At 41.8% G+C, this 57,671-nt stretch carries 64 protein-coding genes and 7 pseudogenes (1 of these 71 running past the window's edge); 13 read left to right on the top strand and 58 right to left on the bottom strand.

All coding sequences use genetic code 11. The features are described from left to right. The 4 genes in view from JCM10519_RS16275 to JCM10519_RS16260 are tightly spaced (at most 51 nt apart) and all read right to left on the bottom strand, a layout consistent with a single transcriptional unit that may run on beyond the window. On the bottom strand, positions 1–1,006 hold the 5' portion of the coding sequence (locus JCM10519_RS16275; protein ID WP_054740477.1) for a nitrogenase component 1. It extends 344 nt beyond the left edge of the window; 1,006 of the gene's 1,350 nt are visible here — the first part of the coding sequence; it begins with the start codon at positions 1,004–1,006; the stop codon falls past the left edge of the window. After that, positions 996–1,757 carry an AAA family ATPase gene (locus tag JCM10519_RS16270; RefSeq protein WP_054740475.1) on the bottom strand — a complete coding sequence of 254 codons (762 nt, stop codon included), beginning with the start codon at positions 1,755–1,757 and terminating at the stop codon, positions 996–998. The genes JCM10519_RS16275 and JCM10519_RS16270 overlap by 11 nt, the downstream gene beginning before the upstream one ends. 51 nt (positions 1,758–1,808) lie before the next feature. Next, positions 1,809–2,006 carry a hypothetical protein gene (locus JCM10519_RS16265; RefSeq protein ID WP_054740473.1) on the bottom strand — a complete coding sequence of 66 codons (198 nt, stop codon included), beginning with the start codon at positions 2,004–2,006 and terminating at the stop codon, positions 1,809–1,811. Continuing rightward, positions 2,003–2,494 carry a cyclic nucleotide-binding domain-containing protein gene (locus JCM10519_RS16260; protein ID WP_054740470.1) on the bottom strand — a complete coding sequence of 164 codons (492 nt, stop codon included), beginning with the start codon at positions 2,492–2,494 and terminating at the stop codon, positions 2,003–2,005. The genes JCM10519_RS16265 and JCM10519_RS16260 overlap by 4 nt, the downstream gene beginning before the upstream one ends. 74 nt (positions 2,495–2,568) lie before the next feature. On the opposite strand from JCM10519_RS16260, the gene JCM10519_RS16255 reads away from it, so the two are divergent. From JCM10519_RS16255 to JCM10519_RS16240, 4 genes are all read left to right on the top strand, one after another. Then, positions 2,569–3,279: a GTP-binding protein gene (locus JCM10519_RS16255; protein WP_054740468.1), complete on the top strand. Its 711-nt coding sequence runs from the start codon at positions 2,569–2,571 to the stop codon at positions 3,277–3,279. Further along, positions 3,269–4,024: an ATP-binding cassette domain-containing protein gene (locus JCM10519_RS16250; RefSeq protein WP_054740466.1), complete on the top strand. Its 756-nt coding sequence runs from the start codon at positions 3,269–3,271 to the stop codon at positions 4,022–4,024. Before JCM10519_RS16255 ends, JCM10519_RS16250 begins: the two co-directional genes overlap by 11 nt. 108 nt (positions 4,025–4,132) lie before the next feature. Next, positions 4,133–4,375 (top strand): hypothetical protein, encoded by a 243-nt coding sequence (locus JCM10519_RS16245; RefSeq protein ID WP_054740464.1) that lies wholly within the window; start codon positions 4,133–4,135, stop codon positions 4,373–4,375. Between the two features lie 25 nt (positions 4,376–4,400). After that, on the top strand, positions 4,401–4,895 hold the full coding sequence (locus JCM10519_RS16240) for an ABC transporter substrate-binding protein (protein WP_054740462.1): 495 nt from the start codon (positions 4,401–4,403) through the stop codon (positions 4,893–4,895). A 256-nt stretch (positions 4,896–5,151) separates the two neighbouring features. Here JCM10519_RS16240 and cooS read toward each other — a convergent pair. Beyond that, positions 5,152–7,062, bottom strand: a pseudogene (gene cooS, locus JCM10519_RS16235) (anaerobic carbon-monoxide dehydrogenase catalytic subunit). Between the two features lie 240 nt (positions 7,063–7,302). Between cooS and JCM10519_RS16230 the strand changes: the two are divergent. Both JCM10519_RS16230 and JCM10519_RS16225 read left to right on the top strand, forming a co-directional pair. Further along, positions 7,303–7,626, top strand: coding sequence for a type II toxin-antitoxin system Phd/YefM family antitoxin (locus tag JCM10519_RS16230; protein WP_054740460.1), 324 nt, complete (start codon positions 7,303–7,305; stop codon positions 7,624–7,626). Then, on the top strand, positions 7,623–7,952 hold the full coding sequence (locus JCM10519_RS16225) for a hypothetical protein (RefSeq protein ID WP_054740457.1): 330 nt from the start codon (positions 7,623–7,625) through the stop codon (positions 7,950–7,952). Before JCM10519_RS16230 ends, JCM10519_RS16225 begins: the two co-directional genes overlap by 4 nt. Before the next feature lie 66 nt (positions 7,953–8,018). On the opposite strand, the gene JCM10519_RS16220 is transcribed toward JCM10519_RS16225, so the two are convergent. The 4 genes and pseudogenes from JCM10519_RS16220 to JCM10519_RS16205 all read right to left on the bottom strand — a co-directional run bounded on the left by JCM10519_RS16220 (position 8,019) and on the right by JCM10519_RS16205 (position 13,140). Next, a complete protein-coding gene (locus JCM10519_RS16220) occupies positions 8,019–8,642 on the bottom strand; it encodes an undecaprenyl diphosphate synthase family protein (protein ID WP_054740575.1) in 624 nt (207 codons plus the stop codon). A 253-nt stretch (positions 8,643–8,895) separates the two neighbouring features. Then, a pseudogene (locus JCM10519_RS16215) lies at positions 8,896–10,592 on the bottom strand (FAD-dependent oxidoreductase). A 156-nt stretch (positions 10,593–10,748) separates the two neighbouring features. Beyond that, on the bottom strand, positions 10,749–11,951 hold the full coding sequence (locus tag JCM10519_RS16210) for a cation:dicarboxylase symporter family transporter (protein WP_347844469.1): 1,203 nt from the start codon (positions 11,949–11,951) through the stop codon (positions 10,749–10,751). A 58-nt stretch (positions 11,952–12,009) separates the two neighbouring features. Beyond that, positions 12,010–13,140: a MalY/PatB family protein gene (locus JCM10519_RS16205; protein WP_347844468.1), complete on the bottom strand. Its 1,131-nt coding sequence runs from the start codon at positions 13,138–13,140 to the stop codon at positions 12,010–12,012. A 336-nt stretch (positions 13,141–13,476) separates the two neighbouring features. Between JCM10519_RS16205 and JCM10519_RS16200 the strand changes: the two genes are divergently transcribed. After that, positions 13,477–13,959: a MarR family transcriptional regulator gene (locus JCM10519_RS16200; RefSeq protein WP_054740455.1), complete on the top strand. Its 483-nt coding sequence runs from the start codon at positions 13,477–13,479 to the stop codon at positions 13,957–13,959. A 221-nt stretch (positions 13,960–14,180) separates the two neighbouring features. On the opposite strand, the pseudogene ppdK reads toward JCM10519_RS16200, so the two are convergent. The 4 genes and pseudogenes from ppdK to JCM10519_RS30830 form a co-directional block, all read right to left on the bottom strand. Continuing rightward, positions 14,181–16,805 (bottom strand): annotated as a pseudogene (ppdK, locus tag JCM10519_RS16195) (pyruvate, phosphate dikinase). A gap of 267 nt (positions 16,806–17,072) precedes the next feature. Continuing rightward, positions 17,073–17,465 carry a hypothetical protein gene (locus tag JCM10519_RS30840; RefSeq protein ID WP_347844467.1) on the bottom strand — a complete coding sequence of 131 codons (393 nt, stop codon included), beginning with the start codon at positions 17,463–17,465 and terminating at the stop codon, positions 17,073–17,075. 45 nt (positions 17,466–17,510) lie between these two features. Next, the gene (locus JCM10519_RS30835; protein WP_347844466.1) at positions 17,511–18,182 is read right to left on the bottom strand and encodes an MATE family efflux transporter; all 672 of its coding nucleotides are present in this window, start codon (positions 18,180–18,182) and stop codon (positions 17,511–17,513) included. 8 nt (positions 18,183–18,190) lie between these two features. Next, a complete protein-coding gene (locus tag JCM10519_RS30830) occupies positions 18,191–18,403 on the bottom strand; it encodes a hypothetical protein (protein WP_347844465.1) in 213 nt (70 codons plus the stop codon). A gap of 236 nt (positions 18,404–18,639) precedes the next feature. On the opposite strand from JCM10519_RS30830, the gene JCM10519_RS16185 reads away from it, so the two are divergent. The 6 genes and pseudogenes from JCM10519_RS16185 (at position 18,640) to JCM10519_RS16165 (ending at position 24,259) form a co-directional block, all read left to right on the top strand. Then, positions 18,640–19,806, top strand: coding sequence for a BMP family ABC transporter substrate-binding protein (locus JCM10519_RS16185; protein ID WP_054740452.1), 1,167 nt, complete (start codon positions 18,640–18,642; stop codon positions 19,804–19,806). A gap of 216 nt (positions 19,807–20,022) precedes the next feature. Then, positions 20,023–21,558, top strand: a pseudogene (locus JCM10519_RS16180) (ABC transporter ATP-binding protein). Continuing rightward, the gene (locus JCM10519_RS16175; protein ID WP_347844464.1) at positions 21,555–22,376 is read left to right on the top strand and encodes an ABC transporter permease; all 822 of its coding nucleotides are present in this window, start codon (positions 21,555–21,557) and stop codon (positions 22,374–22,376) included. Before JCM10519_RS16180 ends, JCM10519_RS16175 begins: the two are co-directional and overlap by 4 nt. Continuing rightward, positions 22,276–22,665: a hypothetical protein gene (locus tag JCM10519_RS30825; protein ID WP_347844463.1), complete on the top strand. Its 390-nt coding sequence runs from the start codon at positions 22,276–22,278 to the stop codon at positions 22,663–22,665. The genes JCM10519_RS16175 and JCM10519_RS30825 overlap by 101 nt, the downstream gene beginning before the upstream one ends. Then, positions 22,662–23,615 (top strand): sugar ABC transporter permease, encoded by a 954-nt coding sequence (locus JCM10519_RS16170; RefSeq protein WP_054740450.1) that lies wholly within the window; start codon positions 22,662–22,664, stop codon positions 23,613–23,615. The genes JCM10519_RS30825 and JCM10519_RS16170 overlap by 4 nt, the downstream gene beginning before the upstream one ends. Before the next feature lie 182 nt (positions 23,616–23,797). Beyond that, positions 23,798–24,259 (top strand): cupin domain-containing protein, encoded by a 462-nt coding sequence (locus JCM10519_RS16165; protein ID WP_054740448.1) that lies wholly within the window; start codon positions 23,798–23,800, stop codon positions 24,257–24,259. A gap of 106 nt (positions 24,260–24,365) precedes the next feature. Here the strand turns inward: JCM10519_RS16165 and JCM10519_RS16160 are convergent. From JCM10519_RS16160 to JCM10519_RS15985, 45 genes and pseudogenes are all read right to left on the bottom strand, one after another. Beyond that, positions 24,366–25,752: pseudogene (locus JCM10519_RS16160) on the bottom strand (glycine--tRNA ligase). A gap of 14 nt (positions 25,753–25,766) precedes the next feature. Continuing rightward, complete coding sequence (locus JCM10519_RS16155) at positions 25,767–26,396, bottom strand: hypothetical protein (RefSeq protein WP_054740446.1); 630 nt, start codon at positions 26,394–26,396, stop codon at positions 25,767–25,769. A 209-nt stretch (positions 26,397–26,605) separates the two neighbouring features. Further along, positions 26,606–26,785 carry a hypothetical protein gene (locus JCM10519_RS16150; RefSeq protein ID WP_054740444.1) on the bottom strand — a complete coding sequence of 60 codons (180 nt, stop codon included), beginning with the start codon at positions 26,783–26,785 and terminating at the stop codon, positions 26,606–26,608. A 502-nt stretch (positions 26,786–27,287) separates the two neighbouring features. Beyond that, positions 27,288–28,166: an ATP-binding cassette domain-containing protein gene (locus JCM10519_RS16145; protein WP_347844529.1), complete on the bottom strand. Its 879-nt coding sequence runs from the start codon at positions 28,164–28,166 to the stop codon at positions 27,288–27,290. Between the two features lie 16 nt (positions 28,167–28,182). Further along, on the bottom strand, positions 28,183–28,728 hold the full coding sequence (locus tag JCM10519_RS16140; protein ID WP_347844462.1) for an ABC transporter transmembrane domain-containing protein: 546 nt from the start codon (positions 28,726–28,728) through the stop codon (positions 28,183–28,185). A 251-nt stretch (positions 28,729–28,979) separates the two neighbouring features. Beyond that, complete coding sequence (locus JCM10519_RS16135) at positions 28,980–29,438, bottom strand: ATP-binding cassette domain-containing protein (RefSeq protein WP_054740438.1); 459 nt, start codon at positions 29,436–29,438, stop codon at positions 28,980–28,982. Then, positions 29,422–29,718: an ATP-binding cassette domain-containing protein gene (locus JCM10519_RS16130; protein ID WP_054740436.1), complete on the bottom strand. Its 297-nt coding sequence runs from the start codon at positions 29,716–29,718 to the stop codon at positions 29,422–29,424. Before JCM10519_RS16130 ends, JCM10519_RS16135 begins: the two co-directional genes overlap by 17 nt. A 14-nt stretch (positions 29,719–29,732) precedes the next feature. Beyond that, positions 29,733–32,066: an FtsX-like permease family protein gene (locus tag JCM10519_RS16125; RefSeq protein WP_054740434.1), complete on the bottom strand. Its 2,334-nt coding sequence runs from the start codon at positions 32,064–32,066 to the stop codon at positions 29,733–29,735. A gap of 46 nt (positions 32,067–32,112) precedes the next feature. Continuing rightward, on the bottom strand, positions 32,113–32,649 hold the full coding sequence (locus tag JCM10519_RS16120; protein WP_054740432.1) for an SPASM domain-containing protein: 537 nt from the start codon (positions 32,647–32,649) through the stop codon (positions 32,113–32,115). A gap of 26 nt (positions 32,650–32,675) precedes the next feature. Then, the gene (locus JCM10519_RS16115; RefSeq protein ID WP_054740430.1) at positions 32,676–33,488 is read right to left on the bottom strand and encodes a radical SAM protein; all 813 of its coding nucleotides are present in this window, start codon (positions 33,486–33,488) and stop codon (positions 32,676–32,678) included. 42 nt (positions 33,489–33,530) lie between these two features. Beyond that, the gene (locus tag JCM10519_RS16110) at positions 33,531–33,980 is read right to left on the bottom strand and encodes an SPASM domain-containing protein (RefSeq protein ID WP_054740428.1); all 450 of its coding nucleotides are present in this window, start codon (positions 33,978–33,980) and stop codon (positions 33,531–33,533) included. A gap of 119 nt (positions 33,981–34,099) precedes the next feature. Further along, complete coding sequence (locus JCM10519_RS16105; protein WP_054740426.1) at positions 34,100–34,882, bottom strand: radical SAM protein; 783 nt, start codon at positions 34,880–34,882, stop codon at positions 34,100–34,102. An 818-nt stretch (positions 34,883–35,700) separates the two neighbouring features. Then, positions 35,701–36,306, bottom strand: a complete 606-nt coding sequence (locus JCM10519_RS16100) for a LytTR family DNA-binding domain-containing protein (protein WP_347844528.1) — start codon at positions 36,304–36,306, stop codon at positions 35,701–35,703. A gap of 416 nt (positions 36,307–36,722) precedes the next feature. Further along, positions 36,723–37,355, bottom strand: a complete 633-nt coding sequence (recO, locus tag JCM10519_RS16095; protein ID WP_347844461.1) for a DNA repair protein RecO — start codon at positions 37,353–37,355, stop codon at positions 36,723–36,725. A 33-nt stretch (positions 37,356–37,388) separates the two neighbouring features. Continuing rightward, positions 37,389–38,293 (bottom strand): annotated as a pseudogene (gene era, locus JCM10519_RS16090) (GTPase Era). 68 nt (positions 38,294–38,361) lie between these two features. Continuing rightward, a complete protein-coding gene (locus JCM10519_RS30820) occupies positions 38,362–39,408 on the bottom strand; it encodes a hypothetical protein (protein WP_347844460.1) in 1,047 nt (348 codons plus the stop codon). Continuing rightward, the gene (locus JCM10519_RS30815; protein ID WP_347844459.1) at positions 39,383–39,976 is read right to left on the bottom strand and encodes a hypothetical protein; all 594 of its coding nucleotides are present in this window, start codon (positions 39,974–39,976) and stop codon (positions 39,383–39,385) included. Before JCM10519_RS30815 ends, JCM10519_RS30820 begins: the two co-directional genes overlap by 26 nt. Further along, positions 39,969–41,288, bottom strand: a complete 1,320-nt coding sequence (locus JCM10519_RS30810; RefSeq protein ID WP_347844458.1) for an insulinase family protein — start codon at positions 41,286–41,288, stop codon at positions 39,969–39,971. Before JCM10519_RS30810 ends, JCM10519_RS30815 begins: the two co-directional genes overlap by 8 nt. 191 nt (positions 41,289–41,479) lie before the next feature. Then, positions 41,480–42,307 (bottom strand): ElyC/SanA/YdcF family protein, encoded by an 828-nt coding sequence (locus tag JCM10519_RS16080; RefSeq protein WP_054740423.1) that lies wholly within the window; start codon positions 42,305–42,307, stop codon positions 41,480–41,482. 654 nt (positions 42,308–42,961) lie between these two features. Further along, entirely contained in the window at positions 42,962–43,465 is a 504-nt protein-coding gene (locus JCM10519_RS16070) for a DUF2628 domain-containing protein (RefSeq protein WP_347844457.1), read from the bottom strand. A gap of 209 nt (positions 43,466–43,674) precedes the next feature. Then, positions 43,675–43,842 carry a hypothetical protein gene (locus tag JCM10519_RS30805; RefSeq protein ID WP_347844456.1) on the bottom strand — a complete coding sequence of 56 codons (168 nt, stop codon included), beginning with the start codon at positions 43,840–43,842 and terminating at the stop codon, positions 43,675–43,677. A 23-nt stretch (positions 43,843–43,865) separates the two neighbouring features. Then, a complete protein-coding gene (locus JCM10519_RS30800) occupies positions 43,866–44,096 on the bottom strand; it encodes a hypothetical protein (RefSeq protein ID WP_347844455.1) in 231 nt (76 codons plus the stop codon). Positions 44,097–44,628: 532 nt separating this feature from the next. Further along, positions 44,629–44,943 (bottom strand): hypothetical protein, encoded by a 315-nt coding sequence (locus JCM10519_RS16065; protein WP_054740416.1) that lies wholly within the window; start codon positions 44,941–44,943, stop codon positions 44,629–44,631. Positions 44,944–45,069: 126 nt separating this feature from the next. Further along, positions 45,070–45,531 (bottom strand): hypothetical protein, encoded by a 462-nt coding sequence (locus JCM10519_RS16060; protein WP_054740414.1) that lies wholly within the window; start codon positions 45,529–45,531, stop codon positions 45,070–45,072. Further along, a complete protein-coding gene (locus tag JCM10519_RS16055) occupies positions 45,491–46,048 on the bottom strand; it encodes a hypothetical protein (protein ID WP_054740413.1) in 558 nt (185 codons plus the stop codon). Before JCM10519_RS16055 ends, JCM10519_RS16060 begins: the two co-directional genes overlap by 41 nt. Beyond that, the gene (locus JCM10519_RS16050) at positions 46,017–46,763 is read right to left on the bottom strand and encodes a hypothetical protein (protein ID WP_347844454.1); all 747 of its coding nucleotides are present in this window, start codon (positions 46,761–46,763) and stop codon (positions 46,017–46,019) included. Before JCM10519_RS16050 ends, JCM10519_RS16055 begins: the two co-directional genes overlap by 32 nt. A 325-nt stretch (positions 46,764–47,088) precedes the next feature. Continuing rightward, on the bottom strand, positions 47,089–47,619 hold the full coding sequence (locus tag JCM10519_RS16045) for a hypothetical protein (protein ID WP_054740408.1): 531 nt from the start codon (positions 47,617–47,619) through the stop codon (positions 47,089–47,091). Between the two features lie 18 nt (positions 47,620–47,637). Further along, positions 47,638–48,147: a hypothetical protein gene (locus JCM10519_RS30795; protein ID WP_347844453.1), complete on the bottom strand. Its 510-nt coding sequence runs from the start codon at positions 48,145–48,147 to the stop codon at positions 47,638–47,640. A 422-nt stretch (positions 48,148–48,569) separates the two neighbouring features. After that, positions 48,570–48,968, bottom strand: a complete 399-nt coding sequence (locus tag JCM10519_RS16035; protein WP_347844452.1) for a hypothetical protein — start codon at positions 48,966–48,968, stop codon at positions 48,570–48,572. 28 nt (positions 48,969–48,996) lie between these two features. Continuing rightward, positions 48,997–49,479 carry a hypothetical protein gene (locus tag JCM10519_RS16030; RefSeq protein WP_347844451.1) on the bottom strand — a complete coding sequence of 161 codons (483 nt, stop codon included), beginning with the start codon at positions 49,477–49,479 and terminating at the stop codon, positions 48,997–48,999. Positions 49,480–49,640: 161 nt separating this feature from the next. Further along, entirely contained in the window at positions 49,641–50,021 is a 381-nt protein-coding gene (locus JCM10519_RS16025; RefSeq protein ID WP_054740400.1) for a hypothetical protein, read from the bottom strand. After that, complete coding sequence (locus JCM10519_RS16020) at positions 50,005–50,193, bottom strand: hypothetical protein (protein ID WP_054740398.1); 189 nt, start codon at positions 50,191–50,193, stop codon at positions 50,005–50,007. Before JCM10519_RS16020 ends, JCM10519_RS16025 begins: the two co-directional genes overlap by 17 nt. Before the next feature lie 291 nt (positions 50,194–50,484). Continuing rightward, entirely contained in the window at positions 50,485–50,829 is a 345-nt protein-coding gene (locus JCM10519_RS16010) for a hypothetical protein (protein WP_347844450.1), read from the bottom strand. 154 nt (positions 50,830–50,983) lie between these two features. Next, the gene (locus JCM10519_RS30790) at positions 50,984–51,169 is read right to left on the bottom strand and encodes a hypothetical protein (RefSeq protein ID WP_347844449.1); all 186 of its coding nucleotides are present in this window, start codon (positions 51,167–51,169) and stop codon (positions 50,984–50,986) included. 298 nt (positions 51,170–51,467) lie between these two features. Beyond that, a complete protein-coding gene (locus JCM10519_RS16005; RefSeq protein ID WP_347844448.1) occupies positions 51,468–52,169 on the bottom strand; it encodes a GntR family transcriptional regulator in 702 nt (233 codons plus the stop codon). A 70-nt stretch (positions 52,170–52,239) separates the two neighbouring features. After that, positions 52,240–52,881, bottom strand: a complete 642-nt coding sequence (locus JCM10519_RS16000; protein ID WP_054740392.1) for a hypothetical protein — start codon at positions 52,879–52,881, stop codon at positions 52,240–52,242. A gap of 12 nt (positions 52,882–52,893) precedes the next feature. Then, positions 52,894–53,436 (bottom strand): hypothetical protein, encoded by a 543-nt coding sequence (locus JCM10519_RS30785; protein ID WP_347844447.1) that lies wholly within the window; start codon positions 53,434–53,436, stop codon positions 52,894–52,896. Further along, positions 53,405–53,647, bottom strand: a complete 243-nt coding sequence (locus JCM10519_RS30780) for a hypothetical protein (RefSeq protein WP_347844446.1) — start codon at positions 53,645–53,647, stop codon at positions 53,405–53,407. Before JCM10519_RS30780 ends, JCM10519_RS30785 begins: the two co-directional genes overlap by 32 nt. Positions 53,648–53,679: 32 nt before the next feature. Beyond that, on the bottom strand, positions 53,680–54,054 hold the full coding sequence (locus tag JCM10519_RS30775; protein WP_347844445.1) for a hydantoinase/oxoprolinase family protein: 375 nt from the start codon (positions 54,052–54,054) through the stop codon (positions 53,680–53,682). Then, complete coding sequence (locus JCM10519_RS30770) at positions 54,029–54,229, bottom strand: hydantoinase/oxoprolinase family protein (protein WP_347844527.1); 201 nt, start codon at positions 54,227–54,229, stop codon at positions 54,029–54,031. The genes JCM10519_RS30775 and JCM10519_RS30770 overlap by 26 nt, the downstream gene beginning before the upstream one ends. Next, a complete protein-coding gene (locus JCM10519_RS30765; protein WP_347844444.1) occupies positions 54,195–54,881 on the bottom strand; it encodes a hydantoinase/oxoprolinase N-terminal domain-containing protein in 687 nt (228 codons plus the stop codon). The genes JCM10519_RS30770 and JCM10519_RS30765 overlap by 35 nt, the downstream gene beginning before the upstream one ends. Further along, positions 54,850–55,026: a hydantoinase/oxoprolinase N-terminal domain-containing protein gene (locus JCM10519_RS30760; protein WP_347844443.1), complete on the bottom strand. Its 177-nt coding sequence runs from the start codon at positions 55,024–55,026 to the stop codon at positions 54,850–54,852. The genes JCM10519_RS30765 and JCM10519_RS30760 overlap by 32 nt, the downstream gene beginning before the upstream one ends. Before the next feature lie 13 nt (positions 55,027–55,039). Then, on the bottom strand, positions 55,040–55,516 hold the full coding sequence (locus JCM10519_RS30755) for a hypothetical protein (RefSeq protein ID WP_347844442.1): 477 nt from the start codon (positions 55,514–55,516) through the stop codon (positions 55,040–55,042). A 53-nt stretch (positions 55,517–55,569) separates the two neighbouring features. After that, on the bottom strand, positions 55,570–56,340 hold the full coding sequence (locus JCM10519_RS30750; protein ID WP_347844441.1) for an SLC13 family permease: 771 nt from the start codon (positions 56,338–56,340) through the stop codon (positions 55,570–55,572). A gap of 364 nt (positions 56,341–56,704) precedes the next feature. Further along, a pseudogene (locus JCM10519_RS15985) lies at positions 56,705–57,671 on the bottom strand (U32 family peptidase C-terminal domain-containing protein); the annotation flags it as partial.

Raw genomic sequence — 57,671 nt, 5'->3', positions numbered from 1 at the left:
TATGTTCATAGATCCAGTCCGCATGTTCCTTTTCTCCTGCCCCGATTGTCCGGGCAAAAATTCCGGCCACATGGAAGCCCGCCTCGCATAATGCCCTTGCTGCCGCAAAAGGAAAAATCACAGCCGTGTAATCGATAAATACCGGTCTGTCCCCGACTGCCTCTCTGGCCTCCCTGACAGCCTGCCTTGCTCTCTCCCGGTACGGCTCCAGATCAAACCGGACGTCCTCTTTGTCTGCCAGCTTTTCCATCAGCTGTTCATAGGTATTCAGAATATCTTCCTCCCGATAGTTAGTGTAAGCTAACTCAAAATCAATATTCAGCCAGTCTTTCATGTCCATGGCCGGTTTCACTGCCGGCGGGGCTATTACCAAATTCCATTGGGCAGCCGCCATCTGCTGATATGCTTCAAATGTTTCAAACTGTGCAATGTGGTTGACCTGTTCCATTCCCAGCGCCTGCAAAAAACCATACAATTCGGATTCCGGCCGGATCTGCACCGGATTCCCAATGAGATTGACCTGCCTCTTCTTTACTTCCGACGGTTCCAGAAGACCGTACATCTTCCGGCGGATATTGACCGGCGGAGGATTATCCGTATCAAGGGTGATGGGGTTCATATGGCAGAAAGTAAACCGAACATCTTCATGCTGTTCCCGTAAAACAGCCAGTATGGACTCATGGTCTGTTCCCAGCAGGTCATCCAGGCAGCTGACAAAGATCATCAGAACCTTAGGCCTTTTCTCCAGAGTTTCCAGGAGCTCTGCCACCCCTTCCGGAATTAAATCCTCATAGCCTCCCGATACAATATCACTTTCATCAATGTATAAATAGGAGAGACGGTCTTTTAAGCCATGCGCGATGGCCCCCAGCGCCCCATGCCTCCCGCAGGCAAAGGGGCAGACAAACAGCTGATAACTTTCCGGAACCAGCATGGCCAGGCGGACCACCCCCCACCCGCCGTGGGCAGGCGATGTATAATGAAGAGTACTGCAATCAGTTTTCATGGCCGCACACCTCCAGAATAGATTTGGCCAGTGTACGGTATTCTCCTGCCATAGCACTTTCCGGAAATGCCTCCACAACTGTTTTCTTCTGGTGTTCTGCCTCCTGTACGATTCCATCCCGTGGCAGGATCCGAACGATCTTCCCGCCGCTTTCCTCTGCAAATTCTGATACAAGTTCCTGCTCTTTTTCAATATTTCGTGAGTTTAAAATGATACCTGAATACCTGGCATATCCCCGCCTGGAAAACTGTCCCACAGCACTGACAATATTAGCTGCCGCATAAAGGGACATCTTCTCACCCGAAGTAACAACAAATACATGTTCCGCATAGCCGCCCCGAATGGGCATGGCAAAGCCTCCGCATACCACATCACCAAGAACATCATAAAGTATGATATCCGGCTTGTATACCTCATAAGCATTTAATTCTTCCAGCCGCTCAAAAGCGGTAATAATGCCGCGCCCCGCGCAGCCAATTCCAGGAGTCGGCCCTCCGGCTTCCACGCATAACACCCCGTTGTAACCAGGAAATACAATATCTGAAAGCTCCACATGATCAGACTTTTCCTTAATCGCATCCAAGACCGTTTTTACCGGTTTTCCCAATGTCAGATTCTGTGTGGAATCCGCTTTCGGATCACAGCCGATCTGCATTACCCGATATCCCATATCAGACAATGCTGCTGCCAGGTTTGAGGTAGTTGTGCTTTTGCCAATTCCTCCCTTCCCGTATACTGCAATCTTTAACATATATGACTCTCCTTAGCTCGCTTTTAGTTAGCTTCAACTAACCTCTGCATACTAACATGTAGCTGCCTGGGAGTCAAGCTGATACCGGGAAAATTGTCTCAAATGAGATACATCCCGGATCACAATTTTCTGATCCGTATACTCAATCGCCTGAGAAAACCGGAAGTTGTCCAGCTCACGATACAGACTGGCACGGCTGATTCCCAGGCTGGAGCACAGTCCGGTCTTGCCTGTACGCAGGAAAATCACCCATTGCTGTTGGCGTGACTCACTAAATAATCTGCCAGGCGGGCTTTTGCAGAAGTGGTATTAAGCATTTCTATTTTCTTCTGCAGAAACAATATCTTTTTATTAAAAATCGTCATGATATGAAGCATCAGCTCCGGATCCTTTTTAAACACCTTCAAAAGTTCACTCTTCTTTATGTACAGTACGGTTGTGGGACACATACACTGGAGAGTGTTGGGCATCTCGGCATGAGTAAAAATCGTGCAGATACCAAAACAGTCTTTCGGATAAATCCGTTTCATGGTCAGTTCCTTCCCATCCTGGGTAACAGAGGAGACAGCAATCTCGCCGGTTACTACAATACCGATGGATTTCTCTCCCAGATAATGGTTGCTGACCAAGGTGCCTTTTTTTAAGCTGCTCATTCCATACTCCATATCCCCCACATTCATTCCCCGGAACAATTCTGTGGTTTTTAAAAATTCCAGGTCCTTTTCCCGTTGTGTCAAATGAGACACCTCCCTCTTCCTATGTCTGCTATAATACGGTGGAAATATCATCATTATACAAGGAGACAGGAAAAATGAAAAGTAAAATAATTCTCATTAGCGGGGGAGCCGCCGCCGGTAAGACTCTGGCTGCCGCAAATCTGATCCGTCATATTCAGTCTGCCGGTAAGCGCTCCTCTGTCTGCAAAATTGACTGTCTGCATTCCGATGATCCAGCTGCCTATCAGGCTTTGGGCGTTCCGTTTATACTGGGCCTGTCCGGTGACATATGCCCGGATCATTTCCTGATTTCAAACCTGGAGGAAATGATCGCCTGGAATGAACAGCAGAAAACCGAATATCTGATAATCGAAACTGCGGGACTCTGCAACCGCTGTTCACCTGCCACCGCTCATACGGTCAGCATCTGTGTGACAGATTGCACCAGCAGCCTGCGTTCCCCAAAAAAACTGGGTCCAATGCTGACAACCGCTGATATCATTCTCATGACCAAAATCGATATGGTTTCACAGGCAGAAAAAGAAATTATCCACTATAATATAAGCTCCTTAAATCCAACCGCTCATATCTTTCCTGTAGACGGATTATCGGGTTACGGCAGCGGACTTCTCTTCCATTACCTGGAAAGCCTTCCCGAAACAGGGTGGAACAGCAATGACACCCTGCGTCACACCATGCCTTCCGGTGTATGCTCTTACTGTGTGGGAGAAAAACGGATCGGCACCATGTATCAGCAGGGCATTGTGGAAAAAATGGACTTTAAGGAGGTATCCCATGTTTCATGAATTGACAATTATCCCGGGCCGCAATAAAAACGGACAGCCAGAGTCCGTTGCTCCCCTTACCATGAAGTCCGGACAGCTGTACGCAGTTGTAGGCCATACCGGTTCGGGGAAAAGCCGGCTGATTCAGGACTTAGAGCAGCTGGCCTGCGGTGACACGGTCTCCGGACGCCATGTATGGATCAACGGAAACGTACCGGATAAGCAGACCCGATTTAACACCTCCAGGCAGCTGATCGCCCATCTCAGCCAGAATATGCGTTTCGTATTGGATGGGACGGTTGAGGAATTTATCCGCATGCACTGTACCTGCAGACAGCGGGACTGGCATAAGGTTCTACCGGAAGTCATTGACCAGGCCAATGCCATTACTCCGGAACATCTTCATGGAAGTGACAGCTTAAATCTGTTAAGCGGCGGTCAAAGCCGCGCCCTGATGATCGCTGATGTGGCCGTTTTGTGTGAAAGTCCCATTGTTTTGATCGACGAAGTGGAAAATGCCGGTATTCATAAAGAAAAAGCTTTGCACCTGCTGCTGAAAAAGCAGAAACTGGTACTGATCGCCACACACGATCCGCACACAGCTTTAATGAGTGACTGCCGGATCTGTATGAAAAACGGCGGAATACAATCGGTAATTGAAAGAAATGAAAAAGAACAGGAAACCTGGGAACGCCTGCATACATACCAGCAATATATTGTGGAAATGCAAAGAAAGATGAGAGTCGGTGAATTATGCGTAAAATAAGTATGTACTGGAATAATATCTGTGTCCTGCACCGGTATGAAAAGAAACATATCGAAGAGGTAACATCGCTTTTAAAAGAACAGGATATCTTGCTGGAAACAGAATACTTTGGTCTGGGATATCCAAAAAAAGCTGTCAGAAGAGGTAAAAAAAACCGGGATCACACCGGACATCATGGTTTCCACCGATTTAGAGGTGTTTGAAGATCCGGAAATCTATGGTTTGTTTAAAGAGGAGCTGCTGGAAATACAGGGCCTGCTTCCATTAAAAAATGAGATTCGTAACAGCAATCTCTGTCAGGACAAGCGCCTTCTTCCTTTTTTTAGTGATCCCGCTTATTATGGTATTTAACAAGCAGTTATTAGCCGGTCAGCCCTTGCCGGTATCTCTTAAAGAACTGGCAGAGCATCCCAAGGCGTTTGGCGGAAAGACAAATTCAGCCGGGCGGGGTGTCTATAAACAGCTTACCTGGTTATACGGCAAAGAGTTTACCGATCTTTTTATGGAAAATGCCACGATTTTTGATATGCCGGTCCAGTCTCTCCAAAGTGTCCAAAAAGGGCTAAGCCCTGCGGCAATTACTCCCTCCATTTTTGCTTTCCGGGCAGATGAAACACTGCTTTCACTCCGGTATCCCAAAGAGGGGGCCTTAACCGTTCCTTCTTTTATCGCTGTAAAAAACACACTGTCAACCGATCTTGCCGGATGGATTCTGTCAAAACTGTTTACGGTTGACTTTTGTAATTACTTTGCTGAATATGGGGAAATACAGCCATGTTTCCAACATACCAAAGATGTAAACATGGTGGCTGAACATCAATTTCGCTTTGTTTATCCTGACTTTGCAAAATCACCTGGAAGGTATGTGTAAAATTGTTTATCGCATGAATCCCTTGATTCTGGCAGAAGAAACATTAGAGATTTTATAACTGAAAAGTTATCTTTTTGATTTAAAAACGGCATGAAAATCCAGTCAAGGATAAAGGCTTTATTAATGAATAAGACTTTCTATCCATACAATATAAATAAACAAAAGGCTTCGGTAAAATCGCCGAAACCCTTTGTTTACAAAGCCTTTGGAACTTGTCCTTTCATCTTCCAAGGACATTTCATTTCCCGCCTGGAATCTAATTCAAGCCCATCTTTTTTCTTTTTTTCATAATGTGAGCTTCAATATCCTTGGCTACCTGTACCGGATCATCTCCCAACGCTACTTTACCGCCGGTCAGGCCCTCTACGTCTTCTGTAAGCAGCTTTACAAGCTTTGGCGCGCCGGTGATAAAGGGTGTGGGAGAAAGATGGGTATAAGCTCCATATGCTATGGCAAATAAGCCATCTATGGTGGCCTTCTGTTCCATCCACTCCGGCGCCGTTACTGCAATAGGCAGGTCAGAAATGTCTGCATCCAGATGGTCTGCCAGAGCCGTTACAAGCATGGAAATCCTTCCTGTATCCGTACAGGTTCCAAAGCTTAACACAGGGGGGATTCCCAAAGCCCTGCACACTCCCTGCAGTCCTTCTCCTGCCTGATCGATGGCGTCTAAATTGCACATTCCTGCAACCTCTAATCCATGGTTTCCGCAGCCTCCTGCCACAACAAGGATGTCTTTTTTAATCAGTTCTTTTGTTAAATTCACTGTATTCCAATCCTGGGGTCCATTTCTCAATGTGGAGCAGTTTGCCAGGGCCACGATTCCTTTTAACTGGCCTTTTGCAATTACATCCACCAGGTTATTTAAATCATTTCCGATTGCATTTAACACTGCTTCCGTGGAAAATCCGGCAATGGCTTTTTCCTTGTATTTTGGTACCATTGGCTTGATCTGGTCATGCCTTTTCTTAAAGTTCTCAATGGCAACGTTAATGCACGTTTCCGCCATCTCCTCTGCCTTGCCCGGATAATATGGCATCTTATGTTCTGTGCCTGGAACACCAATAATCGTGCTGACGCTCACAAGCGCAACCTGATATTTTTCCGCATATTGATCAATGGCAGGCGGAGAGCAGTTTTCTTCCATTACAAATGCGTCTACAGTTCCTGTTGCTAAAAACGGTTCAATGGATAACCAGTTTCCCATAAGACCCACAAACACATCATCATTTCAAACCTTTGCAGTAATTCCTGTCCGGTCTCAATGGAGCCTACAATGTGTATTCCCTTTGCTCCGGCCTTCCTGGCCATATCCTGATACTTCTGCATCCTTGCCATCTGCAAAGCAGCGACCCCAATCCAGGCTGATGCCCATTAAATGCAATATTTACGTAATCAGGATCCATAATTCCCAAATCCACATCCACTTCATGAGGCATGGGGGTTCCAAATAAAATATCCTGTGTCATTTCAAGGCCAATCTGGGCAGTATAAATGGTGGACAGACCTAAGCGCAGGGCTTTTGTTGCCAGGGAAACATAATCACCATCTACGTTGGTAAGACAGCTTGCAATGCTGTTCTGCACTTCGTGTTCAACGCCTGATGGGTAAATGTGTAAGTCTTCCCAGATCTTTTTTCGTTTTTTCGGTGAAAAGACTTCCACCATAACACTTTTCTCATCAGGCTTATTTTCATTTCCCGGTCAAGAAACTCTGCCAGGCAGACAGCCATCTGATTTACATCCTGATTTGTATTAATCCCGGTCTTTTCACACATCCATTTTAATTTGTTAACGTCTGTAATCTGAAAAACTGTGTTGCCTTTTCCTGTTTCTTTTAAGGTCCGGAAGGCTTCATAAGCATGATGGGCATAAGTGGCTGCTCCCATAATGTTTCTCATAAGAAGATTTCTCATGGCCATGGCATCTGGGCCAATTCCGCAGACACCTTTTTCCGGTCCCTTCTGTTCGTTGATTCTGCAGGGTCCATTGGTACATAATTGGCAGCTTAATCCCTGCAGGCAAAATTTGCATCGTATCTTTTCCTGCTCGTCCCATCTGGAAAATACGCTTGATAATCCGTCATCCCTTATCCTTACCAGCATCTCTTCCACGGAATCGTGATAGCTTACCCGTCCTTCTGTCTTTTCTAAAACCGTCTCTGGCATAATTACCTCCATATAAAATATCATTCAGTCAGTAGTATACCAAATTATAGAAACACTATTCTTTTTGTAATGAAATCCAGTCTTTCAGTTCATGTTGCAAATATCACAGAACGTTATCAATAACCTTTTGACTTAATACGCTCTACAATTTAAATCAGCATTTACACCAGTATTTATATTAGTATATTTATTGACTTTTTTATCAGCTAAGCATATACTGCTATTAAAGAGGTGATGATTATGAATTCTATTCGAAGTGCCATTGAAAACACAGTGCCCATTTCCCAATTCAACCGGGGCCTTGCAGGAAAAATATTTGATGAAGTAAAAAATAATGGTGCAAAAGTTGTAATGAAGAATAATACTGCAGAATGTGTTCTTTTATCTCCCGATGAATATATCCGTCTTTTGGACGAGGTAAATGATGCCCGCCTTATAACTGAGGCTGCTGAGCGAATGTCCCATTTTAATCCTTCCACTGTGATTTCCCAGGAACAGGTGGACCAGGAATTCGGGTTCTCTCCTTCTGATTATATGGATACAGACGAAATCGAGCTGGAATGAACTGGAAAGTCAGTTATCTGCCAGAAGCTCTTGAAGACCTTCGTAAACTGGACGGCAGCCAAAGGATTCTTATCCGTAAGGCGATTCAAAAAGTCAGCCAGAACCCACTACCGGAAACCGAAGGCGGCTATGGAAAATTCCTGGGAAACAAAAGCAGTACAAATCTGTCTGGATTTTTAAAAGTCAAGCTCCGCGGGGCAGGACTGCGCATTGTTTATCTACTGGTACGCAGAGATAATGATATGCTGGTTATTGTAATCGGGGCACGGGCGGATGATGAAGTCTATGAGACTGCCCATAATCGAATCAAGAAACATAAGCTTTAAAAAAAGGGGTATTAATTACCCCTTTCTGCAATCTGCGGCAAACATTGTCCTGATGAAACTTGTCTTTCACCCTCCCAGAGTCACATCCTGCCTGGAATACCATTCAATCGCATCATATACGTGCTGCGGCGTAAAATCCGGCCAGTAATCATCAATCACATACATATCTGAGTAAACGGACTGCACCGGCAGGAAACCGGACAGCCTTCTGCGGCCTCCCCACCGGATCACCAGATCGATCCTTGAAACATCGGCGGTTTTTAATTTAGGGCCTATGGCACCGTCATGAAGTCCCAGATCCCACTCCCAGCTGTAATTGACCAGAAAATTGATCTTCATTCCCCCATTACCGAACTGGTGTCTGTTGGTATATGGCTTCAGCTCCTCCGGAAACATGGCTGACGTTGTCTTTCCCAGAACCAAAAGCTCGGCATCTTCCTTTGACAGTTCCTCAACGGCTTTTACGCACGCCTTTGTAAATGCCTCCCTTTGGATTGACGGACGCTTTGTATTATCCACTGTAAAGCCGTAAAAGGTCATTTCGTTAATCCCCAGTTTTCTGCAAAGGTGGTAAAGGACCATTCCAGGGGAGATTCCATTGTCATACCCTGCCTCTTTTCCCATTCCTTTTCCAAGTGCCCAGCGGCGGTTGCCGTCTGGTATGATCCCGATGTGCTTTGGAATTCTCATACACTTTCCTCCATTTTTACCTGCTATATTTGAATTATATAGAAAGTATAGCCATTTTTTTTCTCTTCCATAATTCTTTCTCCGGTAAATCATCGTGGGAAGGAAATCCATACCTTCATCTTTTATGGAGACGGATAGGGCTTGCGGGCGATTTATATTTCATATACTTTACGTGCTCAACCGGGTCACGCCCCACAAAAACAAACGGCACGCCCCTCTTCCCAGGGCATGCGTCCATCTCCATACATGGCTTTTATAGAAAATTATATTCTGTTAGTATCTTCTCCCGTCCCGTAGTTATATCCGTAAAATATTCATAATAGCTGAGCCCCAGAAAAGAGCCAGAAATGTTAATGATGTTGTCAAAACCACGGCCCTTTAACGCCATGACTGCATTATAGCTTCTCTGGCTGGTCCTGCAGTGTAAATATACCGGCCTGTCACGAGGAATCTCTGATACACGCTGCCTCAATTCACCTAATGGGATATTCACAGCTCCAATGAGATGACCCATCTCAAACTCGTCCCTGCCCCTCACATCAATGATGCAGGCTTTGCTCTCCACCAGCTCCCGCACTTCACTTACATGAACCTGTTTAAGGACTCCGTGCAGGACATTGAGTGCCACCAGTGCAGCCAGATTAACCACATCCCTTGCTGTGCCGAACACCGGTGAGTAGCAGAGTTCCAGCCCTTTCATGTCCTCCAGTGTTCCATTCATGGCAATAAGGGTTGCGATCACGTCAATTCGTTTGTCTACATTGCCTTTGCCGATGGCCTGGGCTCCCAGGATCCTTCCTGTGGGCACTTCGAATACAACCTTAAAATGCATGGGAGAACTGCCGGGCATGAGGCCTACCTTATCCATGGCCATAGTGTAGACAGAATCGCATGGTATATTATTTGCTTTAGCGGTTCTCTCATTCAGTCCTGTGGCAGCAGCGTTCAACTGGAACAGCCTGACAGCACAGGAGCCAATGACTCCGTTATTCCTGGTAGACATTCCATACATGGCATCAGCGCTGCCCTTGCCTGGCGCAGAGCCGGACCAGCCAGGGGGAGCCTGGTTGGTTTGTGGGTCAGACGCTGGTAGACCTCGATGGCATCGCCCACTGCATAGATATGCGGGTCGCTGGTGCGGTAATCCGGTGTTACCTTGATTGCACCGGTCTCACCGATTTCCAGACCGGCCTGCTTTGCCAGCTCTGTCTCCGGCAGTACGCCAATGGAGAGTACCACTGCATCGCAGGCCAGCTCCCTGCCTGAGTTTAAGATTACCTTATCTTCAGTAATGGCCTTAACACCGTCACCCACAGCCAGTTCCACGCCCTGATCATAAAGCTCTTTTTGCAGGATCTGGCTCATACCATAATCAAAAGGTGCCATGATCTGGCTGGCAGCCTCTGCCACAGCTACCTGCTTTCCTGCTGATTTCAGATTTTCCGCCACCTCCAGGCCGATAAAGCCGCCTCCGATTACAACCACACTGCGGACTTCTTCCCTGGCAACATATTGATCCAGCGCTGCAATATCATTTACATTGCGCACTGTGAATACATGAGGGAGAGACACTCCCTCAATTGACCTGGGGCGGATAGGATAGGATCCCGGCGAAAGCACCAGCTCATCATATGATTCTTCATATTCCCGGCCGGTTACACTGTCTTTAATACGTATTTTCCTGAGGGCAGGGTCAATGCCGCACACCTCACTGTTTACACGCACCTCGATATCATAGGAATGTTCAAATCCCTCCGGCGTCATGAGTACCAGATGGTCCTTATCCTCCACGGTCCTGCTTAAATAATAAGGAAGTGAGCAGTTGGAAAAGGATACATGCTCTCCCCGTTCAAATATGGTTATGGACGCATCTGCATCCAGACGCCTGATCCTGGCTGCGGCGGACGCACCGCCGGCAACACCTCCTACAATAAGAACACGTTTACCCATGATCACACCTCCTTTGTAAATTATCTTCTTATTAATCTTCTTTTGCTGAAGCCGGCTTCTTTTCCAGGTTCAGTGACTTGTCATTATATACTGTCATATCAATATTATTGGTCAGTTTTGCTGCAACCAGACCGGTTACCATGCCATCGCTTACATTCAGGCAGTTCTTGCCATGTCGATAACAGGCTCAATTCCTACCAGCAGACCTGCAAGACCTACCGGGAGTCCAAGTGCGGATAACACGGTGATACCTGCAAAGGTTGCGCCCCCGCCCACACCGGCGATACCGATAGAAGCAAACGTGATGATGACTACCATCAGGATAAAGAAGGAAGGGGTAATGGGCTGGCCAACAGCGGGAGCCACCATGATTACCAGCATGGCAGGATAAATAGCCGCGCATCCGTTCTGTCCGATGGAGGTACTGAGGGAACCGGCCAGGTTGGAAACTCCGTTATCCACGCCCATCTCATCTGTCAGGGTTCTGATGGTCAGCGGCAGGGTTCCTGCACTGGTACGGGAAGTAAATGCAAATACCAGGGTTGTCATGGCCTTCTTAAAATATATCAGCGGACTGACTCCCACTGCAGCCAGTATCAGTCCGTGAATGAGGAACATGATAAATATCGCTGTATAGGAAGCAAGAACAAAGGTTACAAGCCGCAGGATACTGGTGTAATCACTTCCGGCAATGGTCTTGGTCATCAATGAGAAGATGCCGAATGGAGTCAGCATAATAATCATCATGACCACTTCCACAACCAGGGTATTCAGCGAATTCATTATCTTCCCGAAAAACTCCGCCTGTTCCGGAGCATATGTCCGTACCCCGATTACTCCGATTCCAAGGAATGCTGCAAAGAGCACCACGGAAAGGGTTGCATTGTTTCCCTGTCCGGTCAGGGCATAGATCGGGTTGGATGGAATGATATCAATAATGGTATCTTCAATGGAAAGACCCTCTTTCGCCTTTTCCTCCAGCTGGGAAGTCTTCTTGCTTTCCGCCTCGCCAATCTCCAGCCCTTCCGCGCTGACGCCAAAGGCTGCAGCTGTAGCACCGCCTACCACTGCTGCAATTGCTGCCGTGGACAGGAGGATTGCCAGTACAAGAGCGGTGATCTTACCAAGATTCTTGCCTGACTTCTGGTTAATGATAGCACACACGATGGATACAAAAATCAGCGGAATAACCATCATCTTCAAAAGCTTGGTATAAGCAGTTCCCACCAGGCTGATCCAGCGCAGGCTCTCAGAAACCGCCGCATCATCTGCCACTGTCTTTAAAACCGCACCAAATACAATACCGCCGAACAGACCGGCTATTACACGTACATTAAAAGATTTTCCCTTTTTCTGCAATACGAACAGAACACCCAGATAGATTAAAAAAACAGATTACACTGATATAAACAGCCATTTATTCCCCCACCTTTTCTTTGATGTTTTTGATAATGCTCTCAACAGCAGTAACAACATTCTTTGTATCTGTAGCCAGGTTAATACGGATAAATCCGTGTGCCATAAGGCTGAACCATTCCCCTACGTCGCAGGCAAGACGGCACTTGTTCTGGATAAAGCCGGCAGTCTCTTCCCCTGTAAGATAGCCCCTTAAGTCAATCCAGGACAGATACGTTCCTTCAAGAGGCGTAACCACGATCTTTGGAAGCTCCCTTGCAAACTCCTGTTTCATATAATTGTAATTGTGAATAATCAGTGCCTTCACATTCTCCAGCCATTCTTCCCCTCCCCGGAAAGCAGCCTCCACGCCTGTAACACCCATGAGGTTGACTTCCGGTGAACCAATGCCTTTGATGTATGCATCGTAGGTTTCCATCAACTGTTTGTCAAATATGATTACGTGGGAATGAATCAGCCCGGCCAGGTTAAATGTCTTGGAACCTGCATTTAAGGTAATCAGAATATCCTTATACTTACCGTTCCTGACCACTGCGGATGATACGAACTTCTTCCCCTCATAGGTAAAATCCTGATGAATCTCATCGGAAACCACCAATACCCCATGTCTGCGGCAGATGGCGAACATGGTATCCAGCTCTTCCTCTGACCATACACGGCTTACAGGGTTATGGGGGGAACACAGGATGAACATCTCTACCTTGTTGTCTACGATTTCCTTCTCAAATTTTTCAAAATCCAGGGTGTAATAACCGTTGTCATTATCAAGCTCACAGGTTACCAGCTTTCTGCCAGTATTCAGTATGGCATCATAAAACGGGTAGTATACAGGAGGGCAGATAATAACAGACGCTTCCTCTTTGGTATATGCTCTTACAGCCGCATATAAGGATCCCACCACTCCGGTAGCAAACCTTACATTTTCCCTGGTAAGTTCTACATTATGATGCTTCTTCTGCCATGCAAAGAAAGACTCAAAACATGCTTCCTCCACCGTGCCATAGCCAAACACGCCGTGCTCCACACGCTTTACCAGCGCTTCCCTTACTGCTGCCGGTGACTGGATCTCCATATCGGCAACCCAGAGGGGAAGCAGGTCTGCATCTCCAAAAATCTCCTGAAGTGAGTCCACTTTAATGTGCCTGTTCCCCGCCGTTCCACACAATTTTCCCTACAGAACTTCTCAATGTCCATAAAAATACCATCCTTTTTCTAGTATAAGCGAGATATTGCAAAATATTGTTTACTAACTTAACTATATTATAAAATGTATAGTGCATGTTGTCAATATTATTTTAATATATATTTTATAATTAGGGCATTTTAAACATAAAGTATTAATCTTTTTTTATTATAGTTAATTAACTTAACAATATTTCCATTTTGTTTGAAATAATATATTGAAGCCCTATTCTATATATGGTACTATTACATGTACAGATATCATCAATTGAACAGGAGCATCTATATGAGTCATATTTCAGATATAAACAGCGCGTATCAAAAGTTGAATGCACGGGCAGATAAATTATATGAATTTATCATCTTATATCACAACTATATCTATGCCCATCACACATATGAGAATGAAAACTTTAACATGATGGAAATACACACCCTTACCTACATTGACGACTCCCCCGGAATTACTGCCACTGAGCTGTCAAAGATATGGCACAAAAGCAAAAGTGCCATTTCCCAGGTTATTAAGAAGCTGGTTGACTCCGGATATATAGAAAAACGCTACAAGGAGAATAATGAAAAGTCCGTATGCTTATACGTAACAGAAAAGGGGCAGAGGCTTTCCTCAGTTCACAAAGCTTACGATGTTGCAGACATTACACAGACCACTTCCTATCTGATCGAACAGTGCGGTGAGTCAGACCTGGACGCCTTTTACCGGATTATTGAGAAGTATAATGAACTTCTGAAATCTGATTTGGAATCATAGGCATATCAACAGTAACTATATTTAAGAAAAGCAAAAAAGCTGCATGATCGAAACCGTATGGTCAGATCAAGCAGCTTTTCTGATATATTGCATTCTTTTTATATTTCCATGTCAGTCTATGATGCCCAAAGGGGCCGTGTACTAAACGGCCAGTACCACAACCCCTTTCGAGTGTCATATATGGATTTTCCTATAATAGCTTTTAGAATCTATTATTTACCTTAATTGTTCAATGCTGCCTGTGCTGCTGCCAGTTTTGCAATCGGCACACGGAATGGAGAACAGGATACATAATCCAGACCGATCTTATGGCAGAACTCTACAGAAGAAGGATCTCCGCCGTGCTCGCCGCAGATACCAACATGCATTTCCGGACGAACGCCCTTGCCTAACTTGATTGCAGTTTCCATAAGCTTGCCTACACCGGTCTGATCCAGTTTTGCAAATGGGTCATTCTCAAAGATCTTGGTGTCGTAGTAAGCATCTAAGAACTTGCCGGCATCATCACGGGAGAAGCCATAAGTCATCTGAGTCAGGTCATTGGTTCCGAAGCAGAAGAATTCTGCATCTTTTGCAATGTCATCAGCGGTCAGGCATGCTCTTGGGATCTCGATCATGGTACCTACTTCATATTTTAAGCTGCTTCCTGCTGCAGCGATCTCTGCATCAGCAGTGTCAACAACGATCTTCTTAACAAACCTTAATTCCTTCTCATCACAGATCAGCGGAATCATGATTTCCGGGCAAACGTTCCAGTCGGAATGTGCTTCTGAACGTTGATGGCTGCACGGATCACTGCCTTTGTCTGCATTTTTGCGATTTCAGGATAGGTAACTGTCAGACGGCATCCACGATGTCCCATCATTGGGTTGAACTCGTGTAAGGAATCGATGATGCTCTTGATCTGAGCAACAGTCTTGCCCTGTGTATCTGCCAGCTTCTTAATGTCATCTTCCTCTGTCGGAACGAACTCATGAAGAGGCGGATCTAAGAAACGGATGGTAACAGGATTGCCTTCCAATGCCTCATAAAGCTTTTCAAAGTCATCCTGCTGTACAGGAAGGATCTTTTCAAGAGCTGCTTCTCTTTCTGCAACAGTATCAGAGCAGATCATCTCACGGAATGCGTCGATTCTGTCTCCTTCAAAGAACATATGCTCGGTACGGCAAAGGCCGATTCCTTCTGCGCCCAGTTCTCTTGCTTTTCTTGCATCAGCAGGTGTATCAGCATTGGTTCTTACTTTCAGCCTTCTGTACTTATCTGCCCATGCCATGATTCTTCCGAATTCTCCGATAATGGCTGCGTCTACTGTCGGAATGATTCCGTCATAGATCTTTCCGGTAGATCCGTCAAGGGATAAGAAGTCTCCTTCATGATATTCCTTGCCTGACAGGGTGAATTTTTTTGTTCTCTTCATCCATAACGATTTCGGAACAGCCGGATACACAGCATGTACCCATTCCACGTGCAACAACTGCTGCATGAGAAGTCATACCGCCGCGTACGGTTAAGATACCCTGAGCGGCCTTCATTCCTTCAATATCTTCCGGAGAGGTCTCAAGACGAACCAGGACAACCTTCTCGCCTCTTTCATGCCATGCTTTTGCATCGTCTGCTGTAAATACGATCTTACCGCATGCAGCGCCTGGAGATGCTGCCAGAGCCCTTCCAATCGGTTCTGTCTTCTTTAATGCATCCAAATCAAACTGAGGATGGAGTAAGGTATCGAGGTTTCTTGGATCGATCATCTTAACTGCCTTTTCCTCTGTAATCATGCCTTCGTCAACCAGATCACATGCAATCTTTAAAGCAGCCTTTGCTGTTCTCTTGCCGTTACGGGTCTGAAGCATGTAAAGCTTTCTATCTTCAATGGTAAATTCCATATCCTGCATATCTCTGTAATGGTCTTCCAGTGTATTGCAGATTCCTACGAACTGCTCATAGGCTTCCGGCATAACTTCCTTTAACTGGTCGATCTTCTGAGGAGTACGGATACCTGCAACTACGTCCTCACCCTGTGCGTTCATTAAGAACTCGCCCATAAGGTGTTTTTCGCCGGTTGCTGGGTCACGTGTAAATGCAACGCCGGTACCGGAGGTCTCACCCATGTTTCCGAACGCCATCATCTGAACGTTAACAGCAGTACCCCAGGAATATGGGATATCGTTGTCGCGGCGGTAAACATTTGCTCTTGGGTTGTTCCAGGAACGGAAAACAGCCTTAATGGCTTCCATCAGCTGTACCTTTGGATCTGTCGGGAATTCAGCACCGATCTTCTCTTTATATTCATCCTGGAACTGTTTTGCAAGCTCCTTTAAATCCTCAGCGGTTAAATCTACGTCCTCTGTGATTCCCTTTACTTCCTTCATCTTATCGATGAGCTCTTCAAAGTACTTTTTGCCAACTTCCATAACTACGTCGGAGAACATCTGGATAAATCTGCGGTAACAGTCCCATGCCCAACGGGGATTACCGGATTTTACAGCCAGAACTTCCACTACTTCTTCATTCAAACCAAGGTTTAAGATGGTATCCATCATACCTGGCATGGATGCTCTTGCACCGGAACGAACAGAAACTAAAAGAGGATTTTCCTTATCGCCGAACTTCTTTCCGGTGATCTCTTCCATCTTTGTGATGTGTTCCATGATCTGGTTCATGATCTCATCATTAATCTTCTCGCCGTCCTCATAATACTGAGTACAAGCCTCTGTTGTTATGGTAAATCCCTGGGGAACCGGAAGTCCTAAATTTGTCATCTCTGCCAAATTAGCCCCTTTTCCACCTAACAGGTTTTTCATGCTTGCATTACCTTCGGTAAACAAATAAACCCATTTTCTTGCCATAAGTATATTTCCTCCTCAAATTGTGTTGGTTATTCGGCCTTTCTGCCGATTTCTTATGCGGAAAAGCCCTGCAGATATTATAGCATAATTCAAACGCTAGTAAAGGGGGTTTCTTTAATTATTGCCAAAAATCAGCTCTTTTTTCAATACAATTATCTTGAAAGTACTTCCATATTCTGTTATTTTCTGATATGCGATTTTAGTTCGCATATGCGAATTTACCACTTGGAAACCTCTGCTTTTCCCCTTGATTTTAACAAGAAAATTTCAGAATTTTTCGGGCAGAACAGATTTCTTTTCCTTCAGCAGGATCAGGCAGGTTCCCAGCGCCAAAAATTCTGCTGCCGGCATGACGGACCATATCCCGGTTACTCCAAATGCCATTGGAAGGAGAAATACCAGGACACTGCTTAAAACAAGTCCCCTCATCAGACAGATGAACAAGGCCTTTCCCGGCTTTAACACAGACTGGAACCAGGTGCTGAACAATATATTAAATCCCATGGGCAGAAATGACAGGAAATAAATCCTGACAGCAGGGACCGACATAGCTAAAATCTCATCCGTTGGCCCTACAAAGGCCTTTGTTACCAGAGCCGGGAAAAGCATACCGATTCCCACAAACAGCAAACCGGAAAAGCATACGGCCAGTTCTCCCATGCGGCGTGTTTCCTTTAACCTGTCCTTTTTTTCCTGCCCCGTAATTCATGGCAAGAATAGGCTGGGACGCTGGGAGATACCATTATTAATAGAAGCAACGATCAGAGCGCTGTTGGATATGATACCATACACCACCACTCCAAGGTCGCCAACATAAGCCAAAAGCTGGCGGTTGAATAAAAACATGACAATTCCGCTGCATGTTTCCAATAAGAAGCTGGAAAGGCCGTTCACCAGGATTTCCCCTGCCCTTCTCCATTTGATGCGAAAGACGATCTTTAAGGAATTTCCCTTGGAAAACAAATGGGTAAGCAGAATGCCAAGAGTCAGGCAGGAGCCGATTACAGTGGCTGCTGCTGCTCCCACCATTCCCATGTTCATGGGAAAGATGAAAACATAATCCAGGATCACGTTGGTGATACCGCCGGAAATTACGGCTGCCATGGCTATTTGGGGAGCCCTGTCATTTCTGACAAAGGATTGCAGGAAAGAAGAAAGCAAGAATACAGGCGCTCCTGACACCAGTATCCTTCCATATTCCCTGACATAGAGATCCATGGTTTCATTTCTCCCCAAAAACTTTGTTACAGGATCAAACAGCAGATGCCCTGCCGTCACATAGAACACGCCGGCAGCAGCAGCCATGCAGAGTGCAGCCGTAAAATACTCCCTTGCCCCCTGCTCATCTCCCTTTCCCTTGGAAATGGATAAGAGCACTCCCCCGCCTACGCCAAACAGCAGGCCGGTTCCGAAAAACAGGCTGTATAAGGCAGAAGTAAGTTTAAAGCAGCAATTCCGATGGGACCTACTCCCCGCCCGATCATCAGGTATCCGCCAGGATATATATGGAGGTGACCAGAGTGGCACTGATGGATGGCATCAGATACCTTAAAAATAATTTCTTCACCGGTTCTTCCAGTAAATTTGCTTTTTTTCATAAGCAGCCTCCTTTTTCAAGTCTTTTAACAGTTTAGCATTTTTTTTCTTAAATAACAAGCAAAATCAGAGAAAACCGTCCTATATGCAGAGTTAAGGAATATATTCCATAAAATGCTTGATTCTTTTTTTGATATTTTCTGTAAAATAATACCAAATGAGATTGTTTCTGGGACAAAAATGTGGTACATTAGTGGTATCTCTAAAATCAATAAAAAACAGGAGGAAAAACAAGATTATGAAAAAGAGAGCACTAGCATTAGTAATGGCAGTTATGATGGCTGCAACCTTAAGCGGATGCGGTTCTTCCAATCCAGGCAGCGACGCTACCACAGCTGCACCTGCAGAGACCACAACTGCTGAAAAAGCGGCAGAGACAACTGCAGCAGCTTCAGACAAGCCTGAAAACGGGTATGAGCTTGCATTGGTTACAGACTTAGGAACCATTGATGACAAGTCCTTTAACCAGGGTGCATGGGAAGGCATGAAGAAGTATGCGGAGGAAAATAAAATTCCCTACAAGTACTACCAGCCCCAGGAAGGTACTACTGATTCCTATCTTGAGACCATCGGCCTTGCTGTCGAAGGCGGCGCCAAGTTAGTTGTTTGCCCGGGATTCTTATTTGAAGAGCCTGTATTCCTTGCCCAGGATCAGTACAAGGATGTTCATTTCATCCTTCTGGATGGCGAACCTCACAACGGTGATTATTCTGAATTCAGAACAGAGGCTAATGTAATGCCGATCCTGTTCCAGGAAGACGAGCCTGGATTCTTAGCCGGCTATGCAGCAGTAAAAGAAGGCTATACTAAGCTTGGATTCTTAGGCGGTATGGCAGTTCCGGCAGTTATCCGTTACGGCTACGGATTTGCAGAAGGTGCTGACTTTGCAGCTAAGGAAATGGGAATCGATGGCGTAGAAATCATGTACAACTACACGGGTGCATTTGCCGCTACACCGGAAGCACAGTCCATGGCAGCTTCCTGGAACCAGAACGGAACAGAAGTGATCTTTGGATGCGGCGGAGCAGTTGGTAACTCCGTTATGGCTGCTGCTGAAGAAAAGGGCACAAAGGTTATCGGCGTTGACGTTGACCAGAGTTATGAATCCAATACTGTTATCACTTCAGCTATGAAAGAGCTGTCCGTTTCTGTTTATGACGGAGTTAAAGCATTCTATGACAATGCTTTCCCAGGAGGAAAGACAAGCATTTTCACTGCCAAGAACGATGGAATCGGACTTCCAATGGAAACTTCCAAATTCACCAAGTTCACACAGCAGGATTATGACGCTATCTTCACTCAGTTAAAAGAGGGTAAGATCGAACTTGTGCAGCCTTCTCAGGATAACAACAATCCTACAGTTGACTTAAAGCTTGAAAAAACCAAAATCAACTTTGTAGAATAGTCTTCAGGCATACTTATACACCCGGTAAAGCAGGGTGGGCACTGCCCAAAAAGCGCGGGCAATGAAAAAGGAAAGGAGATGCCGTTTGATTCACCAGTCATAACAGACCTGGTCTCTTACGGCATCTCTTTTTTATTTCTCATAAAAGCGGAAAAATACCAAGGTATATTTTATTAACCAGGTCCCATAGATAGGTACCGAATTAAGGGGGATTTTATGGACTACATTATTGAGATGCTTCACATCACGAAAGAATTTCCTGGTATCATCGCAAATGATGACATCACTCTGCAATTAAAGAAAGGCGAGATACTTGCTCTGCTTGGTGAAAACGGCGCAGGAAAATCCACGCTCATGAGTGTCTTATTCGGCCTGTACCAGCCGGAAAAAGGCGTCATTAAGGTCAGAGGCAAGGAAGAAAAAATCACCGGGCCTTTAGATGCCAATGCCCTGGGTATTGGTATGGTTCATCAGCATTTTAAGCTGGTAGAGAATTTTACTGTGCTCCAGAATATTGTTCTGGGCATTGAAACAACAAAACGTGGATTTTTAAAGATGGATGATGCCCGCAAAAAGGTTATGGATTTAAGCGAGAAATACAAATTATTCGTGGACCCGGATGCAATCATATCGGATATTACCGTTGGCATGCAGCAAAGGGTCGAGATCTTGAAAATGCTTTATCGCGACAACGAAATCATGATTTTTGACGAACCCACTGCGGTTCTTACCCCTCAGGAAATTGAAGAACTGATGCAGATCATGAAAGATCTGGTAAAGGAAGGCAAGTCCATCCTGTTTATCACCCACAAGCTCAATGAAATCAAGGCGGTTGCGGACCGCTGTTCTGTCCTGCGCCGCGGTAAATATATTGGAACGGTAGAGGTAGCAGAAACAACGCCCGAAGAAATGTCAGAGATGATGGTTGGCCGCAAGGTGAACCTGACCGTTGACAAGAATCCTTCCAAGCCCGGAGATGTTGTGCTGGAAGTAAAGGATCTTTCCGTAGAAGCCAAAAGAGAAGGCCAGACAAAAAAACTGGTCCATGATGTCTCCTTTAAGGTAAAAAAAGGGGAAATCGTATGTATTGCCGGAATCGACGGCAACGGCCAGACAGAGCTTATCCATGCGATTACCGGCATTTCCGATATGAGCACCGGTACCGTTACCATCAATGGGGAAGACGTGACAAAAAAGAGCATCCGTTACAAAAATACCCATGGATTATCCCATATACCGGAGGACCGGCACAAACACGGCCTTGTCCTGGATTATAACCTGGCTTATAACCTGGTCCTTCAGCAGTATTTTGAAAAGGACTTCCAAAGCAGTACCTTCTTAAAAAAATGACAAGATTTATGAATACGCAGAAAAGCTGATCCAGGATTACGACATAAGAAGCAGCGAAGGTCCCTTTACCACAGCCCGCAGCATGTCCGGCGGAAACCAGCAAAAGGCCATTGTGGCAAGAGAGATCTCTAAGGCTCCCGATATCCTTCTGGCTGTTCAGCAACCCGCGGCTTGGACGTGGGGGCTATTGAATACATCCACCGACAGCTTGTAAAACAAAGAGATGCCGGAGCAGCTATTCTCTTAGTATCCCTGGAATTAGATGAAGTCATGAATTTAAGCGACCGGATTCTGGTCATGTTTGAAGGCGGAATCGTAGCCGACTTAAACCCCAAGAACGTCACGGTTCAGGAACTGGGTCTTTATATGGCAGGCGCAAAGAAAGAAGGTGGCAAATCATGAAACCGAAACAGATAAAGGACCATACAGGAATTCTCTCTTCCATCTTTGCCATTATACTTGGATTGATCGTAGGCCTGATCATTTTGTTCCTCTGCAATCCGAAGCAGGCTCTTCCCGGATTTGCAACCATTTTATCAGGTGCATTTACCCATGGAGCCAAAGGCGTAGGACAGGTATTTTACTATGCGACACCCATCATCCTCACCGGTCTTTCCGTGGGATTTGCCTTTAAGACAGGGCTTTTTAACATCGGAACTCCCGGCCAGTTCATCATGGGGGGATTTGGTGCTGTCTATGTAGGAATCCTCTGGACATCCTTAGGGCCGGCCCACTGGGTAGTTGCCCTTCTTGCAAGCATCATCCTGGGCGCCGTATGGGGCCTTGTTCCAGGACTTTTAAAGGCTTATTTTAACGTAAATGAGGTAATCGCCTCTATTATGATGAATTATATCGGCATGTATCTGGTAAACTGGATCGTAAAAAGCTATAAGCCCTTATTTAACAACCTGCGCAATGAGTCCAGGAATGTGGCTGCAACAGCTAACATCCCGAAGATGGGGCTGGATAAGATATTCCCAGGCTCCAGCGTAAACGGGGGAATCCTCATTGCAATCCTTACGGTAATTCTGATCTGGCTTCTCCTTAACAAAACCACCTTTGGCTATGAATTAAAGGCTGTGGGCTTTAACCGGGATGCCAGTAAATATGCCGGCATCAATGAAAAAAAAGAGCATCATCCTGTCCATGGTGATCGCAGGAGCCATTGCAGGACTTGCCGGAGGGCTTTTGTATCTGGCCGGCACCGGAAAGCACATTGAAATCAAGGACGTGCTGGCATCGGAAGGCTTTACCGGTATTTCCGTTGCATTGCTGGGCTTAAGCAACCCCATCGGAGTTCTCTTCTCCGGCATCTTTATTGCATACTTAACAGCCGGAGGCTTTTACCTGCAGCTATTTGAATTTTCAACGGAAATCATTGACATCATTGTAGCGGTCATCATCTATTTCAGCGCCTTTGCCCTTATGGTAAAGACCATTCTTTCTAAAATCCACAGGCAGAAAGATGAAAAAGCTGAAAGCACAAAGGAAGGAGGGACGAAATCATGAACGTAGTTTATTTTATTTTCCAGCAGACCATGTATTTCATGATTCCTCTCATGATCGTGGCTCTGGGAGCCATGTTCTCCGAACGAAGCGGCATCATTAATATCGCTCTGGAAGGAATCATGACCATGGGAGCCTTTACCGGAATCCTGTTCATTCATTTTACAGGCGGCTCCATGACTGGGCAGCTCCAGCTCATCATTGCGGTGCTGATTTCCATGGCAACCGGTATGGTATTTTCCCTGTTCCACGCTTACGCGTCCATCAACATGAAGTCCAATCAGGTAATCAGCGGTACGGCATTAAATATGTTTGCTCCCGCCTTTGCCATTTTCGTGGCCCGTGTTATTCAGAATGTGCAGCAGGTACAGTTTACCAACACCTTCCGCATTATATCCGTTCCGTTATTGGGAAAAATCCCGTTTTTCGGTCCTCTCCTGTTCCAGAACGCTTATATCACCACTTATATTGGCATTGGTATCTTTTTACTTTCAGCCATTGTCCTTTATAAAACCAGGTTTGGTTTAAGGCTTCGGGCCTGCGGCGAGCATCCCCAGGCGGCCGACTCCGCAGGAATTAACGTATACCGGATGCAGTATGCAGGCGTACTGATCTCCGGCGCACTTGGCGGGCTTGGAGGACTGGTTTTTGTGGTTCCCACCTCCACCAATTTTAACGCAGACGTAGCCGGATACGGCTTCCTGGCTCTGGCTGTTTTGATCTTTGGCCAGTGGAAGCCGGTCAATATCATGCTTGCCTCCCTTTTCTTCGGGCTCATGAAGGCTATCGCATCCGCTTATTCCGGAATCCCGTTCTTAAGCGCAATGGGCATTCCAAGCTACTTCTATAAAATGGTGCCTTATATCATCACCCTGATCGTGCTGATCTTCACTTCCAGAAACTCTCAGGCTCCAAAGGCAGAGGGTATTCCTTACGATAAGGGACAAAGATAAAAACAGAAAATGACAGCCTCAAAAAGAAAGTATGGATCTTCTTTTTTGAGGCTGTCACTTTTTTTATCCTGCTGTCTGTGTTCTTCCTGTTTACGGGGAAATTCCTGATTTCTCCTGATATCAGTCACTGGGAAAAGACAAAGCCATATAATACACTACAATGCACGAAAAGAGTGAGTCTAATGATGTCATATAGCTGCAATGTCAGCCATTCTAACTGCGTATCGGACAATACTTATCTTACCTGGGATATAAATGACTACGGGCCGGCTCCGCTGGTCCTCAACATTGTCCATGATACTCTCCGGAACCCCACCTTTCTCACAACCCGCTGGACCGGGAACCACATGCAGCTTGCCCTCATGAGCATTCCTGTAAACGGGGAGACAGGTCTGGAAAACAATCCGGAGATGGATCAGTTTATACGCATAGAAACGGGAGAAGGGCTGCTTCTTATGGGAGACAGTCCCTATAATCTTACTTTCCAGGAGCCTGTAAATGACAAATGTGCCATTATCATACCGGCGAATACCTGGCACAATCTCATAAATACAGGGGAAGATGCCTTAAAGCTTTTTACCATTTATTCTCCCGTCGTACAGCCCTTTGGAGCGGTACATTGGAAAATGGATAATTCAAAATAAGGGGAATAACAGTGAAATAAAAAGATGCAGGAAAGAGGTTTTGCCTCTTCCTGCACTTTTTTATAAATCCCACGGGCTGCTGCCCGTCAAAGGGAAAGGATCATATTTAGAAACGGAACTTATCCTCAAAATAACTTTTCAGCTCTGCAATGGGAACTCTCACCTGGTCCATGGTATCACGGTCACGGACAGTTACTGCAAAGTCCTCCTCGGAATCAAAGTCATAGGTAACGCAGAACGGGGTACCGATCTCATCCTGTCTTCTATAACGCTTTCCGATATTGCCTCTGTCATCGAATTCGCAGTTATAGTATTTGCAAAGCTCTTCATACACCTTTTCCGCGCCTTCATTGAGCTTTTTGGAAAGAGGCAGCACACCGATCTTAACAGGAGCAATGGCAGGATGGAAGTGAAGCACAGTACGCACATCTCCTTCTGCGATCTCCTCTTCATCATAAGCGGCACAAAGGAATGCAAGGGTCACACGGTCAGCTCCCAGAGAAGGCTCTATCACGTAGGGAATGTACCGCTCCTTCTTTTCATCGTCAAAATATGTCAAATCCTGACCGGAAGTATTCTGGTGCTGGGTTAAGTCATAATCTGTTCTGTCTGCAATTCCCCATAACTCGCCCCAGCCGAATGGGAACAGGAATTCAATGTCAGAGGTTGCCTTACTGTAGAAAGAAAGCTCTTCCTTCTCATGATCCTGACACGCATCTCGTCTTCTTTGATTCCCAGGGTCTTCAGCCAGTTGATGCAGAACTCTTTCCAGTATGCGAACCATTCCAGATCCGTATCCGGCTCACAGAAAAATTCCAGCTCCATCTGCTCAAATTCCCTGGTACGGAAGGTGAAGTTTCCTGGAGTGATCTCGTTACGGAAGGATTTTCCTACCTGTCCGATTCCAAAAGGAATTTTCTTGCGGGAGGTTCTCTGTACGTTCTTAAAGTTTACAAAATACCCTGGGCTGTCTCTGGCCTTAAGTATACAGTGTTTTTGGCATCCTCTGTTACTCCCTGGAAGGTTTTAAACATCAGGTTGAATTGACGGATATCCGTAAAATCATGCTTTCCGCAGCTTGGGCAGCAGATGTTCTTCTCATCGATATAGGTTTTCATGTCTTCCTGGGACCAGGCATCTACAGAGCCTTCGATGGTGATATTGTTTTCAGACATGTAATCTTCAATCAGTTTATCTGCGCGGAAACGCTCCTTGCATGCCTTGCAGTCCATCAGCGGGTCGGAAAAGCCGCCTAAGTGTCCGGAAGCGACCCAGGTCTGGGAATTCATCAAAATGGCACAGTCCACGCCCACGTTATAGGGGCTTTCCTGAATAAATTTCTGCCACCATGCTTTTTTTACATTGTTCTTCAGTTCCACGCCTAAGTTGCCGTAGTCCCAGGTATTTGCAAGGCCGCCGTAAATTTCGGAGCCAGGATATACAAATCCTCTTGATTTTGCAAGTCCCACAATCTTTTCCATTGTCTTTTCCATGATCTTAACCTCTCTTATTTAAAAATGATGTAATTTTTCCCTTGCGCTGTCTGAACGGTATAGTGATCCTTTATATCTACATTATTGGAAACAAATAAAAGTTTTCCCTGGGTTTGTATTGTCACCGGCTGTTTAGCCTCCACAACAACGGCGAAGCACTCCCCTTTACTGGATAAAGCTTTTTTTTCTGCCTGTTTCCCATCAGAGGCCTTCACAAAAGTCACTCCTTCTGACTCACTCTGCCCTAATACATCGGACAAAGGGGTCACAGAAATGGAATCTACCTGGTTTTCTTCATCCTCATACTCAGCGGAAAAGCCCACCAGATCACTTCCTGACCCATAGCGGAAAACCATTCTGGCATTCCCCTTTTCCAGAGTACAGGTATCCAGGGTCACTGCTCCCTGACCATGGGACTCGTTATATCTGGAAACGGCTTCTTCCAGATAGGCTTTTAATTCATCTGCACGATAGTAATCCTGATCCGCATAGGTTTCCACCGTCGCGGTCTGAAGGGTTCCTTCTTCCGTTACATAAATTCTGCTGCTCTCCGAATTCAAGGTGCCGCCGCCACTCCTGCCTAAGCAGCCTGTCAGCACTCCGGCAGCCAGAAAAACGGCCAGAACGGCTTTCTTTTTTTTCATGAATTTCCCTCCTACCAATAAAACCATTACAGCAATATTGGTCTATTATAACAAACACAAATGGGATTATCAAGGTACTTTCCTTTTATCATGTAAATATTTTCCTTTTATCATGAAAAATCTTCTTTCTTATCCAGGTAATTTATTTCAGACAATTATGCTATCTAAAAAAACGGATAGAGCCATGTAAAAAAAGACATACCAGATGGTCAGTTCCGCTTTCTTTGCCACGATCCTGAACCGGAATTCACCCGCCAGTCAATGAGATTTCCAATGGGACCTAAAAGCGCTCCGCAGCCATATATGGAAAACATTAAAAGAGAGGTCTGTCCCATAAGCCACCAATCATGGTGCAAAATGGATTCCGTTGCGATAAAGGTAACGTCCATTATATGCTGAATATGGAGATATTATAAAAATAAAATATATTTTCATAATCGCAGGGGGAGGTATACCAATTATATAATAATTTTTCCATCAAGCATTTTTAATTTTGTATCTCCATAATTGTATACTCTGATGAGCCACTATCGGTTTCCGCATGTTTCCCGGCATTCAACTAGACTCAAAAAAATGGAATTCTCTCTATAAAATCAGAACGATTGTGGAGCGTGCCATCAATTACTTTTAAACCAACATGTGCACAGCAGGGCAAAAAAACCCGCTGTCATGCAACCACAAATGGGATTATCACGGTACTTTCCTTTTATCCTATAAATATCTATAAATATTTTGGCTTATAATAAATTTTCTTTCTTTTCCATGTAATTCATTTCAGAAAATTTCACTAGCTAAAAACGGATAGAACCATACAGAAAAATCAAATGAGATTGCAAAATAACACAATTTCATAAACTATCTTTACAACTCTATCCTTTCCAATATTGGAATTTAACAAGAGAGTCCTGACATACTCTTATGATTCATTACGTCTTCATAACTTCCTGTCCCTATAATGGTTCCCTTCTCTAATAAAAAAATCTGGTCATACTGCGAAAGTAATTCAGAGGACAACCGATGTGTAATTGTAATCAACGTCAAACCAGAATCATGAAGAAGCTCATTTTCAACTTCAAATCCTGTTTCCATATCAATTGCTGAAGTTGCTTCATCAAGAATCAGTATTTGCTTTTCCTGAAGAAATGATCTTGCTAATGCGATTCTTTGTTTTTGCCCGCCCGACAATTTATTGCCATTCTCACCTACATAAGTATCTATCGATTCATTTAATTCCGGTAAAAATTTCATTACACCGCTTTTTATAAGAGCAGCATCCAACTGTTCTTTTCTGTAATCCCTGAAAAGAGTAATATTATCCTTAACTGTCCCTTCAAAAAGAAAAATATCCTGATGATTGACTGCAATCAGCTCATTCCGTGTTATCTCATTAATCGCGCTTGCAGGTATATTATCAATCAGTATTTCACCCGTATAATTATTTTCACGGCCTGTGATAAGATTGACAAGCGTACTTTTACCGCTTCCGCTTGCGCCGATGATTGCATATTTTCCGCCTTTTTTGATTGATAAATTAATGGATTGAAGATGAAAATTACAGTTATCCCCATAGCAAAAACTTACATTATGCAGAATAATTTTGTCACGGAAAACAAATCTGTCATGCCTTGCTTGATTCTCCCTGAAACAGCCCGCATACTCAGTCAATTTATCTCGTATAGGACAAGTGCTTTTTACTTTACTAAATGCCTGCATGATGTTCGATATTGGATTTACAAAATTACCACTTAACTGAATGATCGCAACGAGCATCCCCATAGTAATGTGGTCAGATAAAATAAGATACGCACCAAAAAGTAATATCAGCAGTTGAGAAAAAAAATGAAAAGAAAAAAGATATGCTTTCGTTGAAATTGAAAGCATTGTCTTTTTTCATTTTCACACTTGCCAGCAATTTGTTATCAATATAAAATTTCTGCAAAAAAACAGGAACGAGACCAAAAGATTTTATCACTTCAAATCCATTATAATAATCCTTAGAAACCTTTGTAAAACTGCTTAGCTGACAGGAATAATCTCTTTGCTTTTTCTGCAGTACCTTACTGTATAAGCCCGGAAAAAACATTGCCAGCACTACACAGAGAATCAGGCAAAAAGTAATGGCCAGACTCAGGCTTAAAAGAGCAATTAATGCTCCTGAAAATATGCAAACCTGCTGTATCCCATACAAGAATGGCGTGAAATACGATTCCTCTAATATATTTATGTCATTTGTAATTGCCGAAATATAATCTGCCGTATTCACGGAATGGAAATCATGATAACTCCTGCTTAATACTCCTTTAAAAACATCATACCGTAAATCTCTAAGCACTTTTTTTAATTGTAAGCTTAACGAAAAACAGATACAGGTAATGGCAAACCGTTATGCAGATAAAATACAATATTGTCTTGCCTATTATATGAAAAAAAGCGGAAAAATCCCTTTCCATAACTACATCAATGACCTGATTAAGCAAAAAAAGCAATATAAATATTAACAGCTGCAAAAATCATTCCCATCGCAACAGTAACTGCATAAACAGCAAAATGTTTTTTTATGTATCGGTCCATATGAAACCTCCATTAAAACCGTTCTATTAAGTCCATAATATATTTTTCCCTGTCACTTTGTTTTATGTCTTTTTCAAATATAAACTGCTCTTTTATAGTTCCGTCAAAAAAATACACAATCTTCTTTGCCTTTGCCGCAACCTTTATATCATGGGTCACCATAAGAATTGCTGTACCATTATTATTTACCGTTTTTAACACCTGTAATATCTGATTTGTTGCAGATGAATTTAAAGCTCCCGTGGGTTCATCTGCAAAAAGCATAGAGGGATTATTAATCAATGCTCTTGCAATACATCCCCTCTGCATCTGACCGCCGGATAACGTATTTACGGACGCCTTCTCTTTATCTGCCATTCCAAACAATGTTAAGAGTTTCACAGCTCTTTCGTAAATAATTACTGCCGGTTCCTCATGAAGCAGGTAGGCGGGAAGTATGATATTATCAATTAGATTAAGAGTAGGCAGCAAAGATGGCTGCTGAAATACCATGCCAATCTTTTTTTAGCCTTAAATCAGCAATCTCTTTATCATTCATTCCTGCAAGTTCATTTTCCCCAATATAAACCTGACCGGAAGTCGGTCTATCCATACCGCTTATCATATGCATAAATGTGGATTTTCCAGCTCCCGACGGTCCCATAACCGCCACATAATCCCCCTGGTTCAAATTAAAATTAATATCATTCAATATCTGCGCAATCCCATAAGACTTTGACAGTTTCACCGTTTTCAAAATACTTTTCCCCATATCAGTTCTCCTTTTTAAAAGAATGCTTTTTTTATAAATCGCCCTTGTGTAACTGCTGTTATGAATATAGTAAGTATCAGAAAATTAAACGGAAGAATTACAAATGACTGAAATGGTTCAGTCACAAGAATAAATCTTGCCAGACCGGTGATTGAAAACAGTTTTACAACTGCCAGGCGTCCCAATGATACCGCACACAATGTACCTGATAAAACAGACATAAGGATAAGCACAGTAACTTTTATCAACTGATAGCAGAACAGGAAATAATTATCTGCTCCAATGTCATATAACTGCCGCAATGCAAAACTATCTTTAAAACATAACATTTTATTAAATAAAATAAGTACAATGGCAGCAAAGAGAAAAACAAACAACATTAAAACATCGATTGCCAATATAATCTGTTCAATCATGTTTCCGGTGAATTTATCAATAACTTCTCTTGCTGTAAGACCTCTCATATACTCATATTTATTCTGCAAATGCGCAATCTCAGCATTTTTATCCCGGGCATCAATAAACGCAATCACCTGACAGGTAATTCGTTCACTTTTAATCTGATAATTATCAGATAACAATATGATTTCTCCCATGTTGTATAAGGCCTGGTTAACCGCAGTGATTTTATATTCTCCAGCCCTTCCTTCTACTTCCATGGTAATCCTATCACCAATATCCAATCCATATCTTTGTGCCAACACGTTTGTCAATCCTATCTCATATTCCGCTTTAGGCGCACTCCCCCTGATATAACGAAAATCTTCCGTTGATGCGGCTGATTTTAATGCTGTTATAGTGGAAGAAACGCCACTGCTATCAACAATTCGGCTATCTGCATAAAAATCAATTCCCAAAACAGCCTTTTCATGATTGTTCTTCAATTCCTCATTCAACTGAGCAACCTTCTCTTTTATTTTATCTGTCTGATGATCCTCAATCTGTAAATCACAATAGAGATCTCCCACTGTCAATCCAAAATATTTTAAAAACCCATCACCGGCAATCGTGTTTTTAAGATTTCCAACCGATACCAGCAAAGCAAAACAAAGCATAAGTGTTGCTGTTATTTTTATAAAGTGCCTGAAATTCTGAATCAAATCATTGATTGCAAGGACAAGGAGGGCACGGAACTGTGATGCATTTCGAAATGATAGATGAAGACATGGCATATTGTTCCTGGTTTCTCCTCCTTTTTTTATTTCTATTGGAGATAAACCACGAATACGCCGTAAGTATAACCAGGAGACAGCCATATATCCAGTACCTGTAAATACGATACACACACATGCAACAGCAGCAGTCTTTAACCAGCTTTCCACAACGATCATCTGAAAATAATTACCAAGAAACAGTCTGGAGCAGACAGCTCCCAATCCAGCGCCCAGGCACAATCCACAAATATTAATAAACATATACTTATTAAAATAAATGGAAATAATCTGTTTATTCCGAAAACCAATTGCTTTCATCATTCCAATATACAAATACTCATCTTCAACCGTAGTATGAATGGAATAACGTTGAACGAGAAAGAAAATTATGCCAATAAATAACGCTACAACAAGAAATAAAACAGCAATAATTCCATTAGATGCCCCATATATCTGCATAATTAAATTCCTGTCAAGGCTAAAAATAATTGGTATATCATATTCTGTGAAGGCTGAAATTAAAGCTGATGTTTTATCACCTTCATTTAAATTGACACCTATAAATGAGCAATGATTTTCCGGCTGACACACCGTCAGAATATTCATCATATCACTTTCCCCAATAACCAGCCGTTTCGTAGATATGTACTCACTGCCAAACAGTGCATCCTTAAAAATATACTTCACAGTAAAGTCAAATGATCTGTTGTTAATGTCAATACTCATCCTGTCATTAATTCCAAGTCCCAAGCCCTTTGCCAAATAAACCGGAACAGCAATTTCACCCATAGATAAAATAATGTCTTCATTTTTGTAAATAGAATAAATCTTATTATATTCATCATCAAAAGGGATAAGAAAACAGGAAATCGAATCCGGAACTTTTTCTCCATTATTGAAGGTAATATGATTACTTTCAACAGAAACTACATCGTAGTTTTTTACATTATCCACATAAGATATGCCTTTCTTTAATCTATTTAATTTCTCATTGTCTTCTTTCTCATAATTTTTCCATATAAGCACCGAATGCATGTTGCTCATATTGACAAAATCTTTAATCAATCCTGTTGATGAATAAATCAACAGGATGCTGACAAGAAGAAATGATAAAGTGAATCCAAGCATTAAAATCATTGCAATTGTCTGTGTTTTCTTCTTTTTCAATTCCCCTAAAAGCAATTTTTTTATCATTTAATCACATTCCTTTATTTTCAGATCAGCTAATGTCCGGATATCTTCATGAATGTTTGACAGTTACATAATCCCTCATAGACTTTCTTATTTGCTCCTCTGTCCAAAAACATTCTGGTTTTCCGGTTTCGACACGGTTTCTACGGCATCCTCCCAGACATATGGGAAACAGCCTGCATGGAAAGCAATTTGCCAATGTATTAGTTTCATCAAATACTGATCCCTTCCATACCTCCATTCCCTTTTCAATTATCAAATCCCCATCTTCACTGATATGCCCTGCCGCCTGCTTTTTATCTGACATAGTATCACAAAAAAATAAAGAACCATCTGCACCTACTATAAACGAATGGTACCATTCTGTTCCACACCATGAAAGTGCCGGCATAGGCAATGGGTCAGCTAATCTTCTATCTCCTATCTCTCCCCTTTTCTCCATTACTCTAAATTCCAGAGAATTTTGAAGTTCTATTCCTTCTTCTTTTGAACAAAGTTTATCAAGAATCGCATTAATGTCATCGCGATCAGTCTCAAAGTAATAAATTGGTCTGAAATAAAGTTTAAAAGCGCTTATGATCTCCAAAATCTTCCAGTAATTTATCAACAAATTTAGTTAATAAGTCTTGATTTTCTTTTAAAAAAATTAACTCGTATGGCGAATTTATAATATATATCTGAGCCTTTCGTTTTTTGTGCAATTTCTAATAAATTATGATAAATTGTTTCATAGGTGGGTGTTCCATTTCTTAATGGACGCAGCTTATTATGAACTTCAGGATATCCATCTATTGTTACCTGATAACCAGTCACCCCAGCCGATACTAATCTAACAAAGTTTTCATATGAAAGCAAATAACCATTTGTTATAATATTTGCTGTAATAACCAAAGGATACCTTTCTTTCAACGTATTTAATCGATTCATAAATTCAATTATTTTTTCTATAGCCAATAATGGTTCACCACCAAACCATCCTAAAGTCAGATACATTGTCTCTTCTGCATTTTTACAGCATTTTTCAATATATTTATAAACTGCATCATAGGTTGGTTGGTTCATTGCTATGTTGCGATGGGTATAAATAAAACAATATGGGCAATTAAAATTACAGCTTTCATCTGGTAAAAGAGTTACCTGTATGTAATTAGGAAATTTCATAGCTCGTTCATGCCATGTCTTAATTTGTGCAAGTTCATCCGTATTTTCTGATACGAGAAATCCCTGTTGTAAAAGTTGCAAAGCAATTTCAGGATTTTTTTCTTTATTATCAGGATTACTTAATATTTGCTGATAATCCATTACTTTATCTGGTTCGATAATGCCAACAGCTCCTGTTTTAGTACTATATAATATCATTTTCCCCTCATACATCTCGCAAAAATTATATCGGCTCTGTTTATATTTTACGCTGGTTTCACTCATATTCTTCACTCCTGTTTTCTTTTTCACTTAATATGTTTTACCTTATATCTTCTCGCTATATTTCATCAAGGATTCAGTAATTATTTCAGGTGTCCATGTACAAACCCCTTTGCCAGCTATCAGGCGCTGACGGGTACAGCCTCCGAGACAAACCGGCAATATTTTACATTTTTGACACTTGCCATACTTATCTGATTGAAAAATACTATTTCTCCATACAGATTTTTTTTCATTATACGCAATGGTTCCATCCTCTTGAATCACGCCAATAGCTTCTCTTTTATCACTCAACACAGAATCACATGCAAAAACCAATCCATCAGGATTGAAAATAAAAGAATTTTGCTTATTCACATTGCACCATTTATTAATAGGATATGGCAATGGATTAAACATTCTGTTTCCTTTATTTCCATATCCCTGCATATCACTAAATAATTTTTCCTGAATTTTAACAGACTCCTGTTTGTTACAATAATCATCTTTTGCCACCCCATGCTTATTCTTTTTTTATGGAAAAATCTACAACGGGTCTGAATGAAAGATTAAATCTTTCATCCCCTTTAAAATCAACAATCATTTTTTTGGCTAATTGCTTCATAGATTTAATATTACTCCGCAAAAAATTTCCCCGCAGAGATATTAAAAAAATCTTCATATTTACAATCACTTTTTATAGAAAGTAAATTTTTATAAATAATATCGAATGTAGGATTACCATCTTTAAGTGTTCTTAATTTATCGTGATTTTCTTTATCTCCGTCTAATGTTACCTGGAAATTTTTAATTCCAGCTTCATATAACCGTAAAAAATTATCATAGTTCAAAAAAAATCCATTAGTCACAATCTTTCCATGCAACGTAATGTTATTATATTCTTTTTCAAGTTCAATCAGGCGGTTCATAAAATTTTCCATATCTTTTACACACAGCATAGGTTCACCACCGAACCAGCCAATTGTAACTGTTATTTTATCAGAATAATTCTTTATATACCTGAGTATCAGATTATATATGGCATTGTATATTCTCTGTTTCATTGATGTGAATTTGCCATCTTCTACAACAAAACAATAAGGACAATTAAAATTACAATACATTGTTGGCAATATGGTAATTGAAAGACTTGATTTACTGTTATTTACCAGACTGAATCCTTTCGCAACTTCATGTATCTCATCGCAGTCTTTTAAAATAATAAATCCATTATCTCGTAGTACATTAAAGTCATCAGTTTCCAGATACTTATCAGGCTCATTCAACATTTCTTTTACTTTTTCTGCAGATTCAATCTTATCAATAAATATCAGACTGCCCGTTCTGGTATTATATAGTAATAATGTTCCATCATTTCTTGTAACCTGGAAATTATAATAACTGGATATATATTTCACATGTGCCCTCCTTTCAATTGAAAAACAAGTGGCAGAAGGAAAATACTCATTCTACTCACCTTCCACCACTTATTTTCTGTCATGACCTATGCACAAACAGCTCCTCTACAGCAGAAACCAAAGTTTGCGCATTCCAAATTCTCATCAACCTTAACATTCTGCATATCTTTTCCTTCTCTAATAATAGTCATAGCCTTCACCTCCTTGTACAATGTGCATATTTATTTCAAATTTGACAGATTATTCTAGCCCTTTATCACAATTATGTACGTTATCTGTCAAATCAAAATATTAAAACCACAATTATTTTTAATTTCAAATATTGATTTTACCTTTTGCTTTATGATTACATTTTAACAAATTGATATATCCTGAACCGCACCATGTAATTTTTTTCTGCAAATGATGGAACTTTCTCTTGAAAAAAATTCTATTATTAATTTTTACAATATAAAACAGGCAAGAACCACTGTAACAAGTCCTTGCCCTTAAACAAATATTCATATTGTTTTATGCATTTATGCGAAATTGAAATCACAACCTGTTCCTTTTGACAACTTCCAAAACTATGATTCCCAATATAATCCGGTTTCTCTGACAGGAAAAAAAGACCGTTTCAGCATCATCAACTATCTGTTTCTCCATTGTCACAGGCGCAAATTTACGGATTGTCCATAAACATACCATAGTAACAGCTAATGATACCAATTGAGATGGAACAAAATCTTTTGATATGATCAATACAACTGCAACCACGCAACAGGAACAAACGCAACGCGAAATAAAACGTTTAAAGCGAAATCCTCCTGCGTAAGATCTCAAAGAAAAAAATCCCCTTCTATCTTATTCCAATAAAGTTCATCAATTTCTCTTCTCCTATCTTCGCTGATAAACAACACTTTTCCATCAATCAACTCAATCTGGTCATAAGATTTCCTCACAACATGCCTTATATTTACCAAATAAGATTGATGTATACGCCAAAAGTCTATTTTTGACATCTTTAACCTTACTTCAAGTTCATTAAGTTTTTCATAATATTTAACAACGCTTCCATCCGTTTTATATATGAAAATAACACGCCTCTTACTTTGAAAATACAAGATATCCTTTACTGAAATCTGAAAGAAATCTTTCCCATATTTATATCGAAAATAACTGTCCCATGAAATGATCTTCTCATATGCCTTGGCAAAGTATTTATATAAAACCTCTTTTTCTACAGGTTTCACCAGAAACTGAAAAGGTTGGACGTCATATGCTTCAATCGCATAGGATGTATGACTGGTAACGAAAATAATCAACACAATTTCGTCTGCTTCACGAATCTTTCTGGCTGCTGTTATGCCATCCATGTCCTTCATCTCAATATCCAGAAAGATTAAATCATACTTCACTCTTTCATCACATATATTTCTCACCAGACTTTTTCCATTAAAAAAACACTTCTATACCGCCCATAATTTGATGTTCCCTCAACATCTGGCAGATTATATTCTCAAAATCGCCTGTAAATTTAATATCATCATCACAAACAGCAACTTTAATCATACCAAACTCAACCCCTTTAAATATCTTAAAAATCTCTTCCGCCTGATTTAAAATTCACTTTGCAACCTACATATATCCATAATTTATTATATAAATTTGAGAATAAAATATCAATACTCCCTTCCCAGTTTTTATGCTATTTATAATATTCCAAACTATCTCATGGCATTTTATAGTATTTTTATCTATAGCCAGCTTTATCAAAATAAAAAAAAGGAGGCCGCAAAGGCCATCCTTCATCATTCAGTTCGCAGAAAATCGTACTAAATATTGTTGTATCAAACTTTTTTTAAAGACTAGAAACCGCAAAATCTCCAGGGAATGAAATTCCCTGTCCACGTAGCGTTTTTTTATTGATTTCCACACAGCGCCCAAATTCCTCCAGCACCGGGTCTGTCAGGGTAAAGGTATATAGGTGCTCTGGGGGTGAGGCAATTACATATTCCCATGTATAGCCTGCCGAATCACTGACAGGGCAGGGAGGGGCTTCTGTGTATTCCCCGTTTAGCACCATTGCTTTCAGTTCAAAAACTCTCTGAACCAGTTCATTTTTCAGAGCCGGTTTTAACAGCGCCCGGATGGACTGGTAAAGGAGCTTTAACAGCCCTGTTCCGTCCATATTCTCCCGGGCGTAATAATCAGCCAGCTCCAGAAAATAAGAGCCATAACAGGTTCCTTCCATATCCAGGGCCAATGCTTCAAAATAATTGGTGATCTCCGCCGATCTAAGGGTATAGGAATCCCTGCCCTCGTACAGGGAAAACTGCCCGAAGGCAAAGGGGCGGCTTACCGCCATAAGCGGATTCCCCGGCCGCCTGGCCCCTCTGGCAAATGCGGTGATCTTTCCTCTTTCCCTGGTGAGTATCACAAGGCGCTTATCCATTTCTCCAACCGGGGCCACTCTTATTACCATCCCCGTCATGGTTTCAACTTCCCTCAATTTCTGCCACCACTTTTAAATGTCTTTATCATTATAGCCATAATTCTTCATATACAGCTCGCTGTCACGCCATTCTTTCCGGACCTTGACCCAAAGCTGTAAATTTACCTTTGTATCCATCAGGCCTTCTATTTCCCTGCGGGCAGCACTTCCGATCTTTTTAAGCATGGAACCGCCCTTTCCAATGATGATTCCCTTGTGGGATTCCCGCTCGCAGATAATTTCGGCTTCTATATCCATGATGCCATTATCCCGCTCCTTCATCTTCTCAATCGTCACCGCGATCCCGTGGGGAATCTCATCGTTTAAAAGACGAAGGGCCTTTTCCCTGATAAGCTCCGCTGAAATCTGGCGCATGGCTGGTCTGTAACCGTATCCTCATCATAATACTGAGGTCCCTTTGGAAGATATTTATAGATAAGCTCCAGCATCAGATCCGTATTTTTGGCCTTTAAGGCGGAAACCGGCACAATCTCAGCAAACTGGCACACATCCTTGTAAGCATTTATAAAGGTCAGGATGCCCTCCTGGTTTTTCAACGTATCAATTTTATTGATAACAAGGATCACAGGAGTTTTCACCTGGCTTAACTGCTCTGCAATATGCTGCTCCCCGGCCCCGATGTAGGTAGTCGGTTCCACCAGCCATAGCACCACATCCACTTCCTTTAAGGTGCGCTCCGCAACACTTACCATATATTCGCCCAGCTTGTTTTTGGCCTTATGGATTCCGGGAGTATCGAGAAAAATGATCTGTCCTCTCTCATCCGTATATACGGTCTGGATCCGGTTTCTGGTAGTCTGGGGCTTATCAGAAGTAATGGCGATCTTCTGGCCTATGAGCTGGTTCATCAGGGTGGACTTCCCAACGTTGGGACGCCCGATCAGGGTTACAAAGCCTGATTTATAGTTGTTTTCCATATAGGTTTTCCTTTCCTCTTTCGTGTCCATGTTCTTTGGACATAAGGGTATGCCTGCAGGGCGTAATGTCATGAGTGGAACAGGTTCTTTGTTTCTCCAAACAGATCCTTCTCCGCCATGATCTTTTCTTCATTTCCAATAACGCAGAGACTTCCACTATCCAATACGGCCTTTACAAGAGAGGCCAGGCCGCGGATGTCTTCCTGGGTAGCGTTTAATACCTCTTCCCGCTCTTTTTCCATCATTTCCCGGGTGACGCCGGATAAATAGGCAGAAAGCCCCCTGTTTCCTCTGGTAGACGGCGGGAACGGAACATCCATGTCGCTAATGGTGCCGATGACGTACTTTGTCATATCCCGGTCTGTGGCCTGGAAGCTCTCCAAATAATCCACGATTCCGTCATAAATCCGGTTTGTTTCTCTTACGTTTGGATCCCGGTAGGAAGTGAAATACCCTTCTCCTGAGCGTCCAAAGCCGCTCATGCAGCCATAGGCTCCTCCTTTGACCCTTAAATTGATCCACAGGTAATCATAGCTTAAAATGACCTTTAGTATTTTAAGAGCCCCGGTATATTCCCTGCCGCTTCCTGCAAAGGATCCGCATCTGGCTACATAATTGACCTGGGAAGCCGTACAAAAGCCCTCGTTCCTGTTTCCTGCCAAAAAGGTAAAGGGATAACGCTTTCCTTCTCCTTCCGGCAGCAGGTCCGTAAGCTTTTTAAGTGCCTCAGGAAGCAGCTTATAGCCTTCATCATCTGCTGTATAGCTGACCAGCATATTCTGGGTGGTGAACAGCTTTTCCATGACCGCCTTTAAGCGGGCAATGATCTCCTTCTTATGGGAAGGATATTCCTTTTCTAAATTCTCCAAAAATTCATAATACCCGATCCCGCCGGTCAAATCGTTAAAAGAAGAAGTGGCGGAATAATAAGAAGTGGCTCTGGCCACTGCTGCCGAATGACAGGAGCCTTCCAGCTTCATTCTGGCCCTTGACCTGGTTTCACTGATGATTTCGCCTATCCGCTTTTCATCATCCAAAATAGAACGGGTCAGAATCTCGCCAAGAATGGAGAAACCAAAATCCAGTTTCTCATAAAGCACTCTGGCACTTGCCATAAAAAAAGCCTGTAAACTTTCCCTTATTCTTTAAGTCAGGATAAGAGGTCACACTAAAGCTGACACCGCCGCTGTTTAAATGGATCTCGCTGGTCAGATCTCCATAGGTGAAATTTTCCGTATTCACATAGCCAAGCAGGGATTTTAAAAATCCCACATAAGGCAGATCCTCCACAGGAACTGCGGAAGTATCAAACAGAACCTTTAAATACCCGATTCCGGAGGTAAACATCTCATGATGGATCACTTTGACGCCATGGGCCGTTTTCTCTTCCCATATGATCTCCTCTGCCTCCCTGCTGATATCTTCTCGTGAAAGCATGGGAATCTTTTCCAGGGTCTCCTGGGGAGACGGTGTTTCCTGGTATTCCTTTAAAGCACGGGTCTGTTCAGCAAGTTCACGAAGCTCCTCTTCTGAAAGGGAGGCTTTATATGCAGCCAGCTTCTTCGCTTCCTTCTCATCTTCCATTGCCGTTAAATTCTTTTTGGGGCTTACGGTCAAGACGGCCTCAAACGGATTATCCAGAAGGTATTCCCTGATGAGCTGCTCAAAATATCCGTCATCCACTACCTTTTTTTAAATAATCAAAGGTCTCCTGATATTCTAAGTGCATCATGGGATCCCCGTCATAAAGCCAGCTGTCCATGCACTGAAGCCCATACATCAGGCCCTTTGGCGCTGAACCGTAATCCGCTTCCCGGTAACGGAATTCGTAATAGTTCATTCCGGCTTTCAGGCTCTTCCTGTTGATTCCTTCGTCTGCAAGCTTTCTTAAAGTCCCTTTTACAACGGCAAGGAATTCCCCTCTCTGCTCTTTGTTTGCATTTTTAGCAATAATGGTAAAATAGGGCTGAAGAATGCCGCTGTCATACCCGCCTAAAATGTCCTGGCCGATCCCGGCATCAATGAGGGCCTGCTTTAAGGGAGCGCCCGGTGCATCAAGAAGGGTGTATTCCAGGATCTGGAATGCAATATAAAGCCTGGGATCTAAATCGGTTCCCACTGCTGTGCTGATGGAAAGATAGGTGGCATTTTCTTCGGATTCCCCTTCGGTAATGGAATAGAAAGTCTCCCCCTCCACTGGCTCTGAAAATGGCTTCTGTCTTGGAATCCTGGAATCAATGGTTATTTCATCGTATTGGCTTAAGTATTCTTTATCAAGCCATGCAAGCTTTTCTTCCATATCCATATCACCATAGAGGTAAATATAGCTGTTGGAAGGATGATAATACCTCTTATGAAAGGCCAGAAAGTTTTCATAGGTAAGGTCCGGAATAAAGGCAGGATCTCCGCCTGATTCCTGTCCATAGCAGTTATCCGGGAAAAGAGTCTTCCTGGTGTAGCGGTCCAGCACTTCTTCCGGGGAAGAAAATGCTCCCTTCATCTCATTATATACCACACCATTGTAAATCAGATCAGATTCCGGACTTTCCAGCTCATAATGCCAGCCCTCCTGCATGAAAATCTTCGGCTCCCTGTAAATATTGGGATGAAGCACTGCATCCAGGTACACGTTCATCAAATTCTGGAAATCCTTTTCATTGCAGCTGGCTACCGGGTATACCGTTTTATCAGGGTAGGTCATTGCATTTAAGAACGTGTTTAAAGACCCCTTTACCAGCTCCACAAACGGATCCTTCACCGGAAACTTATCTGATCCGCAGAGCACGCTGTGCTCCAGGATATGAGCAACTCCGGTGCTGTCTGACGGCGGGGTACGGAATCCGATGGAAAATACTTTGTTCTCATCATCACAGGATAAGAGGAATAGCCTGGCTCCGCTTTTTTTATGGCGGAGGACATATCCGGATGCTTTGATCTCTTTTATTGCCTTTTCTTCTACAACCTCATAGGCTGCAAGGTTTTTAAACTGATTCATTCTGTGTTTTTTTCCTCCTGCATGTTCATATTTATTATACGTGAGTCCGCAGTGCAGCCAGCGAATCTGTAAGATTCGCTGGCTCACGGGCATTCGCCCTATGAAACAGGCCATAATAAGATTTTCTTATGTGCAGGCACAACGAAAATCTTCTCCTGTCCTGTTTCGCACTGCTAGTTGCATTCGTGTAATTACATATTGCCCACTAATTTGTCTTTTAATATAGCGGCGCACTCTCTAACGCAAAAGTGTACGAAAAGAATGGGGTCGGATTCACAGGATATGCCATAGATATCCGGTATTCCCCATTTTTTCCCAATCTGCAGCGCCCGAAACACATGAAAATCACTAGTGAGGACACCAATCTTAATGGGCTTATCCGGCACCTCCTCAAAGGTTCCCGGCTCCATGAAAATCGGCTGATTTTCCTGACGGCGGGCTTTTCTTTCCGCCTGATCTTCTTCAATGGCTACACGGCTGTATGCAATATTCTCAACGGTACTGGTGGAGCGTGTCTCTAATATCAGCTGCTCCTCTTTTACTCCGTTAAAAACCAGATAATCCCGCATGGCTGCGGCTTCGCTGACAGGTTCATCATCACCCTGGCCGCCGGACAGCACCAGGATCGTGGAGGGATTGTCATCTAAGTACTCCATAGCTTTATCCAGCCGTTTTTTTAAGGATTTGCTGACTCCTGTTTCCTTTACCCTGGCGCCCAGCACAATAACATAGTCCAGATTGGAAGTATCCCGGACAGCAACTCCCGTAAATACCAGGATCTCCACCACCAGAAACACCAGAATTCCGGTACAGCACATGGTAATCACTGACACCGGAATCCATAAGGGAACCTTATCCTTGTGCTTTACATAGGTTTCCCAACCTAACGGCAGCAATATGCATATGGCAGCAAATACAAGCCATATAAATGAAAGGGACGTGGTCAGACCTGAATAAAGAATGATCACAACATAATAAATGATGCAGGAAACGGCCATCAGCCAGAAAATTAACGCCATATGCCAGCCTCCCATTCCGCAATTAATTTAGATTTATCTAAAAATTCTCCCAGCATTAACTTAATATTATTTTCGTTTATTAATATCTCTTTATTTTCGTTTAAACTATTTTTTTATGACTGGAGGAATTCTGGCGTCTGCCAGCCTACGAAACTTTTGTTGAAGATCTGATAACATTTCATTTATTTCATGTTTTTTTTAAGCGGGTCTGTCTATTCAGTTCTTCTAATAATTCCTGTTCCACATGATAATAACAGTCATAAATAAATTTAAAATCCCATGTTCCTGTACATTCAATTTCCGAAATACGATCTTTAGAATCGTAGAAATCAATTTGATAACTTGGTGAATGATCCAGGAAACTTGTATACAAAAAGGATGAGTATATCCACTCCAGTTTCCCCACTTTACCGGCTTTCTTCAATTTTTCATATTGGCTGTAAATATTGTTTAATTCCTTTTCCAGACTTTTGCTGATTTCAAAAAAATGAAGCTCAAATTCATTCTCTATCTTTTCCGAGAAGTTCTTATAGCCATTGTCCGCAATTGCCTGCAATTTATTACGAACAATGTTTTTTTTAAATTTTCTTCATTAATCAACTTGTTAAAATTCCCTTCCTTTTAATAGCCACCCCATTTCAGGCAAACTTACTGTCATATAAAAACAGAAAAACTCAGGGAGGTAGCCAATGCACCCAGCATTTTAAGCATGACATTTCCAAACCCCAATAACATCCACATAATCACCGCACTCCAGACAGAAACGCCTTTGCATTCTATGGAATTTGCCAATTGCTTTATTTTACTTTTCTTATGGATATCTTCGTTATGGTCTGCATCAATCCTTTTCTTGATCTTTCTCCAGTAAACAGCATCAGCCAGCATTCCTACCGCGATAAATCGCGCAATAATAAGCAGAACGAATATCATATTAGCTGATTCTTTCCCGATATAAGCTCCTATCATCATACCACATATTACAAATATGGCAATTAATAATATTACAGAAGAAATGACCCACATTAGAATTCCTTCCAGCCATAATAGCCGATAAGCGAACCATTCAGCACAAAAGAAAGCGGCTGCTCCGTTAAATACTCTTTTTCCATTAATGATCATCCTAAACTTTTGTAAATACTTTTCCTGATTTTTTTCCAAATATTGCCTTATCTCCCATACGTCATATCCACCTATCTGGTCTTTCTCATTCTCCAAATATGATCCTCCTGTTCAGTATATACCTTTTGTAAATCCATTAACAGCTAATTTATATGATATCCTGATTGTTATATGAATTAGAGTTTATTTCTTTATAATCACCTTCCCATATTTCCCCCATTCTCTTTTTAAATCTTACCCTGCCTGTTTTAGCGCTTCTCCAACCAAGTTTCATAATCTAAATCCAGCTTTTCCAATTCTTCATATACCCTATACAATACTTTATTTACTTTCCCATCTAGCCAATCAAAGCCCTCTTGTTCCACAAATAATAAGCTCTTACAAAACACTCCGTGGCTTTTTTCTAATTGCTTCAATCAGTCATACATTCTCCTTAGCTTTAATAAAATAAGCTAGCTAATTCAGGATAGGAAGAAGACCACTCTATAGCTGTTCTATAATCTTCCATTGCCTTATCATCATCACGAAAAGAATAATAAGAAGTTCTATTGGCATAGACTATTAATAAATCATAACTGTCGTTCGTTTGCCAGCCTTCTAATACTTTAATACATTTGCTTTCATATTCCAGTTCTTTATCAGGATTCCCCCAACTATTATAACAGGCCATTTCATGGTATAGATTTGCTTCTATAATCTTTATAATGACAAGTTTCTTGGTTTAATCTTAAGGCCTTTTCTATGTAAATCTTAGCAAACTCTTCTCCTGATGAAGTATTAGAATAACTAGCTCTTGACATAATATAATAAACAAATATTCTGATTTGACCCCAATATCCTCCATTTTTTTTATCAATTTTTTTTAGCTTCTTTCATTATTTTCCTATATTTTTTTAATACTACTACGTTAATCTTCCATCAACATATTAGAACCCAGAATCAGCCTTTTAACTGGGTCTTAAATATCTTTTTCATAGCTTCTCCTTTTTAACATCATATTTCTGTGATTTTGTAATTTATATAATGATAGGAAATATTGTAATGTAAATTTTCAATAAACTTACCACACAAAATTAGTAAACTCACTTTTTTTAAACTCAAATAAAATTTTTAAAAAAAACAACAATAAGATCACTTCTAACCATAATAGTATATATTATTTAAAATAGTTTATTAATCAACTTTATAGAATATAAGAATTGTTATGATAATCCAAAATAAAATACAACAAAAACCAATAAAAGACTGTTTAAACCAGACATTCTCTTTGCCAATAGGAATAAAATTCCTGGGGTTTTTTTATCATAAAGAAGTATATTATCCTTACCAATTGGTAAAATAGATGATGATGTTTCGTAAAACGGAAACTTTTCTTCATATGTAATTCCTTCTACTGTATAAGAATATATCGGATAATAATAAATTCTTTTAGAAAATTTATACCAAGATACATGTTCACAAACTTTTATAATCTTACCAACAGTACGGCCTTTATACTTATGACTTTTGAAATTCATTATTGCTGCTTTAACAGAATAGTAAAATACATAGCATGCAATAAATATATAAAAAAATTATTAGTAATATTTGAACCATAATTATCTCTTCCTTTTAATATTTCCATAAATTAAAATTTTATTAAATTACCACATAAAATCAGTAATCTCTCCAGTTTGAAACATACCATCCTCATAAATTTTATATTTTATAGTTGTCTTATTATCTTCTGGTACCTTTAGCAAAAAGTCAGATTTTTGTATCGGTTTATAACTCGAAGTATACTCCCCTTCTTTATCCCCCATAATATTATATTTTCCCCTAAATTGATATTCTTCACAATATGTACTTACTGTGACCTTTATTTCTCCAACAAAATTTGCATAAGACTTATAAACTAAGGCTTCCAGTATACTAAAGCAAGTACTAGTAACTCCATATACATTACTAATTTCAGCTATAGATTCAAGATATGGTATTTCACCTGAATCCTTAAATATTTGAATCGGAATATCAATCAAAGATTGAATATCATTAATTTGTTCCCAACTTATTACCTTCTCGGATTCAACTATACTTGCCGTAGATAAAGCAATAGTTACACCCATCCCAATCCATGAATAAGGACCAGATAAAAAAAGTTACCGCATTTGCAGCCACTTCCCCATACTTAGCCTGTTTTAATACATCTCTTGCTGGGCGTAATGTGATTTCTACATGAGGAGCAGGCTTATGAGCCTCTTCACATTCCTTATCTTTTATATAATCTCTATTCTGTTTTTCTGTTCCAGTTGCATAAATCAAAATCCCATGTACAATATTAAATGCTTTAATAGCAGAAAATTTATAATCATTACTCATGCTGGAATTGAGACGTTCTATACACTTCTCATATAATGTTTTATCTGCATGCCTGATCAAATCAATAATATTACTCTCAATCCTGTTTTTGCTAATATTTATCCAACTTCCATTTTGTACAACCTTAATAATACCGCCGCATCTGCAGACCAGAAAAGAATCCTCTGTCACAATAGGGCGTTCATAAATACTGCTTCTCAATTTAGCCATTTCTGTACTCAAAGCAGTAAAATTAGAATAAATCTTCTGCACCAGATTTTCCAACTTTTTTTGTTTCCTCTACGATTCCATATTTTTCTGCAATAGCCTTAAACCCCCGAACACGCCCTAAAGCAACATAGAATTTGTTTTCCAATTTCTTAATATCTGATAAAATTATATCAATATCATCGATATAGACCAAATTGGAATCATAATCTTCATCAGAAGCAAATACAGACGCACATTTGCAATGTCCCCAGTTTTCCACATCATTTAAACATTCATTCACCTTTTTTATCATATCTGACTGGGCATTCAGTTCCTGATTCAATAGTTCCCTTTTTTTCTTTTCTTCCTCATCAAAATAGCTTAAAAGCTTTTTAGAATCCACTGCTTTTTTGTCCGTCCATATTGGGGGATTCAAATATCCTTTTTCCTCTTCTGCTTTCGGTAACGCCTTTAGTAAAGAAGAAGCAAAACCTTCATCTTCCAGATATTGATAAGAACCTCTGCGCAATTCAGAAATAGCTTCCCTGATTTGCTTCTTGTAACTATCCTGCATTTTCTTCATTCGCGCGATAACTTCCAGTTTATTACTCATTCTGGTCTTATCATCTGTATGAAACCAGCTATCTATTAATTCCAGAACACAAGGATAATTTCTAAATGGTTTAGCAGAATCTTTCTGATTCAGGGCAAATGAAACACAGCCCGAATAATATTCATATTTATTCAGCAATGTCTGATATTGACGGCTGTCTTGCGGATAGTTCTTCATACCCTTATACAAATTTTGTATAATATCATTCATAGCACTGATATAATTGTCAGCCTGACAACATCCGAATTTATCCAGATTTATAAAAGGTTCGCAATCAATATCCCTGATAAACGGACTATCCTTTCCGAATACTCCATTATTATTATCCGTTGCCCTTAACAGCCTGTAATACTCAAAACATTCCGTATCCAATTTTTTACAGTATTCCGGCGGCTGCTTTGCACAGGAACACATCACATACGACGAATCCAAAAGATAATTTGGTTTTTGCCTTCCACTTAAATTTTTCATAATCTCTTTCCCCATCTGCCTTATCTAGCAGTTAATCTTCCAGTACAACACGTTCCAATATCAACTTTGTAAATCCTCTTCTAAGAAGACTCTCAGCAACATCCAAGCGGATTATAACAATATCCGTATCAATGCCGGCTACCTTGCATACACTGTAATCCTCAACTGCCTTTGCTTTGATAATCAATTTCTCCAGCTTATTTCTATGTGTCATAATCTTATACATCTCAGGCAAACAATCTACCTCTGTAAACAAAGGCGCGTAATAATTAAAATAGCTTCCGTCCAGATTATTTAATAGAAACAGATTCTTAAATATCAAAGATGGATCATAAATGGATAGCACTCTTTTTATCCCTTCGCTAACTAGAAACAACTGATGGTCCAGTACATCCACATAATCCAATTGCTTTTCAGATCTTGCAAAACCTACATTGATATCGGATATATTTGATTCATTTTTCAACGCCATTGCTGCTCTGCGATTAACAATATCCCACAGATTTGTTATATCCGGCGTATAAAAATAGCTTCTATCCTCTCTGATCCGAAAATAATCCATAAAACCTCCTGTCGGTATTTATTGATATTGAATCGTAAGCCCGGTATGACTGATCCCATCAGAAATAATCAATGAATTCTGATTCTCCCGGAAAACAATTCCCCTTCCAGCAACAATACTAGTTTCTCCACCACTTGAGATTTCAACACCTTCCGAAGCTGTGATTTTGACTTCCTTGTCGCTGTTAATAAAAATCCCTTTATTATCATCCAAAACAATTGTTAATCCTTTATGATTAGTAATCATAATTTTTTCCGGGGTAAAACGGACTTCTTTGTTGTATTTTGTTCTTATGGACTTTTCTTCCGGATTTTTGCGCATATCCCCTCCACCTTCCAAATGAACTGCATTCACAACATAAGCATGTTTCTCAATTTCATCAGGAAAATACAGTCGGACTCTGTCTCCTTTTTCAGGCATGCAATACCAACCTGTACCGCCCGGTGTGGAATAAACCGATGCATAGGGAAACCAGACCGTATTCCCATCATTTACTTTACAACCATATTTGCAATTAATCTGAACCATTTCATGATCTACATCTGAGACCTCACCCATAAATGACGCTCCGATAATTTTATCATTCCGGCATGCCTTTACCCCAAACCCCTCTTTTCCTCTTAAATGATATCGATGAACCAATTCCTGTTTATCAAACCTGCTTTCAATTCCATATACATACAATCTGTGCCTGTGGAACTCTACATGGGTACATAAATCAAGAATTTCACGTGATTCAAACACATATTCCGGTATATTGCCTGAAATATTTAACTCATAAAATTCCGTATTTAGTTCTGCGCTTGCTTTATCCGGCAACCCGAAGTAGAAACAAATCCGGCTATTGGTGCAGTCTGGAACCAAAACAGTATTTAAACAACTTGCCAGCCGTTTTAAAAAGCACCAGTCACTCTCCCTGTACTGCGCAATTATGTCACATCGTTGAGCACTTACAGGTTCATAATAACACTGGTATTTTTATTAGCTGAGACAATATACCGTACAATCTCTGTGTATGTCTGATCCCTGTTATAGAAAAACCGGACTTGATCAGCAGAATCCAGCAAAGCTGTTTTTGACTTTGCATGAATTTCCAATCTGGTCAGAAAGCCTTCTTCAATCTGGACTAACCGTTCAAGAATCCCACGGAATATTGCATGAACATTTCCATCTTCGTCTGTTATCTCAATCACTATCTCCGTATCAGCTTCCAGTTCGTTTAAAACATCTTTATCATGGATATAGCCTGATATGTAAGCCAACATATGTTCATTGACCTCTTTTTTGATCTGGCAATCTGATAGTTCTATCATAGAAAAGGGTTTCACATTTACACTCATTGCTTTCATGATATCACTTCCCTTCCGTGAATGGTATTTAACAGTTCCAGCATAACCGGTTTCCATCCCATCCAATCTTCATAGGGGCAATTAAAGAGCCTAATAGAAGCCTTTCCTGTAATGCTGTTATGGATAGAATATTATAGACTGTTCCGTCAAGCGTATGGCTTTTAAATTCCATCCAACCTGATTGATATTTCTCATTCTCTATCTGTCCTCTGCCCATAAATTGGTTTGCAGGCTGGGCAGCCATAATCATGGTCTGAAACTGGCTTAACGTGCCAGAAATCTTTTCAGCTTCAACTTTCTGCTCAAACAGGCTAAAGGTAACGTTGACCTCCCCTTCCTCATCCGTCATAATGATTTGAGGCCTGTCCGCAGATGGATACTTCTTTTCCGCCATATCCGGGGTCATCACTGTAAAATCTTCCGGCATCATGATTTCAAAAAAAGAAAGCAGTTCTATTCTGTGAAATTTTATTAGATTATCACCAACGTACATTCCGGTTTCACTATTCACATACATTTTTTTCTTTTGACTATTTCGTAATAAAATTATTTGCTCATCCGTATATTCCATTGCTTCTCCCCTAAAACTCATTTATATCGAATTCCGTCCCAGAAAAATCAAATCAGATATCTGATGCTCTTTAACGGGATTTTGAAATAAAGGCAATCCTCCTAGTACTGCAGAAGCAACAGGGGAATCAGCCTTCCCTGTGGAATTCCGCCTATAATACTGGAAGCGTATTGGTATGGATTACCGATTCCAATATCCTGACCGCTTTGAAGCGGCTTATGTCCCAGCTTATGGGGAAGCCCGCTGATCACTGCCCGTTCCGTTGTCATCAACATTTCATTTCCTGACATGTCAATACAGTCTCCTGATTTCGTATTTTCAAAATGATATCCAATCGGTGTATTCATTGTTACAGTTCCGCCAGTCTGTACCTTAACATTCTTTCCGGCTGCTATATGGATTTCCTTCTGGGAAAACAGGTCAACTCCAAAACGGTCAGATAAAACCATGTTATTCTGGCTGGCTTCACTTTTTAGAGTCATTTGATCCGGTTTCAATTCTAACCTTTTTTTTCTCTTTTGTCTCAAAAATCTTATCAAATGCTTCCGGGTACTCCTGCTCTTCCCCTATACTCTCCACTACGATCCCGCTGTCTTCCTTTTCATTCGGAAAATACAACCAGACTCTTGCTCCTGTTTCCGGCATTGCATACATAATAGTTCCTGAAACCGGAGCATAGTCAAATGCATATAGCTCCTCTTCCGGTAGATTTCTGTTGTGATCTATTTCCAGGCTAACTTTTATTTTTTTCCCGGAATGACCATTTTACGCAACCGCTCAGCGACAGTCCACATATCCTCCCATTATAAAATGGCATGATTCCTGCTGCAACTTCTGATCCAAGCTTATATACAGCTTGAGCAAAACCACGTTTAAGGAAAACATGCTTTGATATCACGATCTTTTTTTCACCTTTAAACCATATTTTATCGCCTAGCATATAATTCAAATTCCCCATAACCGTATATACAAAAAAAGTCTTCTATCCTGCACCGGTAAAACAGTCTCTTTTTTTCTATATTCCTCCCAGTCTGTCCGGCATTCATAGCCATTACAGTCCTCAAGCCTGTATTCCTTTCCGTCAATTACCCCAACAGATATCTGAGGATACTCACTGGAAATTTCAGGTATCACAACAGAACCAAACCAACTTGCAATTCGTTTGCAAAATTCCCAATCAGTTTCTTCATATTGCAGTAATGGAGTTTTTATTTCTAATCCGCTGCCGCAGGTAAACAAAATATTACGCCCTTTTCCTGCAACGCAATCCAATACCTGGGCATAAGTCATATGTTGATTCTGATAAAAACAACATTTCTTTTCTTTATCAAACTCGTAACTGGCAGATATACACTTAAGTTTTATTTCATATTCTCCATGATTATGTTTAAATCTTAATTTCTGAATGATTCCTGTAAATAGTGGAACATTTCCTCCATCAATCTCACATCGAAGAATTACTTTTTTTTCCAATCAGATTCCAACAACTTTCATCACTGACTCTGTCCACGATCACATCCAATATCAAAACCGCGTGTTCATTTATGTCTGCCTTCAACTCAAAATCCAATATCCTTTTTACTTCTACTGCCCCTGTTACAAACACCTGATCCATACTAAGCCCAACCAATCCATTCCCCCCTCTTATGAAACAATCATTCAAAAATTAGCGTCTGTTCAAGATTTACCATGTTTTTCCTTTCATTTTATAGGATAGAAGAAAAAAAAGCAATAGAATGGAAGCAAAGCACTAAAGGTAATTTTTTAATGCTTTGCTTCCATTCTATTCCTTATATCTCAAACCCTATAAATTGGTATACAATTCTTTTCCTATTCAAAGGATTGAAATGTTTCAAAAAAAGTCATCCGTCCATGGAATATTCACATAATCTTCATTGATGTTTCTCTTAAACAAACTGGGGTATTTTTTAATCAACTCTTTTTTTATCCCTGTCCAATTTAAAAAGGTGCTTTTGCAGCACGTACAGCATTGCTTTCGTATCTCTTGTCTGCAGAGCAAGTATGATCTCCTCATGCTGGGCAACAATCTCTTTTATGTTCTGCATTTCCCGGCAGCTAAGCAGCCGTATTCTCCTGAAATGGCCTCCAACGTTATTAATGGTCTGAAAACTGAAAAGCCGGTCTGTTACCTGGTAAAACATTTTATGGAACTCATCATCCATATGCAAAAACTTCCTTACGTCACCATTGCCTGTCTCGGCAAAGGCTTTCTGTTCCATCAGGTTGTTCTGTAATTCCACTAAATCTGTAGGAGTATGGCATGCCATAAACAGCTTCATAACCTCCTCTTCTACAGCAAGCCTTAGAAAACGCTCCTGTTCCACTCTATCTAAATCTATCTTGGATACCCTTGTTCCTCTTTGGGGGAGAAGGGTCACCAGGTCTTCCTGTTCAAGCCTGATGAGCGCATCTCTGACTGGAGTCCGTCCAATGTTTAATAATTCACAAATATCCTTGATGCTTAGGTTGATTCCCGGTCTTAAATGAAGATCCAGGATTTTCTCACGGAGAAGCTGATACGCATTGCTATCTGTGCCTTCTCCCTGACGGGAAGCCTCCTCCTGGCCGTCAGCGGAAGATGATATGGTTCCTTTATATAATTCCAACATTGAACCTCCTTTTATTATTGACCATATTTTTTCTATAATCGCCATTTTCCAGCAATAAAATAATCATATTTCATTTTATAGGATAGAGGAGAAAAAAATCAATAGAACAAACATCCGTCTTAACTAATAAACACATTTCATACAGGCAGGGAGAATAGGATATCCCACTCATTATTTTGGAAAAATGAATGGCTCCCACCTCTCCTGCTCCGTCAAGGCCTCTGGACCTTGGAAACAGATTCCATACCGGCCTCTTTAACATTTTGCTGCGGGTATAGATCCCCGGCGTATTTTCTTCAATCCAGTGGAAAATTTCGTGGAACAGGACTACTTCTTCCAGTGCATCCTCCTTGATTATATCTGCGAAACCATATTCTTTTATAAAACCTTTCATTGCGATTAAGGTACTATCATTTAAAATGATAGTACCTTCTTCAGGCTCAAATATTCCCATATATAAAAATGGTCTTCTTAGTTCTTCCGACCTTCTTTTTATGGATAATCCCATTGCTTTGACCAGAGAAACGCCGGAAACTGACCCATAGCGCTTTTTTAATTCTAAGGCATAGGTTTCTGCCGTTTGCATGGAGTAAAACAGAATTTCCTTTTCTTCCTGTTTTGACAGTTCACAGGAAGCCGGGTGGCTTTTCAAAACCCGGCTATACCATTTTACATCTTCTACAGCAGCAATTTTTTCTATCAGCGTTCGCATACACACCGCCTTTTATAGTTCGTTGCGTGCCAGGACCAGGATAATTTCCGTATCCTCTTTTACATCAATAAGCTCAACTCCGGCTAATCCTGATACCTGTTCCAGAGCCGGAATTCCAGAATAATCGATAACCCTGGATTCTGCGGCAATATAGCAATCCGGATTGATCCTGACTTCGCTTGAAAAGTTGCTGGCCTTATCCCAAGCCAGTTTAAGATCCTCACGGAGCCTGGATTTTGTTGTAACAAGCACCGTGCCATTGGACCTTTGCACTTTCACAAAGCCTTTTTTATCTATTATTCTTACAGGAATCTTCCCATCTTTTTCTGCAGTTACCACAAATATGGAACCATTACTTCCTGCCATCTTCATCTTTGACCGGTCCAGGCCAATGGATTCCGCTGCAATTTGAAATGCCTCTTCCTCATCACAATTCTTCATTAGGTCTGTGGTCTTAACTTCTGTGGACCCCATGGCAATAGCCGTGACCTTCTGGGCCTGCTCATCAATTTCCACATAAACTTCAATGCTGTCTTCCACTGCACCGCTGTTCATTGCCAAAGCCTTTGCTTCTTTTTTTAAGGGCAGCAATATCTTCTGCAGTGGGATTGGGAATGGTCCGTTCCACCATTTCCCTGACCATTGCAAGCGCCACACCGATGGAAGAGATAACCTCTGCATTGACTGGTATCTGGTATTTAAAATTCATTTCATTGGCCGTAAAGGTCAGCAGTGTTCCGGCACCGCCCCCGGCGCCTACCAGCACGATCTGTTCTCTTTCAATTTTATATTTATCGATCAGGTCTTCGATAACTGGTTTGATTTTTTTTCACAGGCCTTTTGAAGGACAGCCCTTGCCGTATCTTTAATGGACATGCCCACTTCATCAGCCAGAAGCTGCATGGCTTTGCAGCTGGATTCGTAATTGCCCATTGCATAATCCCCGTCTTCCAGGATTCCCAGTACATTGGCAGCGCAGGTATTTGTAATGGTTACGCTTTCGCCGTTCTTTAAGCGGATTGCCACATAGTCACTTGGGTCATTTTCACGAGGCTTAATGTAGTATAATTCTGCCCCTTCAAACAGCTCCGGCGACGTAAAGCACGCATATCCCATATTGGCAATATGGGCGGAACGGGGACCGACATCAATGATCGCGCCTTTTTTTTGCACGGATCATACTTCCGCCGGCAACGCCAAGCACCCGGACATCCAGGCTGTTTACATAGGTTCTGTGTCCTCCAATAATGGAATAATCAACGGCCGGACGGCCGTTTTTGATCACTCCGATATTTGTTGAGGTTCCGCCAACCTCAAAATATATACCGTTGGAGGCCCGCAGATACATAAGAGCCCCGATCACGCTGGCTGCAGGTCCTGAGAGCATGGTAAGAATAGGACGTTTTTTTCATTTCGTTGATTTCCATGACTCCGCCGTCACCACGCATGATCATAAGGGGAACCGTTACCTTTGCGGCGCGTACACTTCGCTCCGTGGAATTTGCTGTATCCAGCATTTTGGGCAGGATCGATGCATTTAAGCAGGCAGTGCGGGTACGGGTCGTCAGGCCATAGAGCTTTGTAATATCAGAAGCCACCGTGCAGGGAATTCCCTGATCTTCCGCAATTTCTGCAACCATGCGTTCTTCTTTCATATTATCCACGCCAAATGCCTTGCTGGCTACAATCACTTTATCTCCCTGGTCTGTCATCTTTTTGATCTCAGAAGATACTTTATCCGGAGTCATGTCCTTTGTTTTCATAAAACTATGGTCAATATTTATCCACTTTCCAGTACCTAAATCAATGTCCTTGATTTTTGTCTGGCGCTTTGTAAAGAATGCCTCCAGACCGCCGCCGCTCATTCCGATCACTCCGACTCTGGCCACATCTCCTTCCAGCAGGGCATTGGTGGCCTGAGTGGTACTGTGAGCAATAAAAATCACTTCTTCCGGTTTAATATCATTCTCAGAAAGGCATTTTTTTAAATGCTTCCACAACACCTGCCGCCACTCCGTTTTCGTCATGGTGGGTTGTCATTACCGACCCTTTTCCCACAATTTCGTTTGTGCTGTTATCAATTGCTACGGCCTTTGTGTGGGTTCCGCCCACATCAATACCAATTCTTATTGCTCTGTTGCTCATTTGTTGTCCTCCACTAAACCATTCTTCCTATCGTAAAGTAAATAAGTATTTCAATAGCGATCAGGCTGGCCCAGGCCCAGGGCAGATTGGTCTTTATGTACTGTTTGGGTTCTACCTTTGCATAGCTTAAGCCCCACATGGTCCAGGACTGGGTAGGACAAGCGCTTGCTACGATGGCAACCGGAGGGATTAAGAAAATAGCATACAGGAAATGGGGATTAAATGCCCCCGTTGCATTTAAAATCGAATACAGTGCAATACCAGAACCCCAGATCATCAGCGGTCCGCGGAACAATGCCAAAGGTGCCAGGATACAGAATGCAGCTAAAACTACAATTTCGGATCTTGGAACAACATCTCCAAGCAAGGTCTGAAGATAGGGCACAACCTTGGTAGCTGCTCCCTGAAAAATATTTACGCTGTAAAGCATACCGATCAGGAGTCCGCTGTCTGCAACGCCATCATATAACGTTTTCTGTGTCTTATCCACAGCCGTTTTATAAGTCCTTAAATTCCGTGTAAATAAAAGTCCTACAAAGCTGCCTAACAGGAAGGCTGGTACCGGCTGCCATTTAAAAATGCCCACATTGCAATGGGTACAAAGGGTACGATGAAACAATACCAGCCAAGAGGTCTTTCCTCGTAGCTTTCCTGAGCACCGGCTTCCCAGGCCCGTCTTCTTCCACGTTTACTGTTCTTGAAATGATGGTACACAACAAATACGATCATAATGACCATGTGAATGGCAGTTGCCATCAGGGCAAAACGAATGTAGTTGTCATTATAGGAAGCCACCTCTTCACCAAAGACCTTTTCAAACTGGCTCACATAAGCAATATTTAAATACATTCCTCCGGCAACAGACAGCATATAAGCGCCTAAGGCCGCTCTTTTTTCCACTCCCATGGAAAACAGAATAGGAAGTACGATCATACCGATTGCCATAACGGAGCCTACACCAAAAACGCTGGTGAAAAGCAGATTGCAGGTAATGCACAGCAGCAATGTAGTAACCAAAGGCCTGTCGCCCGCGAATTCCACGGTCTTTTTAATAATATAGCCGGCAATTCCCGTATCCACCAGGATGCGTCCAAACCATGCACCAAAGATAATGATTGCTATTGTCTTTCCATAATCATCAAGCGGTTTCTGGAATACATCGCTTACCACTTCATTGATCGGCACACGCCCAATTACACACCATAAAACAGCTGTGGCAATAAATCCGATCAAAAGATTCCCGCCTTTCATGCAGTACACTACCAGCCCCACAAAGACCAGCAGCAGCAAAACGCCAGTAATAATGTCAAGCATCGTTTCTCTCTCCTTTTTAATTGTAATTTTTTTGCAGCTTCTTACCTGTTTCCGGATTTGATTCTTGGTTTTGTTGCTGAAATTTCACCTGATATATCAGTTTCAATATATAATATATCACATGGAAAGTAGAGATACTATATGCATTATTTATAAAAATAAATAATTTTTTATAAATAATACACATTCATTTAAGACTTTTTCATTTCACCACGCAAAAAAATACCCGCCGATCAAAAATTATTAAAATCTATTATCTGTGCGGTACAGACCGGCTTAAACAGATAACATAAATTTTAATAATAATGATCAGCGGGCATTTTTCATATGCCTTATTTAAGAAGGCAGCGGAATCCCAATGGCTTTATTCCATCTCACTTCTGCGAAGAATATCATATGGCTCCATTTCCACATCCAGATCCACATAAAGGATCTGATGGGGATGAGGAGCGCTTTCCTGGGAGACACCGTCCTCATCATATATGGCTTTTACAACGGCTTCTAAGTTCCTGCCATCGGGCTTCATTACCTCAATGGTCTCTCCTACGGTAAACTTGTTCTTTTGGGAGATACGGGCAAAGCCTCTTTCATCCACCGCCTCAATGGTACCCAGATACGTATAGTTTTTCACATAAGTATTATTGTTATAGATCTGTGTGGTGGAATCAGGCTTTCCAAAGTAAAAGCCGGTGGTAAATTCCCGGTAAGTACATTTGCCGATTTCGGAGCGGTACCACTCCATATTGGCCCGGTAAATTTCAGGTCCTTGTTATAATCATCAATGGCTTTCCTATAGGTCCTGGCCACAGTGGCCACGTAAAGAGCTGTTTTCATGCGGCCCTCTATCTTAAAGCTGTCGATCCCCGCATCCATCATCTCCGGGATATATTCGATCATGCATAAATCCTTGGAATTGAAGATGTAGGTTCCCCGCTCATTTTCATAGACCGGCATGTATTCTCCGGGACGTTTTTCCTCAACAATGGAATATTTCCAGCGGCACGGATGGGTGCAGGCTCCCTGATTGGCATCTCTTCCTGACATGAAGTTGCTTAAAAGGCAGCGCCCGGAATAGGAAATGCACATGGCTCCGTGGATAAAGCTTTCGATCTCCATATCCTCCGGAATCCGGCTGCGTATTTCCTTGATTTCTGCCAGAGAAAGCTCCCTGGCGGAAACGACCCGCTTGGCCCCAAGCTGGTGCCAGAACAGATATGTCCCGTAATTGGTGTTGTTTGCCTGGGTGCTGATATGGATTTCCAGATCCGGCATGATGCGCTTTGCGATGGCAAATACTCCCGGATCGGAAATGATCAAGGCGTCAAGGCCTG

Source organism: Clostridium sp. NkU-1 (assembly GCA_001312405.1).
The sequence above is the reverse complement of the archived record's forward strand: the minus strand, read 5'-3'. Positions and strand labels throughout refer to the sequence as shown.

Excerpts from the sequence above, each read along its gene's own strand:
- JCM10519_RS16045 (WP_054740408.1), bottom strand. The coding sequence starts at position 47,619 with ATGGATTATTTTCGGATCAGAGAGGATAGAAGCTATTTTTATACGCCG.
- JCM10519_RS16025 (WP_054740400.1), bottom strand. The coding sequence starts at position 50,021 with ATGACTCTAAAAAGTGAAGCCAGCCAGAATAACATGGTTTTATCTGAC.
- JCM10519_RS16155 (WP_054740446.1), bottom strand. The coding sequence starts at position 26,396 with ATGAAAAAAAAGAAAGCCGTTCTGGCCGTTTTTCTGGCTGCCGGAGTG.
- JCM10519_RS16230 (WP_054740460.1), top strand. The coding sequence starts at position 7,303 with ATGAATTCTATTCGAAGTGCCATTGAAAACACAGTGCCCATTTCCCAA.
- JCM10519_RS30830 (WP_347844465.1), bottom strand. The coding sequence starts at position 18,403 with ATGAAAAAAAGCAAATTTACTGGAAGAACCGGTGAAGAAATTATTTTT.
- JCM10519_RS16270 (WP_054740475.1), bottom strand. The coding sequence starts at position 1,757 with ATGTTAAAGATTGCAGTATACGGGAAGGGAGGAATTGGCAAAAGCACA.
- JCM10519_RS16065 (WP_054740416.1), bottom strand. The coding sequence starts at position 44,943 with ATGAATTTCAAAAGTCATAAGTATAAAGGCCGTACTGTTGGTAAGATT.
- JCM10519_RS16225 (WP_054740457.1), top strand. The coding sequence starts at position 7,623 with ATGAACTGGAAAGTCAGTTATCTGCCAGAAGCTCTTGAAGACCTTCGT.
- JCM10519_RS30820 (WP_347844460.1), bottom strand. The coding sequence starts at position 39,408 with ATGGCAAGTGCCAGAGTGCTTTATGAGAAACTGGATTTTGGTTTCTCC.
- JCM10519_RS16130 (WP_054740436.1), bottom strand. The coding sequence starts at position 29,718 with ATGGGGAAAAGTATTTTGAAAACGGTGAAACTGTCAAAGTCTTATGGG.
- JCM10519_RS16200 (WP_054740455.1), top strand. The coding sequence starts at position 13,477 with ATGAGTCATATTTCAGATATAAACAGCGCGTATCAAAAGTTGAATGCA.
- JCM10519_RS30810 (WP_347844458.1), bottom strand. The coding sequence starts at position 41,288 with ATGAATCAGTTTAAAAACCTTGCAGCCTATGAGGTTGTAGAAGAAAAG.
- JCM10519_RS30760 (WP_347844443.1), bottom strand. The coding sequence starts at position 55,026 with ATGAGCAACAGAGCAATAAGAATTGGTATTGATGTGGGCGGAACCCAC.
- JCM10519_RS16170 (WP_054740450.1), top strand. The coding sequence starts at position 22,662 with ATGAACGTAGTTTATTTTATTTTCCAGCAGACCATGTATTTCATGATT.
- JCM10519_RS30840 (WP_347844467.1), bottom strand. The coding sequence starts at position 17,465 with ATGGGAGAACTGGCCGTATGCTTTTCCGGTTTGCTGTTTGTGGGAATC.
- JCM10519_RS16005 (WP_347844448.1), bottom strand. The coding sequence starts at position 52,169 with ATGTTGGAATTATATAAAGGAACCATATCATCTTCCGCTGACGGCCAG.
- recO (WP_347844461.1), bottom strand. The coding sequence starts at position 37,355 with ATGACGGGGATGGTAATAAGAGTGGCCCCGGTTGGAGAAATGGATAAG.
- JCM10519_RS16165 (WP_054740448.1), top strand. The coding sequence starts at position 23,798 with ATGATGTCATATAGCTGCAATGTCAGCCATTCTAACTGCGTATCGGAC.
- JCM10519_RS16185 (WP_054740452.1), top strand. The coding sequence starts at position 18,640 with ATGAAAAAGAGAGCACTAGCATTAGTAATGGCAGTTATGATGGCTGCA.
- JCM10519_RS16060 (WP_054740414.1), bottom strand. The coding sequence starts at position 45,531 with ATGGGTGTAACTATTGCTTTATCTACGGCAAGTATAGTTGAATCCGAG.
- JCM10519_RS16010 (WP_347844450.1), bottom strand. The coding sequence starts at position 50,829 with ATGACTTATGCCCAGGTATTGGATTGCGTTGCAGGAAAAGGGCGTAAT.
- JCM10519_RS16250 (WP_054740466.1), top strand. The coding sequence starts at position 3,269 with ATGTTTCATGAATTGACAATTATCCCGGGCCGCAATAAAAACGGACAG.
- JCM10519_RS30795 (WP_347844453.1), bottom strand. The coding sequence starts at position 48,147 with ATGGTTCAGATTAATTGCAAATATGGTTGTAAAGTAAATGATGGGAAT.
- JCM10519_RS16255 (WP_054740468.1), top strand. The coding sequence starts at position 2,569 with ATGAAAAGTAAAATAATTCTCATTAGCGGGGGAGCCGCCGCCGGTAAG.
- JCM10519_RS16000 (WP_054740392.1), bottom strand. The coding sequence starts at position 52,881 with ATGCGAACGCTGATAGAAAAAATTGCTGCTGTAGAAGATGTAAAATGG.
- JCM10519_RS16175 (WP_347844464.1), top strand. The coding sequence starts at position 21,555 with ATGAAACCGAAACAGATAAAGGACCATACAGGAATTCTCTCTTCCATC.
- JCM10519_RS16050 (WP_347844454.1), bottom strand. The coding sequence starts at position 46,763 with ATGAAGAACTATCCGCAAGACAGCCGTCAATATCAGACATTGCTGAAT.
- JCM10519_RS16150 (WP_054740444.1), bottom strand. The coding sequence starts at position 26,785 with ATGGACGTTACCTTTATCGCAACGGAATCCATTTTGCACCATGATTGG.
- JCM10519_RS16145 (WP_347844529.1), bottom strand. The coding sequence starts at position 28,166 with ATGCTCGTTGCGATCATTCAGTTAAGTGGTAATTTTGTAAATCCAATA.
- JCM10519_RS16020 (WP_054740398.1), bottom strand. The coding sequence starts at position 50,193 with ATGTATGCAATGCCGGAAACAGGAGCAAGAGTCTGGTTGTATTTTCCG.
- JCM10519_RS30800 (WP_347844455.1), bottom strand. The coding sequence starts at position 44,096 with ATGGCCTGTTATAATAGTTGGGGGAATCCTGATAAAGAACTGGAATAT.
- JCM10519_RS30770 (WP_347844527.1), bottom strand. The coding sequence starts at position 54,229 with ATGTATCTGCGGGCCTCCAACGGTATATATTTTGAGGTTGGCGGAACC.
- JCM10519_RS30825 (WP_347844463.1), top strand. The coding sequence starts at position 22,276 with ATGAAAAAAAAGAGCATCATCCTGTCCATGGTGATCGCAGGAGCCATT.
- JCM10519_RS16125 (WP_054740434.1), bottom strand. The coding sequence starts at position 32,066 with ATGATAAAAAAATTGCTTTTAGGGGAATTGAAAAAGAAGAAAACACAG.
- JCM10519_RS30785 (WP_347844447.1), bottom strand. The coding sequence starts at position 53,436 with ATGAACAGCGGTGCAGTGGAAGACAGCATTGAAGTTTATGTGGAAATT.
- JCM10519_RS16220 (WP_054740575.1), bottom strand. The coding sequence starts at position 8,642 with ATGAGAATTCCAAAGCACATCGGGATCATACCAGACGGCAACCGCCGC.
- JCM10519_RS16115 (WP_054740430.1), bottom strand. The coding sequence starts at position 33,488 with ATGAGTGAAACCAGCGTAAAATATAAACAGAGCCGATATAATTTTTGC.
- JCM10519_RS16080 (WP_054740423.1), bottom strand. The coding sequence starts at position 42,307 with ATGGCGTTAATTTTCTGGCTGATGGCCGTTTCCTGCATCATTTATTAT.
- JCM10519_RS16035 (WP_347844452.1), bottom strand. The coding sequence starts at position 48,968 with ATGAAAGCAATGAGTGTAAATGTGAAACCCTTTTCTATGATAGAACTA.
- JCM10519_RS30750 (WP_347844441.1), bottom strand. The coding sequence starts at position 56,340 with ATGCTTGACATTATTACTGGCGTTTTGCTGCTGCTGGTCTTTGTGGGG.